A 55,978-nucleotide genomic window follows, 5' to 3' on the forward strand; every position below is an offset into this window, starting at 1 on the left:
GGCGGTGTGCTCGCGGGCGCGGCGGCGATGCTGTACACGCTGAAGATCCCGAACGGGATCATCTACTCCGGTGGATTCATCCTCGGTATCAAGGCGTTCAGCGCCGCGGTGCTCGGCGGCATCGGCAATCTGCGCGGCGCGCTGCTGGGCGGTCTGGTGCTCGGCGTGGTGGAGCAGTACGGCCAGATGCTGTTCGGCACCGAGTGGCGTGACGTGGTCGCGTTCGTGGTGCTCGTTCTGGTGCTGATGGTTCGCCCGACGGGCATCCTCGGCGAGAGTCTCGGAAGGGCGCGCGCATGACCGACACGACTACGACGGCGTCCACGCCGGACCCCGGGCGCCGCGGCCTCGGGGACGCGATCCGGACCTGGTGGGACGGCTTGAGCAGGCCCGCGCAGTGGGGCGTCGGCGTCCCGATCCTGCTCCTGCTCGCCTTGCTCCCGCTGTTCCCGCCGCCGCTGCTGAACACCCCTTCCTACAATTTCGGCCTGGTGATGGCGCAGGTCGCGATGTACGCGCTGCTGGCCATCGGCCTCAATGTCGTGGTCGGGCAGGCGGGCCTGCTCGATCTCGGCTACGTCGGCTTCTACGCGGTCGGCGCCTACACCGTCGGCCTGCTCACCAGCCCCAACAGCCCGTGGAACCAGACCGACGGCGGCTGGCTCGATCCGAAATGGGCGTGGCTGGCGTGCCTGCCGATCGCGGTCGCGGTGACCGCGGTGTCCGGTCTGATCCTCGGTTCGCCGACGCTGCGCCTGCGCGGCGACTACCTGGCGATCGTGACGCTTGGCTTCGGTGAGATCGTCCGGTTGCTCGCGGAGAACCTCACCGAGATCACCAACGGCAGCCTCGGCCTGTCGGGTGTCGCGTATCCGCACGTCGGCGAGTCCGCGAGCAGGCCGGAAGGCGTGTTCTCCGGCGGCAACAGCGGCAACCCGGACAGCGCCGACCTGCTCGACCGCGCCGGCTACGGCACCTATTGGTACTGGCTCGGCATGGTGCTGGTGGTGATCGTGCTGCTGGTGGTCGGGAACCTGGAGCGCAGCCGCGTCGGCCGCGCTTGGGTCGCCATCCGCGAGGACGAGGACGCGGCCGAGATCATGGGCGTGCCGACGTTCAAGTTCAAGCTGTGGGCGTTCATGATCGGCGCCGCGGTGGGCGGCATGTCCGGCGCGATCTACGCCGGACAGGTGCAGTTCATCAATCCCACCGGGTTCAACATCATCAACTCGATGCTGTTCCTGTGCGCGGTGGTCATCGGCGGGCAGGGCAACAAGCTCGGGGTGATCTTCGGCGCGTTCGTGATCGCCTATCTGCCCGCAAGGTTGCAGTCGGTGAACCTGGTGAGCAACGAGTCGACCGGGTACGTCCTGCTGGCGATCGATGTCGCGGTGTTCGTCGCGCTGATCGTCGCGTGGCGGCTGTGGTCGGGCCGGCTGAGCGTATGGCCGCGGCGCGGCGTGATCACCGCGATGGTGGTGACCGGCGTGCTGGCATTGCTGCTGCTCGGCAGTGTGCTGCTGTTCCGCAAGGGCGGCGCGCAGTCGCTGGGCGACCTCAAATATCTGTACTTCGGCATCGCGTTGGTGGTGATGATGATTCTGCGTCCGCAGGGTCTGTTCCCGGTGCGGCAGAAGCTGCTCACCTACGGCAGGCAGGTGTACCAGGCCGTGCGCAGACCGGCCCCCGTCGAGCCGATCGGAGCGGGCCGATGACCGGGCCGGGTGCGGGCGACGCGCTGTTCGACAACGAGGACATGGCCGCGGGCTACGCGGCCGAGCCACAGGCCGAGTCCGCGGGCACGGTCGACGTCACCCAGGTGATCCCGGAACTCGCCGACGCGGAGACCGTCGCGGAAGTGGTGGCCCCGCGCCGCGAGATCGAGACCGCGGTGGGTGCGCCGCTGCTGCGGACCGAGGGCCTCACGGTGCAGTTCGGCGGGCTCACCGCGCTGGACCAGGTGAGCTTCGAGATCCGCCGCGGCGAGATCCTCGGTCTCATCGGACCCAACGGGGCGGGCAAGACCACGTGCTTCAACGCGATCACCGGCGTCTACCAACCCGCCTCCGGACTGGTGTACTTCGACGGCAAACCGCTGACCAAGACCAAGCGCAATGCGATCACTCGCCTCGGCATCGCCCGCACGTTCCAGAACGTGCGCCTGTTCGGTGAGATGACCGCGCTGGAGAACGTCGTGGTCGGCACCGACGCGCGGCACAAGACCTCGGTGCCGGGCGCGGTGTTCCGGACGCCGCGGCATCGGCGCGAGGAACGTGACGCCATCGAGCGCGGGATGGCGCTGCTGGAGTTCGTCGGAATCGCTCCGCGCGCGGTGGAGAAGGCGCGCAACCTGTCCTACGGCGACCAGCGTCGCCTGGAGATCGCCCGCGCGCTGGCCACCGAGCCGAAGCTGCTGTGCCTGGACGAGCCGGCGGCCGGGTTCAATCCGAGCGAGAAGTCCGCGCTCATGGACCTGATCCGCAAGATCCGCGACGACGGGTTCACCGTGCTGCTCATCGAGCACGACATGCGGCTGGTGATGGGCGTGACCGACCGGATCGTGGTGCTGGAGTTCGGCCGCAAGATCGCCGACGGGCTCCCCGGGGACATCAAGGACGACCCCGCCGTGATCGCCGCGTATCTCGGCGTGCCGGACGCCGAAGCGGTCGAAACCGGCTCCGCCACAGGCGAAGACGGCGCGTCCGGGGATGTCGCGCCGTCCGGGCCCGAGCCGGAGGCGGTGCCGCTCGCCAAGGCCGCGGCCACCGAGCCGGTGGCGGAGACGGCACGCGAGACCGCAGCGGGCACACCGCTGCTCGAAGTCGAGGGCATGGTCGTCAACTACGGCAGGATCCAAGCGCTGCACGGGATCTCGCTGACCGTCGCGGAGGGCGAGCTGGTCACCCTGCTCGGCGCCAACGGCGCGGGCAAGACGACCACGATGCGCGCGATGTCGGGACTGCTGCCGTTGACGCGTGGCCGGATCCTGTTCGAGGGTCGCGACATCACCCAGATGAAGGCGCACGAGCGGGTGCTGCACGGGTTGATCCAAGCGCCGGAGGGCCGGGGCGTCTTCCCCGGCATGACGGTGCAGGAGAACCTCGACATGGGTTGCTACGGAAGAGGTTTCAAGCAGAAGGCCGAGTACGACCGGACCTTGGAGTGGGTGTTCGAGCTCTTTCCCCGGTTGCTGGAGCGGCGCAAGCAGGTCGGCGGCACGCTCTCCGGCGGTGAGCAGCAGATGCTGGCCATCGCCCGCGCGCTGATGGCGCGGCCGCGGCTGCTGCTGCTCGACGAACCGTCGATGGGATTGGCGCCCATGGTGATCCAGCAGATCTTCCGGATCATCGGCGAGATCAACCAGCAGGGCACCACGGTGCTGCTGGTGGAGCAGAACGCGCAGCAGGCGCTGGCCCGCAGCGACCGCGCCTACATCATGGAGACCGGTGAGGTCACCAAGACCGGCCGCGGCGCGGAATTGCTCACCGATCCCGCGGTGAAATCGGCGTATCTCGGCGTGGGCTAGGCGTACCTCCGCCTTCGCTGCGGCCATGCGCGGGCTGAGGACGGACTGCGTCCGACTGCGCCGATTAGGCGTACCTCCGCCTTCGCTGCGGCCATGCGCGGGCTGAGGACGGACTACGTCCGACTGCGCCGATTATGCGTACCTCCGCCTTCGCTAGGGCGGCTTCGCCTGGCTCGCCGCAGACTCCGGTGCCGCGCGGCCTGGCTCGAGGCATGATCGTGACCATGGATGGTCACGACGAGCTGATGAGCTTGGCCGAGCGGTACTGGGACAGCGTCCTCGAGGCGGCGCCGAGCGAGGCGACCCTGCTCGGCGACCGCCGCTTCGACGATCGGATCGAGGATCTGTCCGTCGACGCCGAACAGCGGTTGCTGTCGACCTGGCGAGATCTGCTGCGCGCGGTCGACGCGCTCGACGCCGAGGGGTTGAGCCAGGGCGACCGCATCACCCGCAGCTTGCTGCGCACCGAATTGAACGGTGCGGTCGAGCATCTGGAGTGGCGGCCGCTGGAACTGGCCTCCGACCAGATGAACGGCGTGCACGCGGGCGTGCTGATGGTGGCGCCGCAGACGAACGCGCCGCGGCCGGAGCACGCGCTGGCGCTGGTACGCCGCTACCGCCAGTTCGGGGACATGCTCGGCCAGGCCGTGGAGCGGTTCCGCGCGGGACTGGCCGCGGGCCGCACGCCCGCCCGGATCGCCATCGAGCGCTCGCTCAATCAGCTGGACGGCTACCTGGATTCCGACGTGGCCGCCGATCCGTTCGTCACCTTCGCCGGTCCGGAGGGCTGGGACGGCGAGGCCGCATGGCGCTCGGAATTGACCGAGGTGACGCGGGATGTCATCCGGCCTGCGTTCCAGGTCTACCGCGACGCGCTGTACGACGAACTGCTGCCCGCCGCGCGTCCCGACGACCAGCCGGGCCTGTGCTGGCTCGGTGCCGACGGCGAGGACATCTACCGGCGGCTGCTGCGCCACCACACCACGCTGCCCGATCTCGGCGCCGACGAGATCCACGAACTCGGCCTCGCCGAGCTGGCGAAGCTGCGCGAGGAATACGCGACGGTGGGCGCGCGCCTGTTCGGCACCGGCGATCTCGGTGCGATCTTCGGTCGGCTGCGCGACGATCCCGCGCTGCGCTACGACGACGCCGAGCAGATCATGTTCGACGCCCGCCGCGCCCTGGCCGTGGCGACCGCCGAAATGGGGAACTGGTTCGGGCGCCTGCCGAAGGAGTCCTGCGACATCGTCCCGGTGCCGGAGTTCCTGGCCGCGGATTCGCCTGCGGCGTATTACTTCCCGCCGGCCGCCGACGGGTCCAGGCCGGGCACGTACTTCGTCAACCAGCACCATCCCACCGGCCGTGGGCGCTTCGAGACCGCGTCGGTGGCCTACCACGAGGCGATCCCCGGTCATCATCTGCAACTCACCATCGCCAACGAACTCGACCACCTGCCGCGTTTCCAGCGCCAGTCCTTCGCCAACACCGCCTTCGTCGAGGGCTGGGCGCTCTACACCGAGCGGCTTGCCGACGAGATGGGTTTGTACGAGGACGATCTCGGCCGCCTGGGCATGCTGGCGGGCGATTCCTGGCGCTCCTGCCGGTTGGTGGTCGACACCGGCCTGCACGCGAAAGGCTGGAGCAGGCAGCAGGCGATCGACTTCATGGTGGCCAACGCGCCGGTCGGGCTGGCCGAGATCACCGTGGAGGTGGACCGCTACATCGCGATGCCGGGGCAGGCGGTCGGCTACAAGATCGGGCAGCTGGAAATCCTGCGCCAGCGGGTGGCGGCCACCGAGCGGCTCGGCGCGGACTTCGACATCAAGGCCTTCCACGACGTGGTGCTCGGCTCCGGATCGGTGAGTCTGCCGGTGCTGCGGGAACTGGCGGGCACACTCTGACGGCGCGGGGCGCGACCGGTACTCGCGCCCCGCGGACCGGAATACGGTCCCGGCGGCTCCGGCTGCCGGGTGTCGGCGTATCGCCTTGTCGGTGCCGGTCCCTAGACTCTGGGGCGTGAGTTCACCCACGACCGCTCCGCGTCCTGCCCCCGCGTCCGGCTCCGGCGATCCCGGCTCGGGAGACCGGCCGACGCTGCTGTTGCTGGACGGGCATTCGATCGCCTATCGCGCGTTCTTCGCGCTACCGGCGGAGAATTTCAAGACGGTCACCGGGCAGACCACCAACGCGGTCTACGGCTTCACCGCGATGCTGATCAACCTCCTGCGCGACGAGAAGCCGACGCACGTGGCCGCGGCGTTCGACGTGTCGCGCCAGACCTTCCGCGCCGAGGCCTATCCGGAGTACAAAGCCAACCGCACCACCACGCCGGACGAGTTCCGCGGGCAGGTGGAACTCACCAAGGACGTATTGGGCGCGCTGGGCATTCCGGTGATGGCGATCGAGGGCTTCGAGGCCGACGACATCATCGCCACGCTCACCACGCAGGCGACGGCCGCGGGCTTCCGCGTGCTCATCGTCACCGGCGACCGGGACTCCATCCAGTTGGTGAACGAGAACGTCACGGTGCTGTACCCGCGCAAGGGCGTGTCCGATCTCACCCGGTTCACCCCTGACGAAGTGCTGGCCAAATACGGCCTCACGCCCAACCAGTACCCCGACTACGCGGCGCTGCGCGGCGATCCGAGTGACAACCTCCCCGGCATTCCCGGCGTGGGGGAGAAGACCGCGGCCAAGTGGATCCGCGAGTACGGAGACCTGAACACCCTGGTCGAGAAGGTCGACCAGGTGAAAGGCAAGGTCGGCGACGCGCTGCGGGCCAATCTGAGCAGCGTGGTGCTCAACCGGCAGCTCACCGAGCTGATGCGGGAGGTGCCGCTGCCGTACACCCCGGATCAGCTGGCGCAGGGGCCGTGGGATCGCGAGAAGATCCATCAGCTGTTCGACGATCTCGAGTTCCGCGTGCTGCGCGACCGGCTGTTCGAGACCTTGGCTCCGCCGGAGCCGGAGGCGGAGGCCGGTTTCGAGATCAGCGGCGGCGCGCTGGAGATCGGCGCGGTCGCGGACTGGCTCGCCGAGCACGCGAAAGCCGGTGTGCGCCACGGTGTCTCGATCCTCGGCACCGGCTCCCCGGCCGGCGGCGACGTTCGTGCGCTCGCCATCGCCGCGGGTGACGGCGAGAGCGGCTACATCGACGTCACGGTGCTCACCCCCGAGGACGAGGCGGCGCTGGGCGCCTGGCTGGCCGACCCGGCCGTGCCGAAGGCGCTGCACGAGGCCAAGGCCGCCCTGCACGCCCTGCGCGGCCGCGGCTGGGCACTGGGCGGGCTGACCAGCGACACCGCGCTGGCGGCGTATCTGGTCCGCCCGGGCCAGCGCACGTTCAACCTCGACGACCTGTCACTGCGTTACCTGCACCGCGAGTTGCGCGCCGAGACCGGCGAGACCGCGCAGCTGTCGTTGCTCGACGCCGAGGACGCCGTCGACGCCGAGCTCGCGCGGGCGCAGATGCTGCGCGCGCGTGCCGTCGCCGACCTGGCCGACGCGCTCGACGGGGAACTGGCCCAGATCGAGTCCACCCCGCTGCTGGCGGACATGGAGCTGCCGCTGCTGGGTGTGCTGTCCACCTTGGAGGAAGCGGGCATCGCGGTGGACACCGACCAGTTGGCGACGCTGCAGCGGCAGTTCGCCGACCGGGTGGCCGAGGCGGCCGAGGCGGCCTACGAGGTGATCGGCAAGCAGATCAACCTGGGCTCGCCCAAGCAGTTGCAGGTGGTGTTGTTCGACGAGCTGGACATGCCGAAGACCAAGCGCACCAAGACCGGCTACACCACCGACGCGGACGCGCTGGAATCGCTCTACGAGAAGACCCAGCACCCCTTCCTGGAGCATCTGCTCACGCACCGCGACGCCACGCGCTTGAAGGTCACCGTCGACGGCCTGCTCAAGTGCGTCGCCGAGGACGGTCGCATCCACACCACGTTCAACCAGACGATCGCGGCCACCGGGCGGCTGTCCTCCACCGAACCGAACTTGCAGAACATCCCGATCCGCACCGATACCGGCAGGCAGATCCGCGATACCTTCGTGGTCGGCTCCGGGTACCAGTCGCTGATGACCGCCGACTACAGCCAGATCGAGATGCGGATCATGGCGCACCTGTCCGGGGACGAGGGCCTGATCGAGGCGTTCAACTCGGGGGAGGACCTGCACAGCTTCGTGGCGTCGAAGGCCTTCGACATCCCGATCTCCGAGGTGAGCCCGGAACTGCGCCGCCGGATCAAGGCGATGTCCTACGGCCTGGCCTACGGGTTGAGCTCCTACGGTCTGTCCGCGCAGCTGAAGATCAGCACCACCGAGGCGAAGGAGCAGATGGAGGTCTACTTCGCCCGCTTCGGCCGCATCCGCGACTATCTGTACGAGGTGGTGGAGCAGGCACGCAAGGTCGGCTACACCGAGACGCTGTTCGGCCGCCGCCGGTACCTGCCCGATCTGGATTCCAGCAACCGGCAGCGCCGGGAGGCCGCCGAACGGATGGCGCTCAACGCCCCCATCCAGGGCACCGCGGCCGACATCATCAAGGTGGCGATGATCAACGTGCACCGGGCGATGCGCGAGGCGGGTTTGCGCTCCAGGATGCTGTTGCAGATCCACGACGAACTGCTGTTCGAGGTCGCCGAGGGGGAACGGGAGACGCTCGAGGCGCTGGCGCGTGAGCAGATGTCCGCCGCGATCGCCCTCTCGGTGCCGCTGGAGGTCTCCGTCGGCGTCGGCCGCAGCTGGGATTCCGCCGCGCACTGACCGGCGCGGGCGCACCGCACCGACATGCCGGGCCCCACCGCACGGGCCCGGCATCTGGCATCCCGAGAGCTATCATCGGGCCACCGCGCGCAAGTAAACGAATCACGGTGAACAGGACCCATGTCCCGTGCCGCGCGGCCACCTACCGTGGGGCTGGTCACACATAGGGATTCACGCATACCGAGCGCAGGGGATGGCCCATGACTGTCACCGATGAGTACCTGGAGAACAACGCGGCGTACGCGAGCACCTTCCGAGGCCCGCTGCCGCTGCCGCCCGCGAAGGGCGTGGCCGTGGTCGCGTGTATGGACGCGCGGCTCAATGTCTACGGCGCGCTCGGCCTCGCCGAGGGCGAGGCGCACGTCATCCGCAACGCGGGCGGCGTCGTCACAGCCGACGAGATCCGCTCGCTGGCCATCAGCCAGCGGCTGCTGGGGACCAGGGAGATCATCCTGATCCACCACACCGACTGCGGCATGCTCACCTTCACCGACCACGACTTCAAGGCGAGCATCCAGGAGGAGACCGGCATCAAGCCCGAGTGGTCGCCGGAGGCTTTCTCGGACCTGGAAACCGATGTGCGCCAATCGATCGCGCGCATCGTCGCCAGCCCGTTCGTGCCGCACAAGGACTCCATCCGCGGCTTCGTCTTCGACGTCGCCACCGGAAAGCTGAACGAGGTTCTGCCCCGATAGGGACGAATTTCACACTGCGCCAGTGGGATCCGGGTGAAGTCACCCGGATCTCACTGCGTTGTGGCGTATTTCACGAGGGCTGTCGCACGATCAGGCGCGCCGATCCGGCGCCGAGATCCACCTCGTCGCGGGGTGGCGCGCCGTCGGATGCGTCCTCCCGATGCATCAGCGTCGTCATCCGCTGCTCGAACTCGTGGTGCTTGCCGCCTTGGAAAACCGCCGTGACCTCTTCGAACCCCGCCGCCGCGACCGGAAGCCCCGACCGCTTGCGAGTCCAGGGCAGCGCGCGGCCGCCGGTGAGTTTGTTCCAGGCGACTTCGGCGAAGGCGAACAGGATGAGCAGGACGGCCAGACCGGGAATGGTCATCGCCACGAGGAGACCCATGTCACCGACGCTACCCTTGCCCTGGCCGCACCGCGCTGAACTGCACGTTTGATACTCGCCAGTAGACAATTCGGGCATCGAATGTGGTTGCTATTGCGCCGCGATGTCCCTATCCTCGATGCCGTGCCGAAACCCGCCGACCGCCGCAGCGCAGCGCTCCATGTCGCAGACCGCGACAGCGCTTTGCTTTCGGCGTCGCTCATCGGGCCCTCCGTGGCAACGCAGGCTACCGCCTCCGTGTCCGAGGATCGCGCCGAGCTACTTCCGCTCACCGCGATGGTGGCGCCGCTTCCCCGAGTTCTCGTAGTAGCCCGCCGTAGCGGGGTCTGATTCGGGCCGGCCCCCTCGCTGCGGGCATTTCCACTTGTTAGTGCTGGTCCCCTCTGTCAACTGAGCCACGACATTCTTCGGGAAGACCTACTTTCAATGACCATCCTGACTCTTGATACAGACATGTTCCAGGCCGCCGCGCCCAAGGGCCTACGGGCGGAAGCCACCGGGCTGACCTCGGCGGAGTTCCACAGCCGTTACTGCGCGCACGGCGGTCCGATCCGGCTCGGCGAGTGGTCGCCCGCGGGCGCCAGGACCGCGGAGTTCACCGCCACGCTGGAGTTCGCCGGGCATCTGCGGACCGTCGTCGCCACCGGCAGCCCCGTCGCGGCGATGACCTCGGCCCTCTACGAGGAGGGCTACCCCGTCGAGATCCTGCAATTCCACCAGCGGCGCACCGCCGAGGGCACCGCCACCTTCGTGCAGTGCGAATGCAACGGCAGGCGCGGCTGGGGCGCGGCGATCGCCGACGACGGCGCCGAGTCGACGGTCCGCGCCATGATCGCGGGCGTCAACCTGCTCGGCGTGTCCTGACATCGGGTTATTCGGCCTCGGGGCGGTGGCCTGCCGCCCCGAGGCCCGCACCCGGGCCCTGACGTGCGACAGGGCCCGGACACGGACTGCCGCTTTCGCGTGTCCGTCCCCGGGCCCGAGTGAATTCCGTTGTGGCGCAGTGTCGCACCGCGCCACGCGAACTACTGTTCGGCCTTCTGCTGCTCGGCGAGCTGCTTGCGCACCTCGTCCATGTCCAGCGCCTTGACCTGGGTCACCAGGTCCTCGAGCGCCGCGGGCGGCAGCGCGCCGGGCTGCGCGAACACCAGCACGCCCTCCCGGAAAGCCATGATGGTCGGGATGGAGCGGATGTTGGCAGCCGCCGCGAGGCCCTGCTCGGATTCGGTGTCGACCTTTCCGTGCACCACGTCGGGGTGCTTGGTGGAGGAGGCCTCGAAAGTCGGTGCGAAACTCTTGCACGGGCCGCACCAATCGGCCCAGAAATCGACGAGTACCACGTCGTTTCCGGTGACTACCTCATCGAAATTGTGCTGGGTCAGCGTCTGGGTGGCCATGACGTCCTCTCGTTTCGGTGTGCCTGCTACAACGCGGGCTGCCTCGGTTATCTTCCACGACGGATCCGGCCGACCGGCCACTCGCGCCGCTGATCCCCGTCCCATCGACGGATACCCAGCACCGTCGCGGGGAAATCCCGGTCCCGCGCGACGGCGTGAATGGCCTCGCCGAGTTGTTGCGGGGGCACCCGCCTGGCGAGGGTGATGTGCGGGGTCCACGCGTCCGGATGCAGGTTGGCCGGAACGCCGGGGCACGGGGAGATCGTGTGGAAGATCCGTCGGTGCAGGGCGAGCAGCGCCTCGGACGGGACCACCATCCGCACCAGGATGGGGCGGCGGGCGCCGAAGACCACCAGCCCGCCGAGCCGCACGGGGATCGGCGCGAACGCCTGCTCGTCCAGCGCCTGCTCGATGCGCGGCCAGATCTGCCTGGCCACCCCGGCGGTGATGTGCGGGCGGTTGGACTCGTCGGCGCGCGCGGCGAGGCTCGGCACGCCTGCTTCCGCCAGCAGTTGCCACTGGCGGCGGATCTCCGTGTCGGCGGCCTCGTCGAGGAGTAGTTCGACCGACTGCACCATGGTCTCCCGAAGGTAGCCGCAACCGGCGTGTCCGCGGGCCGGTTCCGGCGGCCGGGCGCGCCGGCGGGAGGATGTCCCGGTGAACGACGTGAAGCGACCCCGGGCGCACCGGGCACTGCGACTCGGCCTGATCGACGGCGACGGCATCGGCCCCGAGGTGGTGCGATCCGCCAGGCAGGTCGTCGACGAGGCGCTGTCCGCGGCCGGCGCCGCCCCGGTCGAGTGGGTGCCGCTGGCCATGGGACACCAGGCCATCGCCGAGTTCGGCACTCCGCTGCCCGAGCAGACGCTCGAGCAGCTGGCCGCTGTGGACGCGTGGATTCTCGGCCCGCACGACAACGCGTCCTATCCGGCCGAACATCGCGTCGCGCCGGGCGGGGTGATCCGCAAGCATTTCGACCTCTACGCCAACATCCGTCCCGCGCGGGCCTTCGAGGGTGTGCACGCGGCGGCCCCGGATATCGACCTGGTGATCGTGCGGGAGAACAGCGAGGGGTTCTATGCCGACCGCAACATGTTCGCCGGGTCGGGGGAATTCCGGCCGACGCCGGACATCGCGATGTCGGTCGGACTGGTGACCCGGGCCGCCTGCGAGCGGATCGCGCATCAGGCGTTCCGGCTGGCCGCGACCCGGCGCAAACGGGTGACGATCGTGCACAAGGCCAACGTCCTGCCCCTGACCATGGGCCTGTTCCGCGACGTCTGCCGTGCTGTCGGCCAGGACTACCCGGGAATCGAGGTCGACGAGGAACACGTCGACGCGGCGGCCGCGCACCTGGTCCGCGCCGCCTCCGACTACGACGTCCTGGTCACCGAGAACCTGTTCGGCGACATCCTGTCCGACCTGGCCGGTGAGTTGAGCGGATCGCTCGGACTGGCCGCGTCGCTCAACTGTTCGGCCACCACGGCCATGGCGCAGGCGGTGCACGGCGCGGCCCCGTCGCTGGCCGGGCACAACCGGGCGAACCCGGTGGCGCTGCAACTGTCGGCGGCGATGCTCTTGCGCTGGCTGGCGACCCGGGACGCCGAGATGGCCCTGGCGCGGGCGGGCGAGCGGATCGAACGCGCCGTCGCCGCGACCTTCGGGGCGGGCATCGCCACCGCCGACCTCGGCGGACTGGCATCCACCAGCGAATTCACCGAGCAGGTTTGCGCCAGGGTGCATCGCAGGTAGCGGTCAGCGAAATTTGCGCGGCCCGGCCAGTTCTCGCAACCGCGCCCAGTTCAGCGTCGGTGGCGACACCCGCGTGCCCGGCCGGGTCCGCGGCACCCGCACCCGCAGCGCGCCGGGCAGGATCGCGCAGCGCACCGGCGTTTCGAGGCGGAGGGATTCGCCGTCCACACCGACCGGGATCTCGGCCCGGTCCGCGTCGACGACCACCTCGGTGGCGGTGAGCCGCACCAGACCGCGATCGTGCGCCCGCCGCAGCAGGCCCACCGCTTGGCGCGTGCTCGCCACCGTGACCGTCACCACGCCGAGCAGGCCCGCGTCCAAGCGGGCGCGGCGGCCGAGGCCCGCGAGATCGCCGGTGGCGTAAGGGCCGTTGCTGACCAGGACCGCCTGGGGCCCGTCCACGGACACGTTGCCGATGCGCGCTCGCAACCCGGTGTCGGAGCCACGTCCGAGCAGGTCGGGTAGCAGGCGCAACACGGTCCCGGTCTTGTCGTCGCGATACTGCGGACTCCGCACCACCTCCGCGTAGACGCCGAAGGACGCGTTGTTGACGAACGTGCGCCCGTTGACGGTGCCGAGGTCGACCAGGATCTCGACACCGTCGCGCAGCGCAGCCAAGCCCGCGGCCGGGTTCGTCGTATCCAGTCCGAGATCCCGCGCGAAATGGTTTCGCGTACCGGCGCCGATCACCACGAACGGTAGCCGGTGTTCCGCGGCGACCGCCGCTACCGAGGCCTGGGTCCCGTCGCCACCGGCCACGCCGAGGAGGTCGGCACCGCGCCGCACCGCTCGCCGGGCTAGCGCGGCGACATCGATCGGATGCGGCCCGGCCAGCAGCGCCACTTCGGCCCCGAGTTCCCTGGCCCTGCGTGGCAGATCGAACTCGAGCACCTTGCCGCCACCGGAGCGGGGATTCATCACCAGGAACGGGTGTCGTGCCGGGGCGGCGGGGAACTCGGGTAGGCGCGACTGCCCACCGTCGTTCCGCAATGCCCGCCGTGCGAACGCCACGGCCGCCGCGACCAGCGCGCCGGAGACCAGCACCACCCACAGTTGCCGCTCCCGCACGAACAGAAGCACCACCACGATCGGCGACGAGATCGCCAGGGCCGCCGAAACGACCCGCAGCACGCCACGGTTGATCAAAAACCAGTAGGTCCCGGCGACGCTCAGCGCGACACCGCCCGTCCCGGCGATCAGCAGAGTGAGCAGACCGAGCAGCCCCGCCACCGCGAGCGGCAGCACGGCCGCGGCGATCGCGGCGGCGAATGCCGCCCTGGCCCACCATTGCCGAGCGATCGGGGGCCGCGCCGAGCCCGCCTCGGCTTCCGGCATCACGCACCGGCCCCGGCCGGAGTCTTGTCCTCCGGCTCGGGCTCGGCCTGCCAGGCACGAGCGGGACGAATCAACAGTTCCAGCAGGAGCAGCGCCAGCAGCGCGCCCAGGACGATCCACACCACCACGAGACCGGTGGGGTAGCGCCAGAACACCAGCAGCAGCGCGGCGATGCCGATGATCGCGCAGCGCAGCGCGGTGCGCGCCCGGAAAGCCCAGGTCTCCACGGGGTTCGGCGGACGCGATCGCCGCAGGCCCTGTACCGCGTCCATGCCGCGCCCGAATCCACGGCGCACCGCGATGGCCGAGGCCGAGCCGCCGGTGAGGTAAGCGCCCAGCGCGATGACCAGGCCGAGCACGGCGACCCCGCGCAGCGCGGTCCGCAACGGCACCATCACCGTGTCGGTGATGACGGTGGCCGCGTCCGGTGACAGCACGTCGGGCGGAATCTCGTCCAGATACAGCGCCCGGGCGACCATCAGCGCGATCGCCAGGATCAGCATGCCCACCGCCAGCGCGAGACCCACGAAGGCCAGGGCGCGGCGGCGACGGCCGACGGGTGCCGCGGCGATCGCGGCCACAGCGGCCGCGATCGTCACCCACGGCAGCACTGCCGAAGCTTTGTCGAGATTGTCGACCGCCCGTTGCGCCCGTACCAGTTCCGGCGACCGGAACAACACGAACTGTTTGTCGACCGCGGGGATCTTCTCGGCGAACGTGAATCCGCGATCGATCAGCCGCGCCTTGACGTTCTCGATCACGGTGCGCAGCGAGAGGCTCACCGTGCCGTTCTCGTCGACGGTCACCGACTGCGGGCCGACGTGGCCGGTCAGCACCCCCACCAACGCGGTGTGGGCGGCGCGGTTGGCTTGCACCCACAGATCCTCGAACTGGTCGCTGCGCACGAACGACAGCACGGTGTCGTTGACGAAGCCGCGGGCCTGCTGCGTGATCACCGGCGCCAGACCCTCGACCGCCCGGTCCACCCGAGGCCGGTTCGCGGTCGCCGGAACGGCGTCGGTCAGCGCGGCCAGGGCGTCCGCGGTCAGGCCCTCGATGTCGACGCGAGCGAAGATCTCGTCGGTGACCGTGTCGGCCACCTCCGTCTGCAGCGCCGGATCCGACCCCAGCGGAGCCACCGTGCTCAGGTACCGGTCGGTGTCGAGGATCTCGCCGCGCACGAAGCGCGCCAGTACCGTGGTGATCGCCAGGACGGCGACCAGCACCGTCAATATCACCACCGCGGTCCACCGCCACGCATGCCGCGGTGGCCGCGACACCCGCGGCGGCGCGCCGCGCGCCTCCGTCCGCAGCGCGGCGACCTCGGCGCGCAGGCGCACGAGCTCGGCGCGTTCGTCCGCGCTCAGCCGACTTTCGGGTGCATTGTCACTCGCGTTGGAATCCATGGGTTCCTCACTCCAGGAACGGATTCGGGCTGCGGGACGCGACCGGCAGCGGCGCTGCTCAGGCCGTCGCCGAGCCGGAGGGCGGCGCTCCGGGGCCAGCGGCGGAACCCGGCCCCTGGAACGTGGTCTCCGGGTTCCACGTCGTGACGGCCCAGATCACCACCACGTCCAGCGCGATGATCAGGATGGACCAACCCGGGTAGTACGGCAGCCACAGGAAGTTGGCGATGATCGACAGCGCCGCGATGACGATCGCCGACACCCGCGCCCAGGTCGCGCCGGTCATCAACGCGATGCCGACGACGATCATCACCACGCCGAGCACGATGTGCGTCCATCCCCAGGCGGTGAAGTCGAATTTGAAGGTGTACTGCTGACCCTGGACGAACAACTCGTCCTCGGCCACCGCCGAGATTCCTTGGAACAGCTGAAGGAACCCGACGGTGGTCAGTATGATCGCGGCCGCGATCGATGTGCCCGCGGCGATGCCTTGCCGGACGCGGTGGTTTTCCTGGCCCACAGGCGTGTGTTGCGACATTTGCGGTTCCCTTTCGCGACGATTTCGTATCGGCATGGGATGTGCGCATGCACGCCATGTCGGGACGGGCTTCGAACCTGAGGGTCCGGGCCGGGCTGAAGGTTTCGCGACCGGGTAGCGGTCGGCGGCGTACGCTATGACTGAGATTAGCATCGGGATGGCAGCCGAGTTCGAAGTTGTCATTTCTCGGATCCGGGATGCCGGTGCGTATTCCGGGAGACCTGTGGGAGGCCGATCGGCACGGCGGCCCGATTCGAACGAATTTCGTCATTTCGCAATGGAAAAGAGGCTTCCGGTGACCGGTACCGATATCGACGCGATAGGCCCTATTGACTATCTCGTTATCGAATTTCCCCCGGATCGACCCCCGGACGGTTCGGCGCTGCCCATGCTGGCCGACCTCGTCGAGCGCGGCATAGTCCGGGTCCTCGATCTGGCGTTCGTCCGCAAGGACACCGACGGTTCGCTCACCGGAATCGACATCGCCGACATGGGACTCGAAGGGGACTTCGACATCACCCTGTTCGCGGAGGCGGGCTCGGGCCTGCTCGACGAAGCCGACCGCAGGGAAGCCGGGGCGGCGCTCGAACCGGGATGTTCGGCCGCGATCCTGGTCTACGAGAACAGGTGGGCCGCGCCTTTCGCGTCCGCGTTGCGCCGCAACGGCGCTCAGCTCGTGGCCTCCGGGCGCATCCCGGTGCAAAGCCTTTTGTCGTCGTTGGATGCCCTCGAGGCACAGAGTCGATAGGAGACAGTCATGCCAGGTTTGCTTCGCGGAGTCGCCCGCACCGCCGTCGTCGCGGGCACCGCGACCGCCGTCTCCAATCGGGTCTCCCGACGTCAGGGGGAACGCTGGGCGGCGCAGGAACAGTCGCAGTACGACCCGTACGCGCAACAGCAGTACACGCAGCAGCAGTATGCGCCGCAACCCGCCGCGCCGCAGCCCGCGCCCGCACCGCCGAGCGGCGGCGGTGCGGGCATGGACCGGATCACCGCGTTGAAGGAACTCGCCGAACTCAAAGCTCAGGGCGTACTCACGGAACCCGAATTCGAGGCCGAGAAGGCCCGCATCCTCGCTTCCTGAGCGCGAGACCGGCGCTGGTCACCGACCCGCAGGCCGGGTGGGCGCCCCGCTCGGTTGCGGCGTCGGCGCCGCGCCCGCTTGCGGCGCCGCACCGGGCTGCTGTCCTGCCAGTGCCTGGGCCTTGAGTTGCTCGAATTCGGCCACGGTGATCGCGCCGGAGTCGAGGAGGGCTTTGGCGTCGGCGATGCTCTCCGCAGGAGACCTGCCCGCCACCTCCCGGATGTACTGGTCGGTGGCTTGTTTCGCTTCTGCCTGGGCATGTTGGGCGCGCAGGGCCATGCCCCGGCCCCGGACGACGAGGTAGACCAATGCCGCGAGGTAAGGGAACACCACCAAGGCGATCACCCACACGGCTTTGGCGATGCCCGAGACGGAGTGATCCCGGAACAGATCGACCAGAATCTGGAACAGCACGATCAGGTATGCCACGAAAGCGAATACGAGGATCGTGTACCACACGTAGTCCCAGAACGAATCCATGATGTGAACCTCCTCTGACGAGCCCGCGGCGTATTCGAAATCCGCGGCTCACCATGTCCTGGATCGGACCGTCGGACGGCCCGGTGGCCGGAAAACAAACCTTTCTCTGTGCGCTTGCCGGGCTCTGCCTGCCGTATATCTCTTTGTTCGGTAGGCCGGCCCGCATCGGTGCTCGGGGCGGGCGTCGTGCGAAGCGTCCGAAAGAGGGAACGTTTCACCGCCGCCGTGTCGCTCGAATATTCGAGGGCACATCGATTTTCGAGTGTCCGGACAGTCGTTCGGTTCATCCGTCGATCCGGAGAAACTCGTCCGGCCCGAAAAGACCGGCAAATAATCATCGGCGCTGGCGGAGGCGTCGTCAAGATTGCCGGGGAATTCGGCGCCGGTGCCGCAACGGCGTCGTCGCGCGGACGGAGCCGGTGTCCGATGGGCCGCGTGCACGGATGTGAGCGCCGTGTCCACCGCCACGCTCCGGACAGCACGCGTGGGAAGAGCCGCGGCGGACGGCGGCGGAACCGGGCCGACGCAGAGCCCGAGCCGACGTCGTTCATTCGATCCGCGGAGCGGCACCCGGCGGAGTAGGGTCTCCCCGCCGGCGCCCCGGCACGGGGCGCGCGAGCAGATCGTGTTGCTGTTGCATTACTGTCCAGCGCGGAGCGGCCCGGTCGCTTAAATTGCCAAACGGGTGATGACGCCCGGGTAGCGTGGAGCCAAAATGTGGAGGGCTGCTGTGTCTGATCGTTCGTTTCTCGGCAGGCGCGCCCTGCGAGCCGCCACGGGCGCGCTCGTTGCGGGCGCACTGGTGCTGACCGGATGTACCACCAACACCGAGGACACCGGACCCTCGGTGGCCAAGGTGCAGGTGGACAAGGTCGACGAGATCGCCGCACAACTCCCCGACAAGATCAAGCAATCCGGCCGGCTCGTCGTCGGCGTGAACATCCCCTACCAGCCGAACGAGTACAAGGACGCCAGTGGCCGGATCGTCGGCTTCGACGTGGACCTGATGGACGCGATCGCCTCCGTGCTAGGCGTCAAGGCCGAGTACCTCGAGTCGGCCTTCGAGAAGATCATCCCCTCGATCCAGGCGGGCACCTACGACGTGGGCATGTCGTCGATCACCGACTCCAAGGAACGTGAGCAGCAGGTCGACTTCACCACCTACTTCAACGCGGGCATCCAGTGGGCCCAGCAGAAGGGCAAGCCGGTCGATCCGGAGAACGCCTGCGGCAAGAAGGTCGCCGTGCAGGCCACCACCGTGGAGCACACCGACGAGGTGCCCGCCAAGAGCGCCAAGTGCGTCGCCGCGGGCAAACCCGCCATCGATATCAAGTCGTTCGACGAGCAGAGCGCCGCGACCAACGCGCTGGTGCTCGGTCAGGTCGACGCCATGTCGGCCGATTCGCCGGTGACGGCGTACGCGATCAAGCAGAGCGGCGGCAAGATCGAGAACGCGGGGCCGGTGTTCGACTCCGCGCCCTACGGCTGGGCGGTGCCTAAGGGCGCGCCGCTGGCCGCCGTGCTGCAGAAGGCGGTCCAGCACCTGATCGACACGGGCAAATACGCCGAGATCACGAAGAACTGGGGCGTGCAGGAAGGCGCGATCACGAAGTCCGTCGTCAACGGCGCCGTGAGCTGATCGATGACGGACAACGACACTCGGCCGGCGCCCGGCGATCCCGGGCCCGGCGGAGCGGATTCGACGCGGGAGCCGGAGCCGATCAAAGCGGTTCCGCTGCGCAGGCCGGGGCGCTGGATAGCGGCGGCGGTCATCCTCGTCCTGGTGGGGTTGTTCGTCTACGGCGCCGCCACGAACCCGGCCTATCGCTGGGATACCTATGGGAAGTACCTGTTCGACACCAGGATCACGGCAGGCGCGATCGTCACGCTGGAACTCACCGTGTGCGCGATGGCGATCGCGGTCGTGCTCGGAACGGTGCTGGCCGTGATGCGGCTGTCGCCGAACCCGGTATTGCGCAGCTCGGCATGGGTGTACCTCTGGATCTTCCGTGGCACCCCGGTGTTCGTGCAGCTGGTGTTCTGGGGGCTGGTCCCCTCGCTGTACAGCCGGATCCAGCTCGGCGTTCCGTTCGGGCCGGAGTTCTTCCACCTCGACGTGCAGCAACTGCAGGCCGCGTTCGCCTTCGCCGTCCTCGGCCTCGGGCTCAACGAAGCGGCGTACATGGCCGAGATCGTGCGGGCCGGGATCAATTCCGTCGGTGAAGGGCAGCGGGAAGCGTCGTTCGCGCTCGGCATGTCCTGGAGCCAGACCATGCGCCGCACGGTGCTGCCGCAGGCCATGCGCGTGATCATCCCGCCGACCGGCAACGAGCTCATCGGCATGCTGAAGACCACCTCGCTGGTCACCGGCATCCCGCTGAGCACCGATCTGTTCGGCCGGGCGCGGGACATCTACGGCGTGAACTTCCAGCCCATTCCGCTGCTATTGGTCGCCGCCACCTGGTATCTGGCGATCACGAGTGTGCTCATGGTCGGGCAGTACTACTTGGAGCGCTACTACTCGCGCGGCGTCTCCCGCACGCTGACCACCAAGCAGCTGCAGGAGCTGGCCGACGCCCAGCAGGGGGAGAAGGCCAAATGAGCGTGCAGGTCGAGAAGACCACGGCCCCTCCGATGGTCCTGGCGGACCGGGTCTGCAAGAACTTCGGCGCACTGCAGGTGCTCAAGGGCGTCTCCCTCGAGGTGGGCCGCGGCGAAGTGCTGTGCCTGATCGGGCCGTCCGGCTCGGGTAAGTCCACCTTCCTGCGTTGCATCAATCACCTGGAGCAGGTGAACGCGGGGAGGCTGTACGTCGACGGCGAGATCGTGGGCTACCGGGAGAAGAACGACAAGCTCTACGAGATGCACCCGCGTGATGCGGCAAAGCAGCGCCGCGAGATCGGCATGGTGTTCCAGCATTTCAATCTGTTCCCGCACCGGACGGCGCTGGACAACATCATCGAGGCGCCCACCCAGGTCAAGAAGGTGCGTAAAGCGGAGGCGGTGACCAGGGCGCGTGAGCTGCTGGACCGGGTCGGGCTGGCGGACAAGGCGAACGCCTACCCGGCGCAGCTGTCCGGCGGGCAGCAGCAGCGCGTCGCGATCGCCCGTGCCCTGGCCATGGACCCCAAGCTCATGCTGTTCGACGAGCCGACCTCGGCGCTGGATCCGGAGCTGGTCGGTGAGGTCCTCACCGTCATGCGGGAACTGGCCCGCTCGGGCATGACGATGGTCGTGGTGACCCATGAGATGGGATTCGCCCGCGAGGTCGCCGACCAGCTGGCGTTCATGGACGGCGGCGTGGTCGTCGAGTCGGGGCCGCCCAGACAATTGCTGGCGGATCCGCAGCACGACCGCACCAAGGCGTTCCTCTCGCGACTGCTCTGAGAGGGTTACATCCCGGCGCGCAACGCGATGCGCAGCTGTCCGAGCAGCACTTTGGCTGCCGGACTCGCGGGACGGTCGGTGCGCCAGGCCAGTGCGAGGCGCCCGCGCGGTTCCGGTTCGACGATCCGGACGGTCCGCACCCCGAAGGCCGCGGCCTCCTCGGTGCTGAGCGCGGGCACGACCGCGACACCGAGACCGCGCGCGGCCAAGCGCAGCAGCAGCGCGGGCGCCGCCGCCTCGTAGGCGATCGCGGGCTCGAATCCCGCCGCGGCGCATGCCCGCTCGAAGACGCCGCGGATTCCGGTGCCGGGGGTGAGGCAGATCAGCGGACGATCCCGCAGCGCGGTCAGCGGGATCTCCGCACCGTAGTCGAGGTCCGCCACCGCGACGGCGGCGACGACCGCGGTCTCCAGCACCACTTCGATGCCGATGCCCGGTTCGAGGTCCGCGCCGGTCATCCCGATCAAAGCGATGTCGAGCTCACCCCGGCCGAGGGCGGCGAGCATCCGCTCGGAGGTGTCCTCGGTGAGGCTGATGCCGACCTCGGGGTGGTCCCCGTGGAATTCGGCGAGCACGGCGGCGACGTCGAACTCCTCGACCGCCGCTCCCGAGATCAGGCCGACCCGGACCTGACCCCGCAGCAACCCGCTGAACTCGTCCACCGTATGGGTGATCCGTTCGGCGGCGGCCAGCGCCGCCTGCGCGTGCCGCAGAACGGCGGCGCCCACTTGGGTCAGGGTCACCGTACGCCCGCCACGGTCGAGCAGCGGTTGGCCGAGTTCGCGCTCCAGCTGCCGGATCTGGGCGCTCAGGCCGGGTTGGGCCAGATGCAGCCGAGCCGCCGCGCGGGTGAAGCTCGCTTCCTGGGCGACCGTGACGAAGTACCGTAGCTGACGCAGCTCCATAACAGATCATTATAGGAACTAGAAGAACTATCTGTTTTACTTCTTCACCCTGGCCGGGCAGGGTCGAAGCCATGGGAAACAACGCCGCACAGATCGAAGAGAACAGCGACATCTTCACCGGCCCGGTCTTCCGTCCTGGCGACGAGGGTTACGACGCGGAGATCGCCGGGTTCCAGACCGCCTACACCCATCGGCCCGCGCTGATCGTGGGCGCGGTGCACACCGAGGACGTGCGCGCGGCCGTGGAGTACGCCGCGCGCCACGATCTGCCGATCGCCGTGCAGGCCACCGGCCACGGACTGTCGGTCGCCGCGGACGGCGGTGTGCTGATCAGCACCCGGCGCATGACCGATATCCGGATCGATCCGGTGCGCCGGACCGCGCATGTCCGCGCGGGAGTGCGGGCGGGCGCGCTGGTGGACGCGGCGGCCGAGCACGGACTGGCGCCGCTGAACGGTTCGTCGCCGTCGGTGGGCGTGGTCGGCTATCTGCTCGGCGGCGGCGTCGGTCTGCTCGCGCGCCGGTTCGGGTACGCGGCCGAGCACGTGCGATCGATCGAGTTGGTCACCGCCGACGGCCGGGTGCGCACGCTGACGCCGGACGACGAGTTGTTCGGCGCCGTACTCGGCAGCGGGGGCAACTTCGGCGTCGTGACCGCGCTGGAAGTCGGCCTGGTCCCGGTCGCCACGGTGTACGGCGGGCAGTTGGTGTTCGACACGCCGCTGGTCGAGCGGGCGCTGGACGCGTGGCGACGATGGACCGCGACCGTGCCGGAGGACCTGACCTCGACGGTCACCATGCTCGCCTTCCCGGATATCCCCCAGGTGCCCGCGCCGCTGCGCGGACGGTATGTCGCCTCCGTCCGGATCGCTTACAACGGGCCCGCGGAAGAAGGGGAACGGCTGGTCGCGCCGCTGCGGGCGGTGGGGGAACGGCTGAAGGACGATCTGCGCGAAATGCCGTACCCGGAGTCGCACACCATTCACAGCGACCCTGATCATCCACACGCCTATGCCGCTACCAACGCGCTACTCGGCGAATTCACCGAGGAGACGGCCGCTGCCCTCCTCGCCGCCGCGGGCCCGGATTCCGGGGCGGGCGCGGTCGTCGACGTCCGTCATCTCGGCGGGGCACTGGCCCGCCCGAGCGATACCGGCATCGCCGTGGATCATCGCGAGGCCGCGTATGTCGTGCGAATCATCACCGGCCCCGAGGATGCCGCGACTCGCGCCGCGATCCGCGCCGCGCTGACGCCGTGGACGCTCGGGCACAGCCTCAATTTCCTCTACGGCGCGGGCGCCGAAGCGGACGAGGCGCAGACCCGCGCGGGTTATCGGCCCGACACCTACGCCCGGCTGGCCGCGCTCAAGGCCGAGCACGATCCGCGCAATCTGTTCCGCTTCAACCGCAACATCCGGCCGGAAGCCAGCTGATCCCACCGCCGCCGCGCCCTGGTGCGGCGCGGCGGCGTCATGCTATCTTCATGATATCACTCTGATATTGGGAGGATGTCATGCAGTTTCGATCCGCGTTCCACGTCGACGGCTTTCTGGTGCTGCTCGGGTGGTTCGTGCTCACGGTTTTGTTCGGCGGCGGCGCGGCGCTCGGTTTCGCCGTGGGCGCCAGGGACGGCAACGGCTTCGCGGTGGCCGGTGCGGTGGCGGCGGTCGTCGTGGTCGTAGTCCTGCTGCTGCTCGCGACCGGGCTGACCGTGGTGAACCCGAACGAGGCCAAAGTGGTGCAGTTCTTCGGCCGCTACGTCGGCTCGGTGAGCGAGCCCGGCTTCTATTCCGTGCTCCCGCTGACCGACCGCAAGAGCATCTCGCTGCGCGTGCGGAACTTCGAGACCCAGAAGCTCAAGGTCAACGACGCCGACGGCAACCCGGTGGAGATCGCCGCGGTGGTCGTCTACCGGGTGGTGGACAGCTTCAAGGCGGCCTTCGCCGTCGACGACTACGAGGAGTACGTCGAGACCCAGTCCGAGGCGGCCGTCCGGCACCTGGCCACGACGCACCCGTATGACGCGCACGAGGCCGACCACACCAGCCTGCGCGACGGAGCGGAGGTGGCCGGGGAACTGACCGTCGAACTGCGTGAGCGCACCGAAATGGCGGGTATCGAGGTGCTGGAGGCGCGGATCACCCACCTCGCCTACGCGCCCGAGATCGCCCAGGCCATGCTGGTCCGCCAGCAGGCCGCCCAGGTGGTCGCCGCGCGGACCCGGATCGTCGAGGGCGCGGTCGGCATGGTCGGCCTGGCGCTGGAGCGGCTCGCTCAGGAGGGCATGGTGGAACTGGACGAGGAGCGCAAGGCGGCGATGGTGTCGAACCTGCTCGTCGTGTTGTGCGGTGACCGTCCCACCCAGCCCGTCGTCAACGCCGGTTCGCTCTACTCCTGAGGCGGGCTGCCCATGGCCGAGCGCAAGAAACTGCTGCTACGCCTGGACCCGGCCGTCCACGACGCCATCGCGAAGTGGGCGGCCGACGACCTGCGCAGCATCAACGCCCAGATCGAGTACGCGCTGCGCCTGGCGCTGGAGCAGGCCGGACGCAAACCGAAGTCGCAGTGACACGACCTCGATACCGATCAGAGATGGTGCCCCGGCCCGAGGGCGCGAAGACTTGCAAGGTGTCAGCAAATGTCCGGCCATCGGAACCGAAAGGGGAAATGATGACCACGGTCGTGCACATCGATGACACCGTCCGCGATTACGAGACGTGGAAGCCCGCCTTCGACGGTCTGGTGCAGTACTACACCGAGGCGGGAGCCCGCAACTGCCGGGTGGCGCGGTTCACGCACAACCCCAACCGGGTGCTCATCGAGCTGGACTTCGACACCATGGCGGAGGCCGAAGCCTTCCGGGACGGTCTGCACAAGCTGATCGACCTGCCGCGGACGCAGATGCTACTGGTCAGCCACGAGGTCTCCATCCTCGAGCTGGTCGATGACCGCCGCCTCACGGCCCGGGCTTCCTCGTGACGAAGATGGCCGTACCGGGGAACAGCTCACCGCGCAGCGGGCTCCACTGCCCCCATTCGCGGTCGAGCCATTCCGGCCATTCCGGTTCGACGATGTCCTCCAGCGCCAGGCCCGCCGCGACGATCTCCCTGACCCGGTCGCCGATGGTCCGGTGGTGCTCGACGTAGGTGGGCACGTCGTCGCCGTCGACCTCGACGTAAGGGGTGCGGTCGAAGTACGGGATGGTGGCGGTCAGGCCCGCCGGGCCGGGATCGTCCGGGAAGATCCAGCGCATCGGGTGGTTCACCGAGAACACCCAGCGCCCACCGGGGCGCAGCACCCGCGCGACCTCGCGCATCACCTGCGCCGAATCGGCGACGAACGGCACCGCGCCGAACGCCGAGCAGGCCAGATCGAACGACGCGTCCGCGAACGGAAGGGCCTCGGCGTCCGCCTGCACCAGCGGCACTCGCGGGCCGCCGCGCGCCATCACCGCGAGGCCCCGCTCGAGCATCCCGCGCGACAGGTCGAGTCCGACGGGGCGCGCGCCCTGCCCCGCCAGCCAGCGCGAGCACGGAGCGGAGCCGCAGCCGATCTCCAGCACCGCTTTGCCGGTGACGTCGCCGAGGAATTTCATGTCGCCTTCGTGCAGGCCCTCCGGGCACCACACGAACTCGCCGCCGGGGGAGTCCACGCCGAGGAACTCCGCGTGCGTCTCGTGGTACTGCGCGGCGTCGGCGTCCCACCATCGCCTGCTGGCCAGTCTGCTGGCCGCCGATCCGATCCGGGTCCGCACCGTGCCCGTCGTTCCGAGCAGTGCGTTTGCTTGCGCATGGCGATCTTCCGACACGCCGATCAGACTATCGGCGTGGCGACCCGACCGGTTTGCCCGCCCGGACCGAGGTCGCGTACGCTGAACGCGCGAGTGTCTTCCGTACAGCCGTACCGAAGTTCAACCCGTGCTGAGTTTCACGCGCGTCGCGTGCGGTACGTTCCTAGTGTCCGTCTTCACACCTCGCGGTGAGATCGCAGCGTACCGAAAGTTCCAATGTCCGCAACCGACCACAATCCGTCCGGAGCAAACCGACATATGCCCACCACCGTCACCTCGCCGCAGGTAGCCGTCAACGACATCGGCTCCGCCGAGGATTTCCTCGCCGCCATCGACGCCACGATCAAGTACTTCAACGACGGCGACATCGTCGAAGGAACCATCGTCAAGGTCGATCGCGACGAGGTCCTGCTCGACATCGGTTACAAGACCGAAGGCGTCATCCCCTCTCGTGAACTCTCCATCAAGCACGACGTCGACCCCAACGAGGTCGTTTCCGTGGGCGATGAGGTCGAGGCCCTTGTTCTCACCAAGGAGGACAAGGAAGGCCGCCTGATCCTGTCGAAGAAGCGGGCGCAGTACGAGCGTGCGTGGGGCACCATCGAGGAGCTCAAGGAGAAGGACGAGGCCGTCAAGGGCACCGTCATCGAGGTCGTCAAGGGCGGCCTGATCCTCGACATCGGCCTGCGCGGCTTCCTGCCCGCGTCGCTGGTCGAGATGCGGCGCGTCCGCGATCTCCAGCCGTACGTCGGCAAGGAGATCGAGGCCAAGATCATCGAGCTGGACAAGAACCGCAACAACGTCGTGCTCTCCCGCCGCGCCTGGCTGGAGCAGACCCAGTCCGAGGTGCGCAGCGAGTTCCTGCACCAGCTGCAGAAGGGCCAGGTCCGCAAGGGCGTGGTCTCCTCGATCGTCAACTTCGGCGCCTTCGTCGACCTGGGCGGCGTGGACGGTCTGGTGCACGTCTCCGAGCTGTCCTGGAAGCACATCGACCACCCGTCCGAGGTCGTCGAGGTCGGCAACGAGGTCACCGTCGAGGTGCTCGACGTCGATCTGGACCGCGAGCGCGTCTCGCTGTCGCTCAAGGCGACCCAGGAAGACCCGTGGCGTCAGTTCGCCCGCACCCACGCGATCGGCCAGATCGTGCCGGGCAAGGTCACCAAGCTCGTTCCGTTCGGCGCGTTCGTCCGCGTCGAGGAGGGCATCGAGGGCCTGGTGCACATCTCCGAGCTGGCCGAGCGCCACGTGGAGGTGCCGGACCAGGTCGTGGCCGTCGGCGACGACGCGATGGTCAAGGTCATCGACATCGACCTGGAGCGTCGCCGGATCTCGCTGAGCCTCAAGCAGGCCAACGAGGACTACCACGCCGAGTTCGACCCGTCGAAGTACGGCATGGCCGACAGCTACGACGAGCAGGGCAACTACATCTTCCCCGAGGGCTTCGACCCCGACACCAACGAGTGGCTCGAGGGCTTCGACAAGCAGCGCGAGGAGTGGGAGGGCCGCTACGCCGAGGCGGAGCGTCGCCACAAGATGCACACCGCGCAGATGGAGAAGATGGCGGCCGACGCCGCAGCCGAGGCCGCGAACGGCGGCGGCGCGTCGAACTACTCCTCCGAGAGCGGTTCGCAGTCCTCCGCGGGCCAGGCCGAGCCCGCCGGCGGTTCGCTGGCCAGCGACGCCCAGCTGGCGGCTCTGCGTGAGAAGCTGTCCGGCAACGCCTGATCGGCAATAGCCTGAACGACTGTGCCCCAACCGGGATTCGGTTGGGGCACAGTCGTTTTTCGGTGCGCTTTTCAGTCGTTTTCGTGCCGTGAGGCTTTCGTCGTGCCGCGTTGCACTCGTGGCGCGTGAGCGGGCGGCCGTAGCGCCTCGTGTGGCGCCACCATCTGGGCCGTGGTGAGCGCGACGACCTGAATCTGCTCGAGCCGCAAACCGAGAGAGGCCAGCCGAGCGATGACGCCCAGCCGATGTTCCGGCAAGCCGGGGCGAATCACCAGCGGTTCCCGCTCCGGTCGACGCAGAACGTAGGCTCGACGTTCGGCGTCGAACCGCACGGGGACACCGTCCCGGATCGCCCGGTAAGCGGCCAGATCCAGTGTGTTGTGCCGGATCGGGTCGATCAGCAGCGACTCGACGAATTGCTCCGCCTGCCGCAGGAACGGCTCTTGGTCCGACGGGTCCAGATGCTCGATCCGCTGGGCCACGCGGTACCGGTAATCCGCTGCGGCGGGGCGCAGCAGGGCGCGGTGCCGCTCGATCTCCGCCGCGAAGGCCACGAGCTCTTCGTGGTCCACGGCGAGACGGTCGGGCGTCGAAGCAAGGACGTCGGGCATGGTGACCCCTATCTCTCGGGTTGCGGATTACTTTGTGTGGCAACCTGATCGACGTCCGACATCCCTTATTGTGCCGGAGGGGTCCGACAGAAACCGTGCGCGGCGCCTGGCTGTTCGCCCGTAGGCTCCGGATTGTTCGGCAGGCGACTCCCGCCTCAGTAGCCCACGGTGAAGCGGCGCTGAACGAAACGCGGCTGCTCGGCCTCGTCGATGAGGGCGACCGCCACGTCTTCGGCGGAGAGGTCTCCGCCGCCGACCAAGAGTTGATCGCCGCCGATCCGGAAGCGGCCGGTGCGCTCGCCCGGAGCGATCCGCCCCGAGGAGGGGCTCAGGTAGGTCCAATTGCGGTTGGACAGCCGATAGATGTTCAACGCGTCGCGCAATGCGCGCACCACCCGCGCGTAGTCCGCGGGAACGTCGAGCACTTCGGTGAGGGTGCGAGTGAAATCGTCTCCGGTGTCCAGTAACTGGATGCCGGGCGCGACTTCCAGGCTGCCCGCCCCGCCCACCGCGATCAGCCGGACGCGCGGCTGCCGGTCGAGCGCGGCGACCATCGCCCGCGCGCCCGCCACGAAGTCGTCCGCTCTGGCGATGGTGTCGGCGATGCCGTGCCCGGCGTTCACCGCGCTCACGACGACGTCGAGCCCGGCTATGGCCTCGGCGATGCTGTCGGTATCCAGCCAGTCGGCCACCGCCCACGTCGCGCTCCCCCCGCGGGTCGGGACACGCGCCGCGTCGCGAGTGAACGCGGTGACCCGGTGCCCCCGCCGCAGCGCTTCGGTGACCACGCGCGACCCGATGACGCCGGTCGCCCCGAAAACTCCGATGTCCACCATTCTCCTTAGCAATGTTCATTTACTACACGCCGTTCAGTAACAACACGGCAGATAGTACCCAAACGCTGTAGGGTGTCAACCGTGGCCGAGATCGTGAGAAGTCGCCGGGAGCGCCTGCGCGCCCAGACGCTGGAGGACATCACGACGATCGCGATGCGGCTGCTCGCCGAGGGCGGTCCGGACGCGATCTCGCTGCGCGCCATCGCTCGCGAAATGGGCATGACGGCGGGCGCGATCTACGGCTACTTCGCCACCCGCGACGACCTGATCTCCACCCTCATCTCGGACGTCTACACCGCCTTGGTCGACCGGCTGGAAGCGGCGCGCGACGCCGTTCCGGCGGCGGATCCGGCCGGACGCATCATGGCCTGGGCCGAGGCCGTGCGCGCCTGGGCAATCGAACGGCCCGCCGAATTCCGGCTCATCTACGGCGATCCGGTGCCCGGTTATCGGCCGCCGCCGGGCGGACCCGCCGGCGCGGCCGAATTACGCGCCTGTACCGGCCTGGTCGGTCTCGCGGCCGCCGCGTGGCCACGGGCCGCGGCTACCCAGTCCGCGGGTGACTGCACGTGGTCCGACTTCGACGCGAGCTTGGTCGACCATGTCCGGTCCGACTTCCCGGATCTGCCTCCCGACGCGCTCGCCCTCGCCCTGCGTCTGTGGGGCCGGATGCACGGCCCGATCGCACTGGAGGTGTACGGCCACCTGCGTCCACAGTCGCAGGACCCGGGGAAACTGTTCCGCGCCGAGATGCGCGACCTGGTTCGTTCGCTCGGCTTCTAGCCCGTAGGGTTCGGCGGCGGTTCCGCAGCGGCGTCGCGGAGCTCGGACGATCTAGCGTGCCGGTCGTGTTCCCTCGTGCGATCCCGGTTCGGCGGGGCCGTGCGCGATGTCGTGAAAGGCGTTGCGCAGCAAGGCGATGATGCGCTGCGGCGGCGCGTCGCGCAGGCCATCGAGTTCGAGCAGATGACGGCCGATCACCACGCCGATGGTGAGGGCTCCCAGCAATCCGGCGCGCAGGTCCGCCTCGTCGTCGCGCAACTGCCCGGCCGCTTCCCGCTGTCGCGCGGTCATGGCCGCGCGTACCTCGTCGGCGGCGTCCGGGTGGGTGAGCATCGAGCGGATCGCCGCCAGCGTGTTGACCGGCTGGTCGGCGAGCTTGATGGCGAGCGCGTCGAGCAGGAGCTCGGCGACCTGCTCCGGCGTCCCGGTGATCGGGTGGTCGTCGGCGAAGACCGCGACCCGCGCGAACAAATTCTCTTTCGATCCGAAATATCGCATCACCAGGCTCGGATCGGTGTCCGCCTCCGTCGCGACGGCCCGGATGGTCGTCCGGTCGTAGCCGATCTCCGCGAACAACCGGCCCGCCGCCGCCAGGATCCGTTCCTCGGTGTTGCGGCGCTGCTGGGCTCGGGTGGGAGTCGCATCCATGAATTCAGTCTACGTGCGTTGACTCAAAGGCCGTGCAGGGGTAGCTTTCGGTCTACAACTGTTGACCGAATTGGAGAGTGAGGTGGTAGCGATGTGGTCCACTGTCGCCCTGGCCCTCGGTGCCGGGATCCTGGGAGTGAACGCCGTTCCGCATTTCGTGAAAGGGATGATGGGGGAGGAGTTCCCGAACGTCACGGGTAACGCGCCCGTGCGCAACTCCGTGGCCGGATTCCTCGGACTGCTGCTGACGGCGCTGCTGGTGTACTGGGCCGACTTGGCGAGTCATCCATGGGTCGGTGCGGTGAGCATCGGCATCGGAGGCCTGAGCATGGCGGTCTTCCACGGTCTGGGTGGGGCTTACCGACTCAATACCGCACTCGGGCTGCCGAATCCGCCTCGGCAGATGCACGCGGGTACGACTGCCTGATCCCGCGTTCCGGGCTGGTGCGGCTTCGGCGAGGCATCCGATGAGGTGTCTCGCCGTCGCCGGTCCATGAATTCAGCGAGCCGGTGCCGGAGCGGTGCCGGCTTTCGCTGTGATGCCGAGTGCCGCGAGGATCGCCGCCACCACGAGAATCGCCGAGCTGATTTCGAATGCGAGCCGAAATCCCTGGGTGAGTGCGGATTCGGTGGAGATCCCGGACTCGAGCAACGCGGTGCTGCGGCTGATCGCGACGGTGCTGAGCACGCCGAGCCCGAACGCGCCGCCTAGCTGTTGCGTCGTCGTCACCAGTCCGGAGGCCAGTCCGGTGATGTCCTCGTGGGTTTCACCGACCGCCGCGATGGTGATCGACACGAACGCCAAGCCCATTCCGAACCCGGCGGCCAGCATGCCCGGCAACAGCTCGAGATAGCCTCCCGTGGGTGACAGTCGCGACAGTGCGAGCATGCCGAGACCGCAGGCGGCCATCGCGGTGGTCAGAACCCAGCGGACGCCCAAACGTGGAGTGAGGGCCGCCGAAGTCGCGAAGCCCGCGATCACCAACGCGCAGAACGGCAGCCAGGCCGCTCCGGTTCGGGCCGGGCTGTAGTGCATGACCTGCTGCAGGTGGAGGGTGAGGAAGAACAACATCGACAGGATCGCCGAGCAGAACAGGACGTTGGCCGCGTTGGCGACCGCCCGATCCCGATCGCGGAAGAACGACAAGGGAATCAGGGGGGACGCGTGGCGCCGTTCGCGAACGAGGAACGCGAGCAGCAGCGCGAGACCCGCACCCAGCCGGAACGCCGTCGCGGCGAAGGATGCTCGGCCGCTGTCGATCAGCCCGTAGTCGAACGCCGCGACCGCCGCGGTGATCAGGGCTGCGCCGAGCCCGTCGATGCGCGGCCGCACGGCCTCGCTCCGGGTTCCCGTCTCGACCAGTCGTGGGATGGCGACCAGGGCGATCAGCGCCACCGGCACGTTGATGAAGAAGCACCATCGCCAGCTCGCGTACTGAGTGATGACGCCGGAAAGCGCCACGCCGAGCGTGGCAGCCAAGCCGCCGAGGCCGGCCCAGATGCCCAAGGCGCGACTTCGTGCCCGTGGGTCGGTGAACAATCCCGCGACGATGCTCAGCGCGGCCGGACTGGCGAGAGCGCCGCCGATGCCCTGACCCGCGCGGCTCGCCACCACCATCAAGCCGTTCTGCGCGAGGCCGGTGGTCAGTGACGCGACCGCGAACACGGTGACGCCCACCAGGAAGACGCGCTTGCCGCCGAACAGGTCGGCGCAACGTCCGCCGAAGATCAGGAACCCGCCGAACAGCAGGAGGTAGGCGTTGACGATCCAGGTCAGGTCGCTTTCGGACATGTGCAGCGAGCGCTGGATGGTGGGCAGTGCGACGTTGACCACGGTGTCGTCGAGATTCAGCATCATCTGCACCGAGCACAACAGCGTCAACGCCAGATAGCCGGACCTCAGGCCGGGGCGCGGTGCGATCGTCGAAGTAGTCATGGTTCCTTCATTGGTGGTGTACCACTATTACCGGGCTATGGTGACATCCGATTTAATGGTGGTCAACCACTAATTAGTGTGCCGTGGGTAGGCTGTGCCGGTGAGCGAACCGCAAGAGGTGCCGAGCATGGCGGAGTTGGTCGACGTGCTGCAGCGCGCGGTCGGGCTGGTGCGTGCGCATTTCGCCGCTGCCACAGCGCGTTTGGGCGTGACCCCGGCGCAGGCCAAGGCACTGGGGCGACTGGCTACGCCCCTGACGCCGAAGGATCTCTCCCGTCAGTTGGGTGCCGACCTGTCGAATACCGCGACCATGGTGGACCGCTTGGAGGCGCTGGGCTTGGTGCGCAAGGAGGTGCACCCCACCGATCGCCGCGCGCGCCTGCTGACTCTCACCGAGCGGGGAGAGGGGCTCCGGAGAACTCTCGATCGAGAGGTGTTCGACAACGTGCCCGCACTGGCCGTGCTCGACGAACCGGAGCGCAGGCAACTGTACGGGCTGCTGCGCCGCGTGACGTCGGGCTGAGCGCCGCGAGAGACCCGGTAGCCCGGCTCGCTGCGGATGGTTTGCCAGGAGACGCACCACATCGAGAATCCGAACGGCGTCCGGCTGCTGGTGAAAGGCAATATCCCGCTGGCGATAATGCCGGGAATTCGGTCGTCGGCGCTTTTGGGACCGTTCGGTGGGTCGTGTTGCGCGAGAAGCGGTGGAAACGGCGGCGGTTTCGGAGATGTTTTTCTCTCGTTCCGGTGACGGTCACGAATCGAAACCGAGTGCATGCCGTGGCGGCGCACGGCTTCGTCACCGAATCGGAGGAGAACCTTCGTAATTATTTACGATGTCACCCGGGCATCCGGGCCGCTCGGAGTTCGCGCTCGGGGAAGCACGGCTTATTCGGGGACGGTCGGCGCGGAGTTCGCCGGAAGCGAGTTCACTGACGCCGCCCGCGATCGATCTTGCATCTGTACTTACATTCTGTCCGGCCGATGTCGTGCACCGAGAACCGCGCTCACCGTTGGCACGCAAAACAGTGGCCCAGCCTTGGCGAGAGGCTGGGCCACTTCGAGCTCGGGTTCAGCTTGCGGTAGCAGGTACCCACCGGACCGCGGGTGCGGCCGGACGGTTCCGCATGGCAGCGAAACTGTGCCGCGCGGGACTGATGAACGCGGTGAACCAAGAGCGACGGTGCTCCGCGAGCGCCGCCGCGACAGCGGGGATCTGAATGCAGTGCACTCGCCCCGCCATGCCCAGGCGGTGGCGACCCGCCCGGTTGATTCTGGTGCCCAATGGTGTTCCTTTGCTTCGCTGGTGTCGGCCTGGATCGCCACGGCGAAGATTAGCGGAACGAAACTGATCGGCAGAGTATTTTGCCCGAGTAATTGCCTCGGCGTGTCGGAAAGTCGTCGCGGCCAACCGTAAACATCCGGAATTGTTGCGAATCGGTCTCGGCGCTGTCACGGATCGGGCAAATGGCTTCCCGGGCGGTGGAATACGCGACCGCATCGGGTATTCGGCCGGATCGCCCGTCGACGGGCCTGGCCTTCGAGGCGGACCGTCGCCGACGCGTTCGGGGCAGCACAGGCCCCTGCCAGGCCCGGATGCGAGACTGGTCGAATGTTACGAATCGGCCTCACCGGAGGCATGGGAGCGGGGAAGTCGACGGTGGCTCGCGCACTGGCCGACCTCGGCGCGGTGGTCATCGATTCCGACCTCATCGCCAGGGAGGTGGTCGAGCCGGGCACCGAGGGACTCGCCGCGCTGGTGGAGGCGTTCGGCGCAGGCATCCTCGCCGCGGACGGCAGTCTCGACCGGCCCGCCCTGGCCGCCGCGGCGTTCGGTGACGACGCGGCGCGCGCGAGACTGAATTCGATCGTGCACCCGCTCGTCGGAAAACGTACCGCGGAATTGATCGCGGCCGCACCCGCGGACGCCGTTGTGGTGCAGGATATTCCGCTTCTGGTGGAAAACGGCCTGGCGCCGTTGATGAATCTCGTGCTCATCGTCGACGTCGACGCGGAAACGCGAATTCGCCGTTTGGTGGAATTCCGTGGTGTCGCCGAATCCGATGCGCGTGCGCGTATTTCGGCGCAGGCCACCGACGAGCAGCGTCGAGCCGTTGCCGATGTATTGCTGGACAACAGTGGCGCGCCGGGTGAGGTCGAGGCGGAGGTACGCGCGCTGTGGGCGGAGCGCCTGGTGCCCTTCGAGCGCAACCTGCGCGCCGGGACGCCCGCGCGACGCGGTGACATCCGGCTGGTGCCCGCCGATCCGGCCTGGCCCGCGCAGGCGCAGCGGCTGATCGCCAGGCTGTGGGTGGCCTGCGGCAGCGCCGCCTCCCGGATCGACCACGTCGGTTCCACGTCCGTGCCGGGCCTGCCAGCCAAGGACGTCATCGATCTGCAGATCACGGTCGCCGACCTGGCCGCCGCCGACGGCCTGCGCGATGCCATCGCCGCCGCGGGATTCCCGGCGCGGCCGGAGAGTACCCAGGACAATCCCAAGCCGACGCCGCAGGACCCGGCGGGCGTCGACACCGCGCTGTGGAGCAAGCGCTTCCACCAGAGCGCCGACCCCGGCCGGTTGGCCAACGTGCACGTGCGCGTCGAGGGTTCGCCGGGGCAGCAGTACGCGCTGCTGCTGCGGGATTGGCTGCGCGCCGACGCCGGGGCTCGCGCGGAGTATCTCGCCGTCAAGCGTGAGGGTGAAGCCAAGGCGGCAGGGCTGACGGGCGCGGAGGCCACCGCCGCCTACCTCGACGTCAAAGAGCCCTGGTTCGACGCCGCGTATCCGCGGGCGCTCGCTTGGCGGGAGTCGTCGGCGCCTTAGCCGCTCCGGCCCCGGCCGTCGGCCGCGTCGATCGGGTCGCGTGTGCGCAGGTCCGGGACTACAGCCAGGTCAAGGTGATATCCATGGTCTCCAGCCAGCCCTCGAAGGTGTGACCGTTCGCGGCGATGCCGTCGATGGCGGCGGTGGCGTGCTGCACCGCCGCCTCGGCGTCGGCGAGGCTGATCAGGCCCGCGGCGTGCGCGGCGATCAGCTCGTCGACGTCGAGCAGCTGCGTCTCGCGTGCGGAGCGCACGACGATGTCGAGGTAGTGATCGACGGACTTCCACTTCTTCGGGGCGACCGGTGTGAATTCACCGATGTCGAGGTAATAGTCCTGGTCGCGCCGATGCGCGGGCAGGTAGTGGAAGATGGTCGCACGCAGGTGCAGCTTCGGCAGCAACCAGGACTCGATGTAGTGGAACTGCGGGTGATCCGAGGTGCGCGCCATGTACAGGCCCCACGGCTCGACGTGGTACTTCTCGACCGGGCGCACGAAGCCTTTCGGATCCGTGTTCGTCAGGTCCGCGAGGTTGAAGTACTCGACTTTGGGCCGGTGCACGTCGACGATGGGTGCCTGCGTCATGCATCAAGAATCTACCGCCGTTCCCGGCGCGTCGAGCCGGAGGCAGTAATCCGCGGGCTACATCCAGGTGAGGGTGATGCCGTGGGTGGCGAGCCAGCCCTCCACGCGGTGATCGTGCGCGGCCAGTCCGTCCAGCACGGCCGTGGCCCGCTCGAACGCCCGGTGCGCCTGCGCCGTCTCGACCAGTCCCGCGGCATGCGCGGCGAGCAGTTCGTCGACGCCGAGCAGTTCGGCGGTGCCGCCGCGGCGCACGGCGATGGACAAGTACTGGTCCACCGCTTTCCAGCGTTTCTGGCCGACCCGGCTGAACTCGCCGACGTCGAGGCGGTAGACCGGTTCCCGGTGGTGCGCCGGGTTGGTCCGCGCCAGCGTCGCGCGCAACGAGAGTCCCGGCAGCAACCAGGATTCGAGGTAGTGCGAATCCGGTCCGCCGACCCGGCGGGCCATGTACAGGCCCCACGGCTCGACGTGGAAGCGGTCGACCGGGCGGACGAAGCCCTTGGCGTCGGTGTTGCTGAGTTCGGCCAGATTGAAGAACTCCACCCGCGGCCGGTGCGGCGCCGGTCTGACCGGAGCGATCGGCCCTGGTGGGGCGGCCATGACGGCGCCGGCGACGGAGGGAACCACCGCGCGGATGTCTCTGGCGACGTACCCGGCGATGCCGGTCACAGCCGGCACGGCGACGAGCAATGGAATCAGACCGCTCATGGCTTTTGTCCTTCACCAAGTCCGAACAACCAGATCAGGTTACACCTGGGTCGGGGTGCTCGCGCGGTTCGCGATAAGGTGTTCTCTCACACGAAATCTATTGCCGCAACGGACATTTCGGACATGTAACCTTTCGCGCCGAGCGAGGGTGCGTGGGCTGTGAGGATGCGGTCGAGCGCAGGCCGCACGGCGAACTCCCTGCCGCCGAGGATGATAGGAGCGGGCTCGCACCGATTCATCGAAAGTCGTTGAAATCGTTCGCTTTCGGTGTACCCACCGCGCGGTGTCGCTTATCCCCTTCTTCTCGATGGCCGACAGGCGGCTTCGATCGCATCCGTGCGCATCAGTGGCACGCGAGCTCGTGAACTTCCGGCGAACGACCGGTCGGCGACCGCTTCCGGTGTGATCGGTTTCACAGCGTCGAAGCGTGGGGTGTCACCCGGCTCGTGACCGTCCGTTGTCCACGGGAAGCTGTCGGTGGGTGGGCCTAGGCTGGTGAGCATGGCATTCGCAACCGAGATTCCGGCGGAGGGCTTCGAGGGCAGGGCCGCCGAGCAGCCGCTCGCGCACTCGGAGTTCCGCCCGGTCGGCGAGATCGAGCGCGTCGGCGGCCGGTTCGAGGTGGTCAGCGAGCACCAGCCCGCGGGCGACCAGCCTGCCGCGATCGCCGAACTGGAGCGCAGGATCACCGCGGGAGAGCGCGACGTGGTGCTGCTCGGCGCCACCGGTACGGGCAAGTCGGCCACCACGGCCTGGCTGATCGAGCGGTTGCAGCGGCCGACGCTGGTGATGGCGCCGAACAAGACGCTCGCCGCCCAGCTGGCCAACGAACTGCGCGAGATGCTGCCGAACAACGCCGTCGAGTACTTCGTCTCCTACTACGACTACTACCAACCCGAGGCGTACATCGCGCAGACCGACACCTACATCGAGAAGGACAGCTCGATCAACGACGACGTCGAGCGGCTGCGCCATTCGGCGACCTCGAGCCTGTTGTCCCGGCGCGATGTGGTGGTGGTCGCCTCGGTGTCGTGCATCTACGGCCTCGGCACGCCCCAGTCGTATCTCGACCGGTCGGTGCAGCTACAGGTCGGCACCGAGATCGATCGGGACGCGCTGCTGCGGCTGCTGGTCGACGTGCAGTACACCCGCAACGACATGGCGTTCACCCGCGGCTCGTTCCGGGTGCGCGGCGACACCGTGGAGATCATCCCGTCCTACGAGGAACTCGCGGTTCGCATCGAGTTCTTCGGCGACGAGATCGAGGCGCTGTACTACCTGCACCCGCTCACCGGCGACGTCGTCCGTCAGGTCGACATGCTGCGGATCTTCCCCGCCACCCACTACGTGGCGGGCCCGGAGCGGATGGAGCGCGCGGTGCACGACATCGAGGCCGAGCTGGAGGACCGGCTCGCCGAGCTGGAACGTCAGGGCAAGCTGCTCGAGGCGCAACGGCTGCGCATGCGCACCCAATACGACCTGGAGATGATCCGGCAGGTTGGCTTCTGCTCCGGCATCGAGAACTACTCCCGCCACATCGACGGCCGGCCGGCAGGTTCGGCGCCCGCGACGCTGCTGGATTACTTCCCGGAGGACTTCCTGCTCGTCATCGACGAGTCGCACAACACCGTCCCGCAGATCGGCGGTATGTACGAGGGCGACATGTCCCGCAAGCGCAACCTGGTGGAATACGGCTTCCGGTTGCCGTCCGCGGTGGACAACCGGCCGCTGACCTGGGAGGAATTCGCCGATCGGATCGGGCAGACGGTGTATCTGTCGGCGACTCCCGGTCCGTACGAACTCGGGCAGACCGGTGGCGAGGTGGTCGAGCAGGTCATCCGGCCGACCGGCCTGGTCGATCCGCAGGTCGTGGTGAAGCCGACGAAGGGGCAGATCGACGATCTGATCCACGAGATCAGGCAGCGCACCGAGCGCGACGAACGGGTCCTGGTCACCACGCTCACGAAGAAGATGGCCGAGGACCTCACCGACTACCTGCTCGGGCTGGGGGTCCGGGTGCGCTATCTGCACTCCGAGATCGACACCTTGCGCCGCGTCGAGCTGCTGCGGCAACTGCGGCTCGGCGAATACGACGTGCTGGTGGGCATCAACCTGCTGCGCGAGGGCCTCGACCTGCCCGAGGTGTCGCTGGTGGCGATCCTCGACGCGGACAAGGAAGGATTCCTCCGCAGCACGACCGCGCTGATCCAGACGATCGGGCGCGCGGCGCGCAACGTCTCCGGCGAAGTGCACATGTACGCGGACAAGATCACCGACTCGATGCAGTTCGCCATCGACGAGACCGAACGCCGCCGCGCGAAACAGATCGCCTACAACGAGGAAATGGGCATCGATCCGAAGCCGCTGCGCAAGAAGATCGCCGACATCCTCGATCAGGTGTACCGCGAGGCCGACGAGACCGAGGTGGAGGTCGGCGGTTCCGGACGCAACGCCAGCCGGGGCAGACGCGCGCAAGGCGAGCCGGGGCGGGCGGTGAGCGCGGGCGTGTACGAGGGCCGCGACGTCAAGTCGATGCCGCGCGCCGAACTGGCCGATCTCGTGAAGGAACTCACCGCACAGATGATGAACGCGGCTCGGGAGTTGCAGTTCGAACTCGCCGGGCGGTTACGCGACGAGATCGCGGATCTGAAGAAGGAATTGCGCGGCATGGACGCCGCCGGGTTGAGTTGATCCGGGGCGCAGCGGCGCTGCCTCCGCGGTCCGTTCCCGGAACGACCGCGGAGGCAGCCGAGCCGTCAGGCCTGGGTGGCCATCCATTCGTTCACCCGGCGCTCGGCCTCTTCGCGCGAGACGTCCTCGACCTTGGTGAGCACCACCCAGCGGTGCCCGAAGGGATCGATCACCACGCCGAACCGGTCGCCGGTCACGAAGGTCTGCGGCTCCTCGACCTTGCGGGCGCCGTGTTCGACGGCGCGCCGCACCACGGCGTCGACATCGGGGCAGTAGTGCACGATCGAGGTGTGCACCCACTCGCCGTTCGGCGCCAGCACGCCGTTGTCCGGGATGGGCAGCCCCATCTGCAGGGTCGAGTCGCCGATCTTCAGTTCGGCGTGCGCGGGCTGCCCGTCGGGCATGTCGTTGCGAGTGACGACCTCGGCCTCGAAGACGGCGGTGTAGAAATCGATCGCTTTGTTGCCGTCGCCGACCGCGAGGAAACAGGTGATCGAGTGGTAGCCATCGGCAATGGGATTCACTGTGTTCGTCATGACCACTACTTTCGCCGGTCCGGGCCCCCGGGTCTTGTAAGAAAGCGACACCGTGCCGCGTAGCGCCGAATCATCCGCCGCCGAGCCGCCGCAGCCCCGCAATCCCCTCGCGCCCGAGGACACGAAGGGCATTCTGCATCCGGACGAGCAGGCGAAGCATCGCTCTCTGGTTCGCTTGCCGCCGGGTCCCGCGGTCGACCGCTACATCGAGTGGTACTGGGCGGTGAGCTGGGATCTGCGGGGCAGGCCGCCGTACCGGGCGGAGGTCCTGTCCTATCCGAGCGTGAACGTCACCTTCGAGCGATCCGAAACGCGCACCGGCGGATTCGTCAACGGCGTGACCACCACGAAATTCATCCGCGAACTCAGCGGGCTCGGGGAGACGTTCGGCATCCGCTTCCGTGCGGGCGGATTCGGCGCGTTCACCGGCCTGGATGTCGGCTCGTTCCGCGATCGCGCCGTGCCACTCGCCGACGTGCTGCCCGACGCCGCGAGCTTGACCGAACGCGTGCTGGACGCGCCGACTGTCGAGCGGCGTCGCCACATCGTCGAGGAATACCTCGCCGACCACCCCGCGGTCGAGGACCCGACCTATCGGTCGGTGCTGCGCATCATCGACGCCATGGCCACCGACCAGGAGCTCACCAGGGTCGATCAGATCGCCGAGCGGTTCGATGTGCCCGCCCGCACGCTGCAGCGCATGTTCCGCCGCTACGTCGGCGCGGGGCCGAAATGGGTGCTGCGGCGCTATCGATTGCAGGACGGCGCCGATCTGCTCGCGAAAGGCCGTACCGAGGATCTCGCCGCGTTGGCCGCGGAACTGGGCTATTTCGACCAGGCCCATTTCTCGCGTGAGTTCACCGCGGAAGTGGGTATGGCACCCCTGGAATACGCCAAGAATTCCCTACGTCTCCGGAACGAGGTCACCGCCAAGGTCATCCCGGCGAGGGCTTAGTTGCCGGACAGCCGACGAGGAGCTGGACATGGATGTCGTGGTGTTGATCGGACGAGTGTTGTTCGCGCTGCTGTTCCTGGCCTCCGCCCTCGGGCATTTCACTCAGACCGAGGCGATGGCGGGGTACGCGCGGAGCAAGGGCGTCCCGATGGCGAAGGCCGCAGTGTTCGGCTCGGGGGCGCTGTTCCTGCTGGGCGGCCTCAGCGTGCTGTTGGGCATCTGGGCCGACCTCGGTTCGCTGCTGTTGGTAGTCGCGCTGCTGCCGACGGCGGCCGTGATGCACCGGTTCTGGCAGGAGTCCGATCCGCAGACCAGACAGGGCGAGATGATCCATTTCAACAAGGACGTCGCCCTGGCGGGCGCCGCCCTGATGCTGTTCGCGTTCTTCGCGCACGTCGACGAACTCGGATTGACCATCACCGGTCCGCTTTTCGACCTCTAGTCCGCGCTCCCCGCGCTAATATTGCGCGTCCTTTTCACCGCAGGAAGAAGAAGCCATGGACATCATCGGAGCGATTCTCGGCATATTCTGGGCAAACTATCGGCAGTGGCCGTAGCCGCACGGCAGTCCGGGCCCGATCGGTCCGTTCCCGGCACGTGATCAACGTGCGGTGCGGACCGATCTTCGTGTGACGGACCTGGCTCTGTGATGAATATCCCAGGCCCGCAACGGTGTTGAAGGCCGTTGTGGCACATCACAAGTTTAGTTCTCCGAAATTGCGTCTGCCCTGGTTGGTCCGGCCCTTCCGGTATTCCCTGGCGAATACGCGGCGGGAATGGCCGGACGGCCCCGGTGTGATGTCTTGCGATTTCTGAAATTTCCGCACCGATTGCCGCTATGGTCGACCCCAGTCGCCGCGCCGGCGCGCCGTCGAACCAGAGGCGAACCCGTGCGCAGCACCCGACACACCGCATAGTTGGAGGAGAAATGACCGCCTACCGGACCATTGTCGTCGGTACCGATGGCTCGGACTCGTCGTATGTCGCCGTCGAGAAGGCAGGGGCGCTGGCCGGTGTGTCCGGCGCGACCCTGGTCGTGGCCTGCGCCTACTACCCGACCGACGACCGCGATGTCGCCGCCGCGGCCGACGTGCTCAAGGAGGAGGCTTACCAGGTACGCGGTTCCGCGCCGACCAATGAGATCCTGCGCGTCGCCAGGGACAAGGCGATCGCGGCGGGTGCGGCCGACATCGTCGAGCGCGCCATCGTCGGCGAGCCGGTGGAATCGCTGCTGGCGCTGGTCAAGGAGGTCGACGCCGATCTGCTGGTCGTCGGTAACCGGGGCCTGAACACCTTGGCCGGACGGCTGCTCGGCTCGGTGCCCTCCGATGTGGCGCGCAAATCGCGCTCCGACGTCCTGATCGTGCACACCGTGCGCTGAGTCCCCCCTCGGCCGAAAGGCTCCGTGCCCACCGCGAACAGCGTTGTGGCACGGAGCCTTTCGTCTTCCGGTGCGTCGGTGATCAGCGCAGCCGGTCGAGCACGGCGGGCAGGTCCGCGCTGTGCACCACGCCGAGCCGCTGGGTGGCGCGGGTCAGCGCGACGTACAGATCGTTGAGGCCACGCGGCGATTCGTCGAGGATGTCCCGCGGTTCCACCAGGTAGACCGCGTCGAACTCCAAGCCCTTCACCTCGTGCACGGTCAGCACGCGCACCGATTCGCCCGCGAGGTCGGCCAGCGGTGCCACCAGCGCCTGCGGCGCGATCACCGCCGTGGTCCCCGGCCCCGTCTCGGTGGCGACCAGCCGGGCGACCTCCGCGTGCACGTCGCCGGGCTCGACCCGGTACGCGCGCGGCGCGACGCCGGTCTCGCGGACCGAGCGCGGCGCGGTCGCCGTCGGATCGATGGCGGCGAGGACGTCGGCGGCTACGTCCATGATCTCCGCGGGGGTGCGGTAGTTGACGGTGAGTTCGGTCAGCTTCCACCGGGCCGCGACGTAGGGCTCCAGCATCCGCTGCCACGACGACGTGCCCGCCGGGTCGCCGGTCTGCGCGACGTCGCCGACCACCGTCACCCACCGGTTCGGGATGCGCCGCATCACCATGCGCCAGGCCATCTCCGACAACTCCTGCGCCTCGTCCACGATCACGTGGCCGTAGGTCCAGGTGCGGTCGCCCGCAGCGCGCTCCGCGGTCGTCTGGCGAGTGCGGAAGTCCTGGCGTTCGGCCAGCTGGCCGGCATCGATCAGGTCGTAGGCCATCAGAATCTCGGGATCGAGGTCGTCCTCCAGATCCTGGGGCGCGGAGCCGGTGAGGATGTCGAGGGCGTCTTGCGCCTCGGCGAGCTGGGCGCGCCAGCGGCGGCGGGCGCGTTCGCGTTCCTCGGTGTCGTCCACGCCGAGCAGTTCGGCCAGCTCGTCCAGCAGCGGTGCGTCCGCCGGGCTGAACCGCCCGTCGTCCGGGCGGAGCAGTTCGGCGCGGTCGGCCGGGTCCAGCGAGCTGGCGGCCCGGTCCAGTCGCTTCGGGTCGGCGAGCAGTTCGGCCAGGACATCCTGCGGGGACAGGATCGGCCACAGTTTCGCGATCGCCGCCTGGATCTGCGGGTCGGCGCGCATCTCGTCGCGGATCTCGGTGAGATCGGCCGAGCTGAGCAGACTGGGCCCACCGGAGAGGTCGGCGCCCATGGTCGCGGCGAGCTGATCGGTCAGCGCATCGATCACCGAGGCGGCGAAGATCGGCCGCGCCAGGTTGTGCGGGCGGCGCGAGGAACGGGCGCGGCCACGGGCCTTGGTGGCGATCTTGCGATCCAGCGTGACCGGATAGCCGTCGAAGCCCAGCCGGATCGGTTCGGCGGGCACCTCCTGGCGGTCGCGCACGGCCTGCTTGAGCACCTCGAGTATCGTCAGCGCCCCCTTGATCTCGCCCGCGCGCAACGAGTCCTCGCGCGCGGCCCGGACGCCGGGGTACAGATCGCCGATGGTGGACAGCAGCACGCCGGTTTCGCCGAGCGAGGGCAGCACCTGCCCGATGTAGTCCAGGAAGGTGGCGTTCGGCCCGATGATCAGCACGCCGCTCTTGGCCAGCTGCTGCCGGTAGGTGTAGAGCAGATACGCCGCCCGGTGCAGCGCGACCGCCGTCTTGCCGGTGCCGGGCCCGCCCTGCACCACGAGCACGCTCTTGTGCTCGGAGCGGATGATCGCGTCCTGCTCGTGCTGGATGGTCTCGACGATGTCGTTCATGTGGCCGGTGCGCGCGGCGTTGAGCGCGGACAGCAGCGCGCTCTCGCTGCCGACACCGCCGTCCGCGGCCGTGACGCCGGCCCGGCGCGCGGCCGTCAGATCGAGGTACTCGTCGTTGATCGCGGTGACCTTGCGGTTGCGCGAGCGGATGTGCCTGCGCCGGGTCACCCCGTCCGGCGCCGCGGTGGTGGCCAGGTAGAACGGCCGCGCCAGCGGGGCGCGCCAGTCCAGCAGCAGGCTCTCGTAGTCGTCCTTCTCGTCGAGAATCCCGAGCCTGCCGATGTAGCGGTACTCCTCCTGTTCACCGTCGAGGTCGATGCGGCCGAAACACAGGCCGTGCTCGGCGGCGTCGTATTTCGCCAGGTCCTCGGTGTAGAGCTGACTGAAGGACTCCCGTTCGCTGCGGGCCTGCGGCGTGCCGCCGGTCTCCAGCAGCACGGTGCGCAGGCGATTGCGCGCGTAGTCGCGCATCTCGTCGAGCCGCTCGTACAGCACCGACAGGTAGGCCTGCTCCTGATCGGTTTCGCGGGTCCGCTCGGGCGCGCCGCCGCCTGCGGCACGGTCCTGAGTGAGGTCGGGCAAACTGAACTCCTTGTCACCGCGAACAGGCGCGAGCACGCCGCCGGGATCGGGCAGGTGCACGCACGGAAAACAGAGTTGTCGAGTCTACTGGGGTTGCGGCGGGCTCGCCGTAACCGCAGGTGAGGCCCCCGGCGCCGGGGCGGGGGCGAGGTCGGCGGGCGGTGTGAGCTGCACCGGCGTGAAATGCTCGACCACCGGGAACGGGTCGTAGAAGTGGTGTAGCAGGTCCTTCCAGCGCTGATATTCCGGCGAGCCGCGGAATCCGACGACGTGATCATCGAGCCGGTCCCACTCCACCCGGAGCAGGTAGCTGCCCGGCGACTCGACACCGCGCGACAGCGACAGCGCCCGGAAGCCGGGCATGCTCGCGATGATCGGCCGTGCCGCGGCGAAGGCGGCTTCGAAATCGGCGGCGAGTTCGGGGCGAACCGGCAGAAGTGCGTGTTCGATGATCATGGCGAGCTCGTCAGGACGCGTGGGTGCTGTTGGGTCTGCGGCCTTTGGTGACGGTGCCTTCCCGCCGTCCAGGCGGCTTCGCGCGGTACATCGCCAAGTCCGCGTCGTGCAGCACCGCCTCCGGGCTGCGCCGGTCGCCCACCCCCAGTTCGGTGACGCCGATCGAGGCGTTCACCTCGATCCGGTGCCCGCGCGCGATGATCGGCTCGGCCATGGTCGAGCGCAGCCTGCTCACCAACGCGTCGATGTCGACGCGGCGGGTGCGGCCGGACAGCAGCACCAGGAATTCGTCGCCGCCGAGCCTGCCGACGATGTCGTCGCCGCGCAGGGCGCGCTGCAGGCGCTGGGCGACGATCTGCAGCACGGTGTCGCCGATGGCGTGCCCCAGCGTGTCGTTGATCGTCTTGAACCCGTCAAGATCGATGAACAGCACGGTGGACACCGGCAGCAGTTCCTCGGTGCTGGCCAGCGCGGCGGCCAGCTGGGACAGGATCAGCGAGCGATTGGCCAGCCCGGTCAGCGAGTCGTGCGTGGCCTGATACTCCAATTGCCTTCTGCTGGCGCGGAATTCGGTGATGTCGGCGAAGGAGGACACCGCCGACGAGCGCGGATCGCCTGGATTGAGCAGGCGGCTGCTGCCCGACAGCCAGCGCCGCTGGCCGTCCACCCGGTCGACGCCGAAGACATAGCCGGTGATCGTCTCGCCCGTGGCGAGCGTGCGCGCCACCGGATGGCGGCTCGGCGGCAGCGGCTGGGCGTTCGCGTCCAGCAGCACCAGCGGCAACGACTGGATGGTGCGCCCGATGACCATGCCGTCGGGCCCCTCGGTACCGAAGATGCGCTTGGCCGCCGGGTTCATCGACTCGATCCGGCCCTCCGGATCGATCACCACGACGCCCTCCTCCAACTGGGACACGACCGTGGTGAAGTAGTGCTCGGCCCTGCGCTGCGCGGCCTCGGCGTGGCGCTGGGCGGTGAGGTCGTGGATGACCACCTGATAGGCGAGGTGATCGTGCCACGCGGTCAGCACGGACACCGTCTCCACGGGCACGGTGCCGCCGTCCACCCGCATCAAGGTCATCTCGGTGGGAATCGAGGCCGCGCCCGCGGTGGTGAGGGTGCTGATCCGGTCGAGCATCGAGGGGACGGAGGCGGGGTGGACGAAGTCGGTCAGCGGGCGGCCGATGATCTCCTCGGCGTCCTCCGCGGCGAGCAACCGGACGGTGGCCGGGTTGACGTAGACGACCCGGCCACGCTCGTGCACACAGATCCCGTCCGGGGTGTGCTCGACCAGGGAGCGGTAGCGCGCAGCCAGCTGTTCGGCGGCGTCGACCGCCGCGGCCAGCTTGTCGTCACCCACTCGAACCCCCGATCATCGACCCCATTATGGCCATTGGAACACGGGATTATTCTGGTATCGACGTGGACAAGATCACATCCTCCACGCTATTGCTTCGATCACAGTACTGGCACGTTCTCGGGCCGGATCCGGCGATCATGGCAGAAACCGGTTTCTGCGTCGAGGCGGGGCAGACGGTTCGGCCCGCCCTGGGAGCCGGTGAAGGAGCGATACATGCCGGGTGCCGACCCGAACGCCGCTACGCGGTTCCGCACCGATCCGCGGGGGCCTCGAGACAACATGACCATCGCCGGGATCGGCGCGATCACCGGGTACGGATGGGGACGTGAACAGCTGTGGGACGGCTTGCTCAGCGGCAAGTCGGCGGCGGCTCTGCAACCGGGCTACGGCCCCGGTCGCGACGACGACGCGTGGGTCGCGCTCGTCCCTGACGGCGGGGACCCCGAGGTGAGCACGAGCCGGTACGGGCGGGCCGTGCACGAGGCGGCGCGGGAGGCCGTCGCCGACGCACGCGACCGGGGCTGGCGGCCAGGCCGCACCGTCGGCCTGCTGCACGCCATCGTGCTCGGCGACGTGGTGAACTGGCGCGACTTCTACCTCGTCGACGGCGGCCGCCGCCGGTCGAGGGACTACCTGCGGCTGTTGCCGTCCACGCCGGTCTCGATGCTGATGCAGGAATTCGGCTTCCACGGCCCGGCGATGAACATCTCCGCCGCGTGCAGTTCCGCCAACGTCGGGCTCATCACCGCTAAGCTCTGGCTGGACGCGGGCATGGCCGACGACGTGGTCTTCGTGGCGACCGACCTGTCCGCAACCCCGGACATGCTGGACAGTTTCGTGCGGCTCGGCGCCGCGGTCGCCGACGCCGAACCGCTGGACGCCTGCCGTCCCTTCCAGGAGGGCAGTCGCGGGTTCAGCATGGGCGAGGCCTCGGTGGCGTTCGTGCTGACCCGTTCGGTGGATCGGCCCTATGCGGCGGTGCTCGGCGGCGCCATGTCCAACGACGCCTATCACGTGGTCTCGGTCGACCCGACGCACGAGCAGATCCTCGACTGCGCTCGCGGCGCGCTCGCCGCCGCGCACGTCACCGCCGCCGACGTGCGCTATTTCAACGCGCACGGCACCGGGACCCGGCAGTGTGACGTGGCCGAGCACCATCTGCTCGCGGACGTGTTCGCCGACCGCCCGCACATCTACGCGGTGAAACCGCTTGCGGGCCACTGCCAGGGCGCCGCGGCCGCCGTCGAGGTCGCGGCCGCCGCGCTGGGCTACGACCGGGGCATCGTGCCCGCGGCCCCGATCGTCGCGCCTGCGCATCCACGGCTGCTTGACGGCCCCACACCGTTCGAAGGCGGCATCACCGTGAAGCTCTCCCTCGGTATGGGTGGCAACAACTCCGTCGTGGTGCTCGGCGCCGCGTGATCGTGGCCGCCATGCGAGGTGCGGCGCGGGCACTCGCCCCGGGCCGAGCCTGAATTCCGCCTGCGCCAGTCTTTTTCGCTCGATGGGGACTTTCGGCCCTGTTCGCGGCATCCCCCGCGGTGCTGGCATGGGGTGGGACGAATCGATCCGGAAGGCGGGGCAATGCAGATGGTCTCATCGGGGCTGCGATTCGCGTCGGACCAGTGGACGACGGCCGCGGGGCCGGAAGTGGCGGTGACCACGCGTGGGGAGGTCTCGGCCATGGACGTGACACGGGCGGTGCGCGCCATCACCCGGGTTCTGCGCAGGCATCATCTCGACGGGCCCGCCCGGGTGCGTCTCGGCGCGCCGCCCGATCCGGAGGCGCCGACGGTGGTCCAGGTCGACGTCCACCACCGGGATGTGGTCACCCGGGTGCAGGTCACCGGTCCGCGCGGGTTCGCGGTGACCTTCGCCGCCGAGCGGCTCGACCGCCGACTGGCCCGCTCGGCCGCGGGCGAGACGCGGACCTGGCCCGATCCGGCCCGCCCTCCGCTGGCCCGCGCGGGTGCGCCGCGTCCGATCGTGCGCCGCAAGCGGTGCGTTCTGTCCGTCTGCACGCCCGCCGAGGCGGTCGCGGTGCTGGACGCCATGGACTACGACGCCCACCTGTTCATCGACGCCGAGACCGGTGCGGACGCGGTGGTGCACTGGACGGAGTCGGGCGTGCGACTCGTCCGCCAGTGGGCGACGTATCCGCCGATCCGGTCGACGGAGCTGGTGCGCGGCACCCCGCCGATCGTGGCCGACGCGGCTCCCGCCGCCTGTCTGGACCCGGCCGAGGCCGCGAACATCCTGTGCCACAAGGGATTGCCGTTCCTGTTCTGTACCGATCCTGGTAGCGGGCGTGGCGGGTTGCTGTACCGGCGCCACGACGGCGACCTTGCGATCGTGCTGCCCGCCTGACTCTCAGGCCAGCGGCGCGGACCAGTGCACCCTGGTGCCGCCGCTGTCGGTCCGCTGCACCGTGCAGTGACCGTCGGACATGCTCGCACGCTGCGCGAGGTTGGCCAGACCGCTCGGTGTCACCTGCGCGGGCATCCCCGCGCCGTTGTCCTCGACGAGCACGGTCAGTTCGTCGCCGACGGTGATCTCGACGGCGAGCCGGTTCCCGCCGGAATGGCGCACCGCGTTGCTGACCGATTCGCGCACCACGGCTTCCGCGTGGTCGGCGAGTTCGTCGCCGACCACCGACAGCGGCCCGGAGAACCGCACACTGGTCCGGAACGCGCCGTCGGCGGTCTGCTGGCGGATGGCGTCCTCGAGCCGACGGCGCAGTGGGTCGCCGCCGTGCAGGTCGAAGATGGACGTACGGATCTCCTGCACGACCTCCTGCAGACCGTCCATCTCCACCGAAAGTCGTTGCCGCACCACGGGATCCTCGGTGCGAGCCGCGGTGGCCCGCAACCCGAGCCCGACCGCGAACAGTCGCTGGACCACATGGTCGTGCAGGTCGCGTGCGATGCGGTCGCGGTCGGCGAGCACGTCGAGTTCGCGCATTCTGCGCTGGGTCTGGGCCAGTTGCATGGCCAGCGCCGCCTGATCGGTGAACGCGGCGGTCAGGTCCACCAGTTCGCCGGGGTACGGGGGACACCCGGGTGGCCGCACCACGATCAGCACACCGAGCGCGAGGTCCGCGGTCTGCAGTGGCAGCACCAGCGCGGGCCCCGCCGCGCCGACCTCGGCCCCGAGATCGACCGATTCGGCGTCGGCTAACCGCACCGGCGCGCGGCGAGTGAACGCCGTGCCGGTGGCGGTATCCGCGATGCGCACCCGCTCCGGGCCCCCTCCAGGGCCGAACCATTGCGCCACAACGAGTTCGGTGGCTTCATCGGGCGGCGTCCCCGGCGCCACCACGGCCAGCAGCGCCTGCTGCGAACCGGTCAGCGCGCGGGCGCGCGCCACCACCTGCGCGAGCACGAGATCCGGCGCCGTGCCCGCGAGGAACTCGGTCGCGATGTCGCGCGTCGCCTCGATCCACGCCTGCCTGGTCCGCGCGGATTCGTACAGCTTCGCGTTCTCGATGGCGATACCCGACGCGGCGGCCATGGCGAGCACGATGGCCTCGTCGTCCTCGGTGAACGACTGTCCCCCGGCCTTTTCGGTGAGGTAGAGATTGCCGAAGATCTCCTCGCCGACCCGCACCGGGACGCCGAGGAAACTGCCCATCGGCGGATGGCCGGGCGGAAAGCCCACAGCGGCCGGATGTTCCGACAGATCGTCCAGCCGGATCGGGTGCGGGTGCGCCGGCAGCAAGCCCAGTACGCCGTGTCCCTCGGGGGAGCGGCCGATGTGGGCGGCCGTCGCGTCGTCGACGCCGTGGAAGATGAACTCGACCAGCCGGTCGTCGTCGCCGCGGATGCCGAGCGCGCCGTAGCGGGCCGCGACCGAGCGGGTGGCGGTTCGCAGCAGGGCGCGCAGGGTGTCGAGCACCGTTGACGGGAGATGCTGGGTCAGTATCGTCATGGATGAGTGGGGGAGGCCGGTGGGGGCGCACAGCGGGCTCAGTTTAGTAGGGGACCGGTGCGCGCGGGGCGCAGTTGCGCGGAGTGGTGACCGGTCTCGCCGGAGACATCCGCGCCGCGCTTCTGTGGGTGCTCGCACCGTGCTGACCAGTTCGTTCGCCGCGCGTGCTCGAGGTTTCCCATCCCACCACCGCGGAGTGATCTCGCGCACCGCGCATCCGTTGGGGGCGTCGCAGGCCGCCCTGCGTCGGGCTGTCTGCTGTCACTGTGTCGACCAGGGGAATGCCGAATGACGTCGCGCTGTTGACCAGTGGTGCCGGGAGGGCGATGCTACGGAGGCGTCCTGGCCCGTTTCCCGGCTCATCCGCAACGTCCGGCCGCAGGGGTCGCGCCATTCGCCCAGGTGACGGCCGGTCCGCGAAACTTGTCGGTGCCCATGCCTAGCATGGCGGCCGGGGGTATGTCTGGACGCCGAACACGAAGGAGAAGGGACGGCCGTGGCGGAACGCCTCACTGTGCGCGGAGCTCGGGAGCACAACCTCAAGGGTGTCGATCTCGACCTGCCCCGCGACAGCCTCATCGTGTTCACCGGTCTGTCCGGCTCCGGCAAGTCGAGCCTGGCCTTCGACACGATCTTCGCGGAGGGGCAGCGGCGCTACGTCGAGTCGCTGTCGGCGTACGCGCGGCAGTTCCTCGGTCAGATGGACAAGCCCGACGTCGACTTCATCGAAGGCCTTTCGCCCGCGGTGTCCATCGACCAGAAGTCGACCAACCGCAACCCGCGCTCGACCGTGGGCACCATCACCGAGGTCTACGACTATCTGCGGCTGCTCTACGCGCGAGCGGGCACGCCGCACTGCCCCGTCTGCGGCGAGCTGATCGCAAAGCAGACGCCGCAACAGATCGTCGACCAGGTGCTGGCCATGGAGGAGGGCATTCGATTCCAGGTGCTCGCGCCGGTGGTGCGCACCCGCAAGGGCGAGTTCGTCGACCTGTTCGACCAGCTCAACACCCAGGGCTACTCCCGCGTGCGGGTGGACGGCGTGGTGTATCCGCTCACCGATCCGCCGAAGCTGAAGAAGCAGGAGAAGCACGACGTCGAGGTCGTCGTCGACCGCCTGGCGGTGAAGCCGAGTTCCAAGCAGCGTCTGACGGATTCCATCGAGACCGCGCTGCGCCTGGCCGACGGCATCGTGGTGCTCGACTTCGTCGATCGCGACGAGCACGCGCACGACCGGGAGCGCCGCTTCTCCGAGCGCCTCGCCTGCCCGAACGGCCACCCGCTCGACATCGAGGACCTGGAGCCCCGCTCCTTCTCGTTCAACTCGCCCTACGGCGCCTGCCCGGACTGCACCGGCCTCGGCATCCGCAAGGAGGTCGACCCGGAACTGGTGGTGCCCGACCCGGCGCTGAGCCTGAACGACGGCGCCATCGCGCCGTGGTCGCGCGGCCAGACCGCCGAGTACTTCACCCGGCTGCTCTCGGGCCTCGCCGATTCCATCGGCTTCTCCATGGACACCCCGTGGCAGGATCTGCCGCCCAAGGCGCGCAAGGCCGTGCTGGAGGGCAGCGCCGACCAGGTGCACGTCTCCTACACCAACCGCTACGGCCGCAAGCGCTCGTACTACGCGGACTTCGAGGGCGTGATGCCGTTCCTGCAGCGGCGCATGGAGAACACCGAGTCCGAGCAGATGAAAGAGCACTACGACGGGTACATGCGCGACATCCCGTGCCCGGTGTGCAACGGCGCCAGGCTGCGCCCGGAGATCCTCGCCGTCACCATCGCCGCGAACGGCGACAAGAAGTCCATCGCCGACGTCAGCGATCTGTCCATCGGCGAGTGCTCGGCGTTCCTGAACTCGCTCACCCTGGGCGAGCGCGAGGCAGCGATCGCGGGGCAGGTGCTCAAGGAGGTGCAGGCGCGGCTGGGCTTCCTGCTCGATGTCGGCCTGGAGTACCTCACGCTGTCCCGCGCGGCCGCCACCCTCTCCGGCGGCGAGGCGCAGCGGATCCGGCTCGCCACCCAGATCGGCTCCGGCCTGGTCGGTGTGCTGTACGTGCTCGACGAGCCGTCCATCGGCCTGCACCAGCGGGACAACCGCAGGCTCATCGAAACCCTCACGCGGCTGCGCAATCTGGGCAACACGTTGATCGTGGTCGAGCACGACGAGGACACCATCCGCGCGTCGGACTGGGTGGTCGACATCGGCCCGTTCGCCGGCGAGCACGGCGGCACGGTGGTGCACAGCGGGCCCTACGAAGAGTTGCTCACCGATCCGAACTCGCTCACCGGGGCATATCTGTCGGGCCGGGAACGCATCGACGTGCCGCTGGTGCGCCGCCCGGTCACCAAGAAGCGGCAGCTCACCGTGGTCGGGGCGAGCGAGCACAACCTGAAGGGCATCGACGTCGCCTTCCCGCTCGGTGTGCTCACCTCGGTGACGGGCGTCTCCGGGTCGGGCAAGTCGACCTTGGTGAACGACATCCTGGCCACAGTGCTGGCGAACCGGCTCAACGGCGCCCGGCAGGTGCCGGGCAGGCACACCCGGGTCAACGGGCTCGACCACCTGGACAAGCTGGTGCAGGTGGACCAGTCGCCGATCGGCCGGACGCCACGGTCCAACCCGGCCACCTACACCGGCGTCTTCGACAAGATCCGCACGCTGTTCGCGGCCACCACCGAGGCGAAGGTGCGCGGATACCAGCCGGGCCGGTTCTCCTTCAACGTCAAGGGCGGTCGCTGCGAGGCCTGCTCCGGCGACGGCACGCTGAAGATCGAGATGAACTTCCTGCCGGACGTCTACGTCCCCTGCGAGGTGTGCCACGGCGCCCGCTACAACCGGGAAACCCTCGAGGTGCACTACAAGGGCAAGACCATCGCCGAGGTGCTGGACATGTCCATCGAGGAAGCCGCCGAGTTCTTCGAACCGGTCACCTCGATCCACCGCTACCTCAAGACCCTGGTGGACGTCGGGCTCGGCTACGTACGTCTCGGCCAGAGCGCTCCCACCCTCTCCGGTGGTGAGGCCCAGCGAGTGAAACTCGCCGCCGAGTTGCAGAAGCGGTCCACCGGCCGCACGGTGTACATCCTCGACGAGCCGACCACGGGCCTGCACTTCGAGGACATCCGCAAGCTGCTGAACGTCATCAACGGCCTGGTGGACAAGGGCAACACGGTGATCGTCATCGAGCACAACCTGGACGTCATCAAGACCTCCGACTGGGTGATCGACATGGGTCCCGAGGGCGGCTCCGGCGGCGGCACGGTGGTGGCGGAGGGCACGCCGGAGGAGGTCGCGGGCGTCGCGCACAGCTACACCGGCCAGTTCCTGAAGGAAGTGCTGGACCAGCCACCCGCGCCGCAGAGCGTCGCGAAGAAGGCTCCGGCGAAGAAGACCGCGGCCAAGGCCACCAAGCGTCCGGCGAAGAAGGCCGCGGCGGTCGGCTGACCTCTCGCCCGAAGCGGGCGCGGTCCGGGTGCGCCGGGCCGCGCCGCCGTTCGTTCAGCGGTTGGCGATGGCGTGGATCAGTTCGGTGAGTTCCTTCGGCTTGGACCACATCGGCCAATGTCCCGTGGGCAGGTCGACGTACTCGGCGTCGATGCGTGCCAGTTCGGCGAAGAGGGGAGTTTCACCGTTGTCGCGCAGCTTCTCGACCACGTCGGCGGTCATGCTGCTGCAGATCACGGTGGTCGGGACCGACAGGCGGGCGTCCGAATCGCTCAACCGGAGCGGGGCGGCCGCGACGGACGTGGGCTCCGACACGGCACGCTCCCGAAAGCGCGCCAAGGCGGCCTCGTCCAGGCCCGCCAGGCTGTTGCCCGCGGCCTCCAGTTCCGGCCATTCCGGCAGAATCCATTCGCGCACGGCGACGTCGAGCGCGGAGTTGATGACGAAACCGTTCGGCAGCGGCGCGCTGTCGACGTAGATCGCCCGGCGGAACAGCTCGGGCGCGCGGTCGATGGCGAGATAGGCGGGCGCCGCCCCGCCGGAATGCGCGACGAGCACGACGGTCTCGCCCTCGGGCACCGCATCGACGATGGCTTGCGCCTGGGATTCCAGGGTGGCCGACAACCGGTCCGGGTCGGCTTCATCCAAGCCGGGCAGTGTGAGCGCCACCACCTCGTTGCCACGCCGCCGCAGATCGGGTGCGACCTCGTCCCACGCCCATGCACCGAGCCAGAATCCGGGAGCGAGAAGAATCCGAGTAGCCATGGGCTCACTGTGCCCCACCCGTTGGTAAATTTCCTAAACATCGTTGTACCCAACGGTATTCGCTCACAATTCCGCCGGTACTTCGGAATTCTGTGCTCGACCGGGCGGAACGCTGAGAATGGATGGGGGCGGGCACGTCACCGATGGACGACCTGCTCCTGACCCGCCGCGGCCTGTCGATTGTTTCAGCGCGGTGCGGTGTTCGGCGTTTTCCAATGCCAGGCTCGGGAACCGCGCGAGCTCAGTAGACCGGACCGGTGTATTTCTCGCCCGGGCCTTTGCCCGGCTCGTCGGGATGCGCGGAGGACTCGCGGAAGGCGCGTTGCAGGGACTGCAACCCCTCGCGCATCGGTCCCGCGTGCGGACCCAGGTACTCCACCGAGGCCGTCACGAGTCCGGCCAGCGCGGTGATCACGCGGCGCGCCTCGTCCAGGTCACGGCGCGGGCTGGTGTCGGGGTCCTCGTCCGCCAGCCCGAGCTTCTCGGCCGCCGAACTCATCAGCATCACGGCGGCGCGGCTGATCACCTCGACCGCGGGGATGTCGGCCAGTTCGCGTACGGAGGCGTCGAGCTCGTCAGTCATGCCTTCAGGCTAGCGACGCCGCCCGGAGCATCCGGAGGTGGCCGATCTCCGCGATGTCGGCGAGGTGGATCCCGGCGAGTGACCAGGTCAGGTCGAACTGCCATCGCGGCAGGTCGCGGCGTGGTGTGGGCACCGGGGGAGCGTGGCATGCCGGACGCGGCCGGGCAATGATTCGCGGCCGATTCGGCGATAGCCGAACGGAATGTTAGACTTTTCGCTGACGACCGCCCCGGGCTGCCCCGGGGCTGATAAGTGGAGCCCGACTCCCACCGTTGCCGACGAGTCATCGTACGGTCCAGCGGTCCGGTCACTCACCCGCGAGGGTGGGTTTCTCGTGCCGGGGTTCTCATGGAGAACCCTGCCGCGCGAGAGTCGACCCGAGTTCGCTCGTGGTTGGTGATCGGTCGACATCGGGCCCCGTGCGCGGAATACCGCACCGGGGCCTTCGTGTTGAACAGGGGTTGCAGTTATTGCGCGCGGTCGTCTGACGACACCGCTTGACCTAGGAGGCCCCATCAGCACTGAGACCCGCATCAACGATCGCATCCGTGTTCCCGAGGTCCGGCTCATCGGACCGGGCGGCGAGCAGGTTGGGATCGTGCGTGTTGAAGATGCACTACGCGTCGCCCTCGAAGCCGACCTCGATCTGGTCGAGGTGGCACCGGATGCCCGTCCGCCGGTCTGCAAGATCATGGACTACGGCAAGTTCAAGTACGAGACGGCGCAGAAGGCGCGCGAGTCTCGGAAGAACCAGCAGCAGACGGTGATCAAGGAGCAGAAGCTCCGCCCGAAGATCGACGACCACGACTACGAGACCAAGAAGCGCAACGTCGTGCGCTTCCTCGAGGCCGGGTCCAAGGTCAAGGTGACGATCATGTTCCGGGGACGCGAGCAGTCCCGCCCCGAACTCGGTTTCCGGCTGCTGCAGCGGCTGGCGTCCGACGTCGCCGATCTCGGTTTCGTGGAAACCTCGGCCAAGCAGGACGGTCGCAACATGACCATGGTCCTCGCCCCCCACAAGGGCGCGAAGACCCGGGTGAAGGCGCAGCAGGAGTCGGCTTCGCGCCCGGCGCCCAGCGCCGCCCCGGCCGGTCAGCCCGCCCCGGAGCAGGCCGAGACGGCCGGCCCGCAGTAACACCGATCAGAACACCCGGCGGTCCGCCCCGACCGCCGGGACGACAGATAGAGGAATCCATGCCGAAGATGAAGACGCACAGCGGCGCCTCGAAGCGATTCAAGGTGACCGGCAAAGGCAAGCTGCTGCGCCAGCAGGCGAACCGTCGCCACCTGTTCGAGCACAAGCCCAGCCGCCGGACTCGTCGTCTGGACGGTGTGGAAGTCGTCGCCTCCGCCGACGTCCGTCGCGTGAAGAAGCTGCTCGGTCTCTGATCGCGCCCGCGC

At 68.6% G+C, this 55,978-nt stretch carries 53 protein-coding genes and 2 pseudogenes (1 of these 55 cut by a window edge); 32 read left to right on the top strand and 23 right to left on the bottom strand.

The features are described 5' to 3' along the window. From ACIA5H_RS26580 to ACIA5H_RS26610, 7 genes and pseudogenes are all read left to right on the top strand, one after another. Positions 1–300, top strand: the 3' end of a protein-coding gene (locus ACIA5H_RS26580) for a branched-chain amino acid ABC transporter permease (protein WP_355078248.1). The gene continues 738 nt to the left of window position 1, outside the view; 300 of the gene's 1,038 nt are visible here — the last part of the coding sequence; the start codon falls outside the window, past its left edge; its stop codon occupies positions 298–300. Then, complete coding sequence (locus ACIA5H_RS26585; RefSeq protein WP_379255587.1) at positions 297–1,715, top strand: branched-chain amino acid ABC transporter permease; 1,419 nt, start codon at positions 297–299, stop codon at positions 1,713–1,715. The genes ACIA5H_RS26580 and ACIA5H_RS26585 overlap by 4 nt, the downstream gene beginning before the upstream one ends. Before the next feature lie 41 nt (positions 1,716–1,756). Then, a pseudogene (locus ACIA5H_RS26590) lies at positions 1,757–2,644 on the top strand (ABC transporter ATP-binding protein); the annotation flags it as partial. A gap of 186 nt (positions 2,645–2,830) precedes the next feature. Then, positions 2,831–3,526, top strand: a complete 696-nt coding sequence (locus ACIA5H_RS26595; protein ID WP_245562527.1) for an ABC transporter ATP-binding protein — start codon at positions 2,831–2,833, stop codon at positions 3,524–3,526. 224 nt (positions 3,527–3,750) lie between these two features. Then, complete coding sequence (locus tag ACIA5H_RS26600; protein ID WP_356967823.1) at positions 3,751–5,427, top strand: DUF885 domain-containing protein; 1,677 nt, start codon at positions 3,751–3,753, stop codon at positions 5,425–5,427. A gap of 115 nt (positions 5,428–5,542) precedes the next feature. After that, the gene (gene polA, locus ACIA5H_RS26605; protein WP_397078047.1) at positions 5,543–8,287 is read left to right on the top strand and encodes a DNA polymerase I; all 2,745 of its coding nucleotides are present in this window, start codon (positions 5,543–5,545) and stop codon (positions 8,285–8,287) included. Positions 8,288–8,487: 200 nt separating this feature from the next. Beyond that, entirely contained in the window at positions 8,488–8,982 is a 495-nt protein-coding gene (locus tag ACIA5H_RS26610) for a beta-class carbonic anhydrase (protein ID WP_397078049.1), read from the top strand. Between the two features lie 70 nt (positions 8,983–9,052). Here the strand turns inward: ACIA5H_RS26610 and ACIA5H_RS26615 are convergent, their stop codons facing one another. Beyond that, positions 9,053–9,367 (bottom strand): DUF6191 domain-containing protein, encoded by a 315-nt coding sequence (locus tag ACIA5H_RS26615; protein ID WP_355078243.1) that lies wholly within the window; start codon positions 9,365–9,367, stop codon positions 9,053–9,055. A 426-nt stretch (positions 9,368–9,793) separates the two neighbouring features. Here ACIA5H_RS26615 and ACIA5H_RS26620 point away from each other — a divergent pair, with 426 nt between their 5' ends. Next, entirely contained in the window at positions 9,794–10,231 is a 438-nt protein-coding gene (locus ACIA5H_RS26620; protein ID WP_356967829.1) for a 2-keto-3-deoxygluconate kinase, read from the top strand. Positions 10,232–10,392: 161 nt separating this feature from the next. Here ACIA5H_RS26620 and trxA read toward each other — a convergent pair whose 3' ends face one another. Then, the gene (gene trxA / locus ACIA5H_RS26625) at positions 10,393–10,764 is read right to left on the bottom strand and encodes a thioredoxin (RefSeq protein ID WP_355078241.1); all 372 of its coding nucleotides are present in this window, start codon (positions 10,762–10,764) and stop codon (positions 10,393–10,395) included. A gap of 47 nt (positions 10,765–10,811) precedes the next feature. Beyond that, positions 10,812–11,342 (bottom strand): 2'-5' RNA ligase family protein, encoded by a 531-nt coding sequence (locus ACIA5H_RS26630; RefSeq protein WP_397078052.1) that lies wholly within the window; start codon positions 11,340–11,342, stop codon positions 10,812–10,814. 79 nt (positions 11,343–11,421) lie between these two features. Between ACIA5H_RS26630 and ACIA5H_RS26635 the strand changes: the two genes are divergently transcribed. Continuing rightward, the gene (locus ACIA5H_RS26635) at positions 11,422–12,516 is read left to right on the top strand and encodes an isocitrate/isopropylmalate dehydrogenase family protein (protein WP_379255581.1); all 1,095 of its coding nucleotides are present in this window, start codon (positions 11,422–11,424) and stop codon (positions 12,514–12,516) included. A 3-nt stretch (positions 12,517–12,519) separates the two neighbouring features. Here the strand turns inward: ACIA5H_RS26635 and ACIA5H_RS26640 are convergent, their stop codons facing one another. The 3 genes from ACIA5H_RS26640 to ACIA5H_RS26650 are packed head-to-tail and all read right to left on the bottom strand — an operon-like array spanning position 12,520 to position 15,795. Then, the gene (locus ACIA5H_RS26640; protein ID WP_397078055.1) at positions 12,520–13,851 is read right to left on the bottom strand and encodes a diacylglycerol/lipid kinase family protein; all 1,332 of its coding nucleotides are present in this window, start codon (positions 13,849–13,851) and stop codon (positions 12,520–12,522) included. Then, complete coding sequence (locus tag ACIA5H_RS26645; protein ID WP_379255577.1) at positions 13,851–15,257, bottom strand: hypothetical protein; 1,407 nt, start codon at positions 15,255–15,257, stop codon at positions 13,851–13,853. The genes ACIA5H_RS26640 and ACIA5H_RS26645 overlap by 1 nt, the downstream gene beginning before the upstream one ends. A 58-nt stretch (positions 15,258–15,315) precedes the next feature. Continuing rightward, positions 15,316–15,795, bottom strand: a complete 480-nt coding sequence (locus ACIA5H_RS26650; protein WP_356967835.1) for a hypothetical protein — start codon at positions 15,793–15,795, stop codon at positions 15,316–15,318. A gap of 295 nt (positions 15,796–16,090) precedes the next feature. Between ACIA5H_RS26650 and ACIA5H_RS26655 the strand changes: the two genes are divergently transcribed. Both ACIA5H_RS26655 and ACIA5H_RS26660 read left to right on the top strand, forming a co-directional pair. Next, positions 16,091–16,543, top strand: coding sequence for a DUF6325 family protein (locus tag ACIA5H_RS26655; RefSeq protein ID WP_379255574.1), 453 nt, complete (start codon positions 16,091–16,093; stop codon positions 16,541–16,543). A 9-nt stretch (positions 16,544–16,552) separates the two neighbouring features. Then, a complete protein-coding gene (locus ACIA5H_RS26660) occupies positions 16,553–16,879 on the top strand; it encodes an SHOCT domain-containing protein (protein WP_379255573.1) in 327 nt (108 codons plus the stop codon). Between the two features lie 18 nt (positions 16,880–16,897). Here the strand turns inward: ACIA5H_RS26660 and ACIA5H_RS26665 are convergent, their stop codons facing one another. Continuing rightward, entirely contained in the window at positions 16,898–17,359 is a 462-nt protein-coding gene (locus ACIA5H_RS26665; protein ID WP_356967839.1) for an SHOCT domain-containing protein, read from the bottom strand. A 715-nt stretch (positions 17,360–18,074) separates the two neighbouring features. On the opposite strand from ACIA5H_RS26665, the gene ACIA5H_RS26670 reads away from it, so the two are divergent. The 3 genes from ACIA5H_RS26670 to ACIA5H_RS26680 are packed head-to-tail and all read left to right on the top strand — an operon-like array spanning position 18,075 to position 20,746. Then, positions 18,075–18,998: an ABC transporter substrate-binding protein gene (locus tag ACIA5H_RS26670; RefSeq protein ID WP_397078059.1), complete on the top strand. Its 924-nt coding sequence runs from the start codon at positions 18,075–18,077 to the stop codon at positions 18,996–18,998. 3 nt (positions 18,999–19,001) lie between these two features. Then, entirely contained in the window at positions 19,002–19,961 is a 960-nt protein-coding gene (locus tag ACIA5H_RS26675; protein WP_379255572.1) for an amino acid ABC transporter permease, read from the top strand. A gap of 32 nt (positions 19,962–19,993) precedes the next feature. Next, on the top strand, positions 19,994–20,746 hold the full coding sequence (locus tag ACIA5H_RS26680; protein WP_379255701.1) for an amino acid ABC transporter ATP-binding protein: 753 nt from the start codon (positions 19,994–19,996) through the stop codon (positions 20,744–20,746). 5 nt (positions 20,747–20,751) lie between these two features. Here the strand turns inward: ACIA5H_RS26680 and ACIA5H_RS26685 are convergent, their stop codons facing one another. Continuing rightward, on the bottom strand, positions 20,752–21,651 hold the full coding sequence (locus ACIA5H_RS26685; protein ID WP_397078061.1) for a LysR family transcriptional regulator: 900 nt from the start codon (positions 21,649–21,651) through the stop codon (positions 20,752–20,754). A 71-nt stretch (positions 21,652–21,722) separates the two neighbouring features. Between ACIA5H_RS26685 and ACIA5H_RS26690 the strand changes: the two genes are divergently transcribed. The 4 genes from ACIA5H_RS26690 to ACIA5H_RS26705 all read left to right on the top strand — a co-directional run bounded on the left by ACIA5H_RS26690 (position 21,723) and on the right by ACIA5H_RS26705 (position 24,630). Beyond that, a complete protein-coding gene (locus ACIA5H_RS26690) occupies positions 21,723–23,084 on the top strand; it encodes an FAD-binding oxidoreductase (RefSeq protein ID WP_397078063.1) in 1,362 nt (453 codons plus the stop codon). 80 nt (positions 23,085–23,164) lie between these two features. Continuing rightward, a complete protein-coding gene (locus ACIA5H_RS26695) occupies positions 23,165–24,049 on the top strand; it encodes an SPFH domain-containing protein (RefSeq protein ID WP_397078065.1) in 885 nt (294 codons plus the stop codon). Positions 24,050–24,061: 12 nt separating this feature from the next. Beyond that, entirely contained in the window at positions 24,062–24,220 is a 159-nt protein-coding gene (locus ACIA5H_RS26700) for a toxin-antitoxin system HicB family antitoxin (RefSeq protein WP_168434213.1), read from the top strand. A gap of 101 nt (positions 24,221–24,321) precedes the next feature. Next, on the top strand, positions 24,322–24,630 hold the full coding sequence (locus ACIA5H_RS26705; RefSeq protein ID WP_355078228.1) for a hypothetical protein: 309 nt from the start codon (positions 24,322–24,324) through the stop codon (positions 24,628–24,630). Here the strand turns inward: ACIA5H_RS26705 and ACIA5H_RS26710 are convergent. Then, entirely contained in the window at positions 24,608–25,459 is an 852-nt protein-coding gene (locus ACIA5H_RS26710; protein WP_397078068.1) for a class I SAM-dependent methyltransferase, read from the bottom strand. The two genes, ACIA5H_RS26705 and ACIA5H_RS26710, sit on opposite strands and share 23 nt — an antisense overlap. Before the next feature lie 240 nt (positions 25,460–25,699). Between ACIA5H_RS26710 and rpsA the strand changes: the two genes are divergently transcribed. After that, positions 25,700–27,166 carry a 30S ribosomal protein S1 gene (rpsA, locus tag ACIA5H_RS26715; protein ID WP_039797295.1) on the top strand — a complete coding sequence of 489 codons (1,467 nt, stop codon included), beginning with the start codon at positions 25,700–25,702 and terminating at the stop codon, positions 27,164–27,166. A gap of 71 nt (positions 27,167–27,237) precedes the next feature. Here the strand turns inward: rpsA and ACIA5H_RS26720 are convergent, their stop codons facing one another. Together ACIA5H_RS26720 and ACIA5H_RS26725 are read right to left on the bottom strand one after the other, a co-directional pair. Further along, on the bottom strand, positions 27,238–27,777 hold the full coding sequence (locus ACIA5H_RS26720; protein WP_397078070.1) for a hypothetical protein: 540 nt from the start codon (positions 27,775–27,777) through the stop codon (positions 27,238–27,240). A 155-nt stretch (positions 27,778–27,932) separates the two neighbouring features. After that, a complete protein-coding gene (locus ACIA5H_RS26725; protein WP_397078072.1) occupies positions 27,933–28,610 on the bottom strand; it encodes an NAD(P)-dependent oxidoreductase in 678 nt (225 codons plus the stop codon). Between the two features lie 84 nt (positions 28,611–28,694). Between ACIA5H_RS26725 and ACIA5H_RS26730 the strand changes: the two genes are divergently transcribed. Continuing rightward, the gene (locus ACIA5H_RS26730) at positions 28,695–29,396 is read left to right on the top strand and encodes a TetR/AcrR family transcriptional regulator (protein WP_356967854.1); all 702 of its coding nucleotides are present in this window, start codon (positions 28,695–28,697) and stop codon (positions 29,394–29,396) included. 51 nt (positions 29,397–29,447) lie between these two features. Here ACIA5H_RS26730 and ACIA5H_RS26735 read toward each other — a convergent pair whose 3' ends face one another. Next, positions 29,448–30,044, bottom strand: coding sequence for a TetR family transcriptional regulator (locus tag ACIA5H_RS26735; RefSeq protein ID WP_364430374.1), 597 nt, complete (start codon positions 30,042–30,044; stop codon positions 29,448–29,450). A gap of 91 nt (positions 30,045–30,135) precedes the next feature. Here ACIA5H_RS26735 and ACIA5H_RS26740 point away from each other — a divergent pair, with 91 nt between their 5' ends. After that, positions 30,136–30,471, top strand: a complete 336-nt coding sequence (locus ACIA5H_RS26740; RefSeq protein WP_355078222.1) for a hypothetical protein — start codon at positions 30,136–30,138, stop codon at positions 30,469–30,471. 72 nt (positions 30,472–30,543) lie between these two features. On the opposite strand, the gene ACIA5H_RS26745 is transcribed toward ACIA5H_RS26740, so the two are convergent. Beyond that, the gene (locus ACIA5H_RS26745; RefSeq protein ID WP_397078075.1) at positions 30,544–31,980 is read right to left on the bottom strand and encodes an MFS transporter; all 1,437 of its coding nucleotides are present in this window, start codon (positions 31,978–31,980) and stop codon (positions 30,544–30,546) included. Between the two features lie 100 nt (positions 31,981–32,080). On the opposite strand from ACIA5H_RS26745, the gene ACIA5H_RS26750 reads away from it, so the two are divergent. After that, a complete protein-coding gene (locus ACIA5H_RS26750; protein ID WP_397078077.1) occupies positions 32,081–32,503 on the top strand; it encodes a MarR family winged helix-turn-helix transcriptional regulator in 423 nt (140 codons plus the stop codon). A 1,089-nt stretch (positions 32,504–33,592) separates the two neighbouring features. Next, entirely contained in the window at positions 33,593–34,804 is a 1,212-nt protein-coding gene (gene coaE, locus ACIA5H_RS26755; protein WP_364430365.1) for a dephospho-CoA kinase, read from the top strand. Positions 34,805–34,862: 58 nt separating this feature from the next. Here coaE and ACIA5H_RS26760 read toward each other — a convergent pair whose 3' ends face one another. Together ACIA5H_RS26760 and ACIA5H_RS26765 are read right to left on the bottom strand one after the other, a co-directional pair. Beyond that, positions 34,863–35,387: a DUF402 domain-containing protein gene (locus ACIA5H_RS26760; RefSeq protein ID WP_355078218.1), complete on the bottom strand. Its 525-nt coding sequence runs from the start codon at positions 35,385–35,387 to the stop codon at positions 34,863–34,865. Positions 35,388–35,444: 57 nt separating this feature from the next. Next, the gene (locus tag ACIA5H_RS26765) at positions 35,445–36,095 is read right to left on the bottom strand and encodes a hypothetical protein (protein ID WP_356967866.1); all 651 of its coding nucleotides are present in this window, start codon (positions 36,093–36,095) and stop codon (positions 35,445–35,447) included. Positions 36,096–36,596: 501 nt separating this feature from the next. Here ACIA5H_RS26765 and uvrB point away from each other — a divergent pair. Next, entirely contained in the window at positions 36,597–38,786 is a 2,190-nt protein-coding gene (uvrB, locus tag ACIA5H_RS26770) for an excinuclease ABC subunit UvrB (protein WP_379255560.1), read from the top strand. A gap of 65 nt (positions 38,787–38,851) precedes the next feature. Here the strand turns inward: uvrB and ACIA5H_RS26775 are convergent, their stop codons facing one another. Further along, positions 38,852–39,322, bottom strand: a complete 471-nt coding sequence (locus ACIA5H_RS26775; RefSeq protein WP_355078215.1) for a VOC family protein — start codon at positions 39,320–39,322, stop codon at positions 38,852–38,854. Between the two features lie 52 nt (positions 39,323–39,374). Here ACIA5H_RS26775 and ACIA5H_RS26780 point away from each other — a divergent pair, with 52 nt between their 5' ends. The 3 genes from ACIA5H_RS26780 to ACIA5H_RS26790 all read left to right on the top strand — a co-directional run bounded on the left by ACIA5H_RS26780 (position 39,375) and on the right by ACIA5H_RS26790 (position 41,658). Further along, the gene (locus ACIA5H_RS26780; RefSeq protein WP_379255558.1) at positions 39,375–40,277 is read left to right on the top strand and encodes a DUF6597 domain-containing transcriptional factor; all 903 of its coding nucleotides are present in this window, start codon (positions 39,375–39,377) and stop codon (positions 40,275–40,277) included. 28 nt (positions 40,278–40,305) lie between these two features. Further along, complete coding sequence (locus ACIA5H_RS26785; RefSeq protein ID WP_355078213.1) at positions 40,306–40,719, top strand: DoxX family membrane protein; 414 nt, start codon at positions 40,306–40,308, stop codon at positions 40,717–40,719. 486 nt (positions 40,720–41,205) lie between these two features. Then, complete coding sequence (locus ACIA5H_RS26790) at positions 41,206–41,658, top strand: universal stress protein (protein ID WP_355078212.1); 453 nt, start codon at positions 41,206–41,208, stop codon at positions 41,656–41,658. A gap of 82 nt (positions 41,659–41,740) precedes the next feature. Here ACIA5H_RS26790 and ACIA5H_RS26795 read toward each other — a convergent pair whose 3' ends face one another. The 3 genes and pseudogenes from ACIA5H_RS26795 to ACIA5H_RS26805 all read right to left on the bottom strand — a co-directional run bounded on the left by ACIA5H_RS26795 (position 41,741) and on the right by ACIA5H_RS26805 (position 45,854). Then, positions 41,741–44,038, bottom strand: coding sequence for a HelD family protein (locus tag ACIA5H_RS26795; RefSeq protein ID WP_397078084.1), 2,298 nt, complete (start codon positions 44,036–44,038; stop codon positions 41,741–41,743). A 171-nt stretch (positions 44,039–44,209) separates the two neighbouring features. After that, positions 44,210–44,494: pseudogene (locus ACIA5H_RS26800) on the bottom strand (antibiotic biosynthesis monooxygenase family protein); the annotation flags it as partial. A 10-nt stretch (positions 44,495–44,504) separates the two neighbouring features. Continuing rightward, positions 44,505–45,854, bottom strand: coding sequence for a diguanylate cyclase domain-containing protein (locus ACIA5H_RS26805; protein WP_364430355.1), 1,350 nt, complete (start codon positions 45,852–45,854; stop codon positions 44,505–44,507). Between the two features lie 279 nt (positions 45,855–46,133). Here ACIA5H_RS26805 and ACIA5H_RS26810 point away from each other — a divergent pair, with 279 nt between their 5' ends. Together ACIA5H_RS26810 and ACIA5H_RS26815 are read left to right on the top strand one after the other, a co-directional pair. Continuing rightward, positions 46,134–47,276, top strand: coding sequence for a beta-ketoacyl synthase N-terminal-like domain-containing protein (locus ACIA5H_RS26810; protein WP_397078200.1), 1,143 nt, complete (start codon positions 46,134–46,136; stop codon positions 47,274–47,276). A 162-nt stretch (positions 47,277–47,438) separates the two neighbouring features. Beyond that, complete coding sequence (locus tag ACIA5H_RS26815) at positions 47,439–48,221, top strand: sigma 54 modulation/S30EA ribosomal C-terminal domain-containing protein (protein ID WP_397078086.1); 783 nt, start codon at positions 47,439–47,441, stop codon at positions 48,219–48,221. 3 nt (positions 48,222–48,224) lie between these two features. On the opposite strand, the gene ACIA5H_RS26820 is transcribed toward ACIA5H_RS26815, so the two are convergent. After that, positions 48,225–49,781 carry a GAF domain-containing protein gene (locus ACIA5H_RS26820; RefSeq protein ID WP_397078088.1) on the bottom strand — a complete coding sequence of 519 codons (1,557 nt, stop codon included), beginning with the start codon at positions 49,779–49,781 and terminating at the stop codon, positions 48,225–48,227. Between the two features lie 496 nt (positions 49,782–50,277). Here ACIA5H_RS26820 and uvrA point away from each other — a divergent pair, with 496 nt between their 5' ends. Then, positions 50,278–53,229 carry an excinuclease ABC subunit UvrA gene (gene uvrA, locus ACIA5H_RS26825; protein ID WP_356967877.1) on the top strand — a complete coding sequence of 984 codons (2,952 nt, stop codon included), beginning with the start codon at positions 50,278–50,280 and terminating at the stop codon, positions 53,227–53,229. A 54-nt stretch (positions 53,230–53,283) separates the two neighbouring features. Here the strand turns inward: uvrA and ACIA5H_RS26830 are convergent, their stop codons facing one another. The 3 genes from ACIA5H_RS26830 to ACIA5H_RS26840 all read right to left on the bottom strand — a co-directional run bounded on the left by ACIA5H_RS26830 (position 53,284) and on the right by ACIA5H_RS26840 (position 54,710). Further along, positions 53,284–53,994, bottom strand: a complete 711-nt coding sequence (locus ACIA5H_RS26830; protein WP_364430342.1) for an alpha/beta hydrolase — start codon at positions 53,992–53,994, stop codon at positions 53,284–53,286. Between the two features lie 241 nt (positions 53,995–54,235). Beyond that, on the bottom strand, positions 54,236–54,577 hold the full coding sequence (locus ACIA5H_RS26835) for a DUF1844 domain-containing protein (protein WP_397078091.1): 342 nt from the start codon (positions 54,575–54,577) through the stop codon (positions 54,236–54,238). Positions 54,578–54,581: 4 nt separating this feature from the next. Continuing rightward, the gene (locus tag ACIA5H_RS26840) at positions 54,582–54,710 is read right to left on the bottom strand and encodes a hypothetical protein (protein ID WP_397078093.1); all 129 of its coding nucleotides are present in this window, start codon (positions 54,708–54,710) and stop codon (positions 54,582–54,584) included. Positions 54,711–55,046: 336 nt separating this feature from the next. Here ACIA5H_RS26840 and infC point away from each other — a divergent pair, with 336 nt between their 5' ends. Both infC and rpmI read left to right on the top strand, forming a co-directional pair. After that, a complete protein-coding gene (gene infC / locus ACIA5H_RS26845; protein ID WP_379255697.1) occupies positions 55,047–55,712 on the top strand; it encodes a translation initiation factor IF-3 in 666 nt (221 codons plus the stop codon). A 59-nt stretch (positions 55,713–55,771) separates the two neighbouring features. Then, a complete protein-coding gene (gene rpmI, locus ACIA5H_RS26850; protein ID WP_355078204.1) occupies positions 55,772–55,966 on the top strand; it encodes a 50S ribosomal protein L35 in 195 nt (64 codons plus the stop codon). Positions 55,967–55,978 lie beyond the last annotated feature (12 nt).

It is taken from the genome of Nocardia sp. NPDC051900 (assembly GCF_044452545.1).
GTDB lineage: Bacteria > Actinomycetota > Actinomycetes > Mycobacteriales > Mycobacteriaceae > Nocardia > Nocardia sichangensis.

Coding starts and splice junctions, on each gene's coding strand:
- ACIA5H_RS26585 (WP_379255587.1), top strand. CDS start 297: ATGACCGACACGACTACGACGGCGTCCACGCCGGACCCCGGGCGCCGC.
- ACIA5H_RS26595 (WP_245562527.1), top strand. CDS start 2,831: ATGGTCGTCAACTACGGCAGGATCCAAGCGCTGCACGGGATCTCGCTG.
- ACIA5H_RS26600 (WP_356967823.1), top strand. CDS start 3,751: ATGGATGGTCACGACGAGCTGATGAGCTTGGCCGAGCGGTACTGGGAC.
- ACIA5H_RS26610 (WP_397078049.1), top strand. CDS start 8,488: ATGACTGTCACCGATGAGTACCTGGAGAACAACGCGGCGTACGCGAGC.
- ACIA5H_RS26615 (WP_355078243.1), bottom strand. CDS start 9,367: ATGGGTCTCCTCGTGGCGATGACCATTCCCGGTCTGGCCGTCCTGCTC.
- ACIA5H_RS26620 (WP_356967829.1), top strand. CDS start 9,794: ATGACCATCCTGACTCTTGATACAGACATGTTCCAGGCCGCCGCGCCC.
- trxA (WP_355078241.1), bottom strand. CDS start 10,764: ATGGCCACCCAGACGCTGACCCAGCACAATTTCGATGAGGTAGTCACC.
- ACIA5H_RS26630 (WP_397078052.1), bottom strand. CDS start 11,342: ATGGTGCAGTCGGTCGAACTACTCCTCGACGAGGCCGCCGACACGGAG.
- ACIA5H_RS26640 (WP_397078055.1), bottom strand. CDS start 13,851: ATGCCGGAAGCCGAGGCGGGCTCGGCGCGGCCCCCGATCGCTCGGCAA.
- ACIA5H_RS26645 (WP_379255577.1), bottom strand. CDS start 15,257: ATGGATTCCAACGCGAGTGACAATGCACCCGAAAGTCGGCTGAGCGCG.
- ACIA5H_RS26650 (WP_356967835.1), bottom strand. CDS start 15,795: ATGTCGCAACACACGCCTGTGGGCCAGGAAAACCACCGCGTCCGGCAA.
- ACIA5H_RS26660 (WP_379255573.1), top strand. CDS start 16,553: ATGCCAGGTTTGCTTCGCGGAGTCGCCCGCACCGCCGTCGTCGCGGGC.
- ACIA5H_RS26665 (WP_356967839.1), bottom strand. CDS start 17,359: ATGGATTCGTTCTGGGACTACGTGTGGTACACGATCCTCGTATTCGCT.
- ACIA5H_RS26670 (WP_397078059.1), top strand. CDS start 18,075: ATGTGGAGGGCTGCTGTGTCTGATCGTTCGTTTCTCGGCAGGCGCGCC.
- ACIA5H_RS26675 (WP_379255572.1), top strand. CDS start 19,002: ATGACGGACAACGACACTCGGCCGGCGCCCGGCGATCCCGGGCCCGGC.
- ACIA5H_RS26680 (WP_379255701.1), top strand. CDS start 19,994: ATGGTCCTGGCGGACCGGGTCTGCAAGAACTTCGGCGCACTGCAGGTG.
- ACIA5H_RS26685 (WP_397078061.1), bottom strand. CDS start 21,651: ATGGAGCTGCGTCAGCTACGGTACTTCGTCACGGTCGCCCAGGAAGCG.
- ACIA5H_RS26690 (WP_397078063.1), top strand. CDS start 21,723: ATGGGAAACAACGCCGCACAGATCGAAGAGAACAGCGACATCTTCACC.
- ACIA5H_RS26695 (WP_397078065.1), top strand. CDS start 23,165: ATGCAGTTTCGATCCGCGTTCCACGTCGACGGCTTTCTGGTGCTGCTC.
- ACIA5H_RS26700 (WP_168434213.1), top strand. CDS start 24,062: ATGGCCGAGCGCAAGAAACTGCTGCTACGCCTGGACCCGGCCGTCCAC.
- ACIA5H_RS26705 (WP_355078228.1), top strand. CDS start 24,322: ATGACCACGGTCGTGCACATCGATGACACCGTCCGCGATTACGAGACG.
- rpsA (WP_039797295.1), top strand. CDS start 25,700: ATGCCCACCACCGTCACCTCGCCGCAGGTAGCCGTCAACGACATCGGC.
- ACIA5H_RS26720 (WP_397078070.1), bottom strand. CDS start 27,777: ATGCCCGACGTCCTTGCTTCGACGCCCGACCGTCTCGCCGTGGACCAC.
- ACIA5H_RS26735 (WP_364430374.1), bottom strand. CDS start 30,044: ATGGATGCGACTCCCACCCGAGCCCAGCAGCGCCGCAACACCGAGGAA.
- ACIA5H_RS26740 (WP_355078222.1), top strand. CDS start 30,136: ATGTGGTCCACTGTCGCCCTGGCCCTCGGTGCCGGGATCCTGGGAGTG.
- ACIA5H_RS26745 (WP_397078075.1), bottom strand. CDS start 31,980: ATGACTACTTCGACGATCGCACCGCGCCCCGGCCTGAGGTCCGGCTAT.
- coaE (WP_364430365.1), top strand. CDS start 33,593: ATGTTACGAATCGGCCTCACCGGAGGCATGGGAGCGGGGAAGTCGACG.
- ACIA5H_RS26760 (WP_355078218.1), bottom strand. CDS start 35,387: ATGACGCAGGCACCCATCGTCGACGTGCACCGGCCCAAAGTCGAGTAC.
- ACIA5H_RS26765 (WP_356967866.1), bottom strand. CDS start 36,095: ATGAGCGGTCTGATTCCATTGCTCGTCGCCGTGCCGGCTGTGACCGGC.
- uvrB (WP_379255560.1), top strand. CDS start 36,597: ATGGCATTCGCAACCGAGATTCCGGCGGAGGGCTTCGAGGGCAGGGCC.
- ACIA5H_RS26775 (WP_355078215.1), bottom strand. CDS start 39,322: ATGACGAACACAGTGAATCCCATTGCCGATGGCTACCACTCGATCACC.
- ACIA5H_RS26785 (WP_355078213.1), top strand. CDS start 40,306: ATGGATGTCGTGGTGTTGATCGGACGAGTGTTGTTCGCGCTGCTGTTC.
- ACIA5H_RS26790 (WP_355078212.1), top strand. CDS start 41,206: ATGACCGCCTACCGGACCATTGTCGTCGGTACCGATGGCTCGGACTCG.
- ACIA5H_RS26810 (WP_397078200.1), top strand. CDS start 46,134: ATGACCATCGCCGGGATCGGCGCGATCACCGGGTACGGATGGGGACGT.
- ACIA5H_RS26815 (WP_397078086.1), top strand. CDS start 47,439: ATGCAGATGGTCTCATCGGGGCTGCGATTCGCGTCGGACCAGTGGACG.
- ACIA5H_RS26820 (WP_397078088.1), bottom strand. CDS start 49,781: ATGACGATACTGACCCAGCATCTCCCGTCAACGGTGCTCGACACCCTG.
- ACIA5H_RS26830 (WP_364430342.1), bottom strand. CDS start 53,994: ATGGCTACTCGGATTCTTCTCGCTCCCGGATTCTGGCTCGGTGCATGG.
- ACIA5H_RS26835 (WP_397078091.1), bottom strand. CDS start 54,577: ATGACTGACGAGCTCGACGCCTCCGTACGCGAACTGGCCGACATCCCC.
- rpmI (WP_355078204.1), top strand. CDS start 55,772: ATGCCGAAGATGAAGACGCACAGCGGCGCCTCGAAGCGATTCAAGGTG.